The 54678-nt window shown below is 62.9% G+C and carries 62 protein-coding genes and 1 pseudogene (2 of these 63 running past the window's edge); 34 read left to right on the top strand and 29 right to left on the bottom strand.

What is annotated here, in order from left to right; translation table 11 throughout:
* The 3 genes in view from mutY to J0663_RS13655 are tightly spaced (at most 5 nt apart) and all read left to right on the top strand, a layout consistent with a single transcriptional unit that may run on beyond the window.
* A protein-coding gene (gene mutY, locus J0663_RS13665; protein ID WP_207240848.1) for an A/G-specific adenine glycosylase crosses the window boundary here: on the top strand, nucleotides 1-698 show its 3' portion. The gene continues 394 nt to the left of window position 1, outside the view; only the last 698 of its 1092 coding nucleotides appear in the window; its start codon lies off the left edge, out of view; it ends in the stop codon at nucleotides 696-698.
* Nucleotides 699-700: 2 nt separating this feature from the next.
* Complete coding sequence (locus tag J0663_RS13660) at nucleotides 701-1315, top strand: HAD family hydrolase (RefSeq protein ID WP_207240847.1); 615 nt, start codon at nucleotides 701-703, stop codon at nucleotides 1313-1315.
* Between the two features lie 5 nt (nucleotides 1316-1320).
* A complete protein-coding gene (locus J0663_RS13655; RefSeq protein ID WP_207240846.1) occupies nucleotides 1321-1686 on the top strand; it encodes a nuclear transport factor 2 family protein in 366 nt (121 codons plus the stop codon).
* Nucleotides 1687-1804: 118 nt separating this feature from the next.
* Here J0663_RS13655 and J0663_RS13650 read toward each other — a convergent pair whose 3' ends face one another.
* The 3 genes from J0663_RS13650 to J0663_RS13640 all read right to left on the bottom strand — a co-directional run bounded on the left by J0663_RS13650 (nucleotide 1805) and on the right by J0663_RS13640 (nucleotide 3728).
* Nucleotides 1805-2935 carry a site-specific DNA-methyltransferase gene (locus tag J0663_RS13650; protein WP_064706395.1) on the bottom strand — a complete coding sequence of 377 codons (1131 nt, stop codon included), beginning with the start codon at nucleotides 2933-2935 and terminating at the stop codon, nucleotides 1805-1807.
* A 116-nt stretch (nucleotides 2936-3051) separates the two neighbouring features.
* A complete protein-coding gene (locus J0663_RS13645; protein WP_207240845.1) occupies nucleotides 3052-3402 on the bottom strand; it encodes an antibiotic biosynthesis monooxygenase family protein in 351 nt (116 codons plus the stop codon).
* A complete protein-coding gene (locus tag J0663_RS13640) occupies nucleotides 3399-3728 on the bottom strand; it encodes an NIPSNAP family protein (RefSeq protein WP_207240844.1) in 330 nt (109 codons plus the stop codon). The genes J0663_RS13645 and J0663_RS13640 overlap by 4 nt, the downstream gene beginning before the upstream one ends.
* Before the next feature lie 69 nt (nucleotides 3729-3797).
* On the opposite strand from J0663_RS13640, the gene J0663_RS13635 reads away from it, so the two are divergent.
* The 5 genes from J0663_RS13635 to J0663_RS13615 all read left to right on the top strand — a co-directional run bounded on the left by J0663_RS13635 (nucleotide 3798) and on the right by J0663_RS13615 (nucleotide 7101).
* A complete protein-coding gene (locus J0663_RS13635; RefSeq protein ID WP_207240843.1) occupies nucleotides 3798-4484 on the top strand; it encodes an ArsR/SmtB family transcription factor in 687 nt (228 codons plus the stop codon).
* A 260-nt stretch (nucleotides 4485-4744) separates the two neighbouring features.
* Nucleotides 4745-5320: a hypothetical protein gene (locus tag J0663_RS13630; RefSeq protein WP_207240842.1), complete on the top strand. Its 576-nt coding sequence runs from the start codon at nucleotides 4745-4747 to the stop codon at nucleotides 5318-5320.
* Nucleotides 5321-5372: 52 nt separating this feature from the next.
* Entirely contained in the window at nucleotides 5373-5717 is a 345-nt protein-coding gene (locus tag J0663_RS13625) for a hypothetical protein (RefSeq protein ID WP_207240841.1), read from the top strand.
* 9 nt (nucleotides 5718-5726) lie between these two features.
* On the top strand, nucleotides 5727-6170 hold the full coding sequence (locus J0663_RS13620) for a hypothetical protein (RefSeq protein WP_207240840.1): 444 nt from the start codon (nucleotides 5727-5729) through the stop codon (nucleotides 6168-6170).
* Nucleotides 6171-6411: 241 nt separating this feature from the next.
* Nucleotides 6412-7101 carry an HAD family hydrolase gene (locus J0663_RS13615; RefSeq protein ID WP_207240839.1) on the top strand — a complete coding sequence of 230 codons (690 nt, stop codon included), beginning with the start codon at nucleotides 6412-6414 and terminating at the stop codon, nucleotides 7099-7101.
* Nucleotides 7102-8221: 1120 nt separating this feature from the next.
* Here J0663_RS13615 and J0663_RS13610 read toward each other — a convergent pair.
* Complete coding sequence (locus J0663_RS13610; protein ID WP_207244499.1) at nucleotides 8222-8869, bottom strand: hypothetical protein; 648 nt, start codon at nucleotides 8867-8869, stop codon at nucleotides 8222-8224.
* A 72-nt stretch (nucleotides 8870-8941) separates the two neighbouring features.
* Between J0663_RS13610 and J0663_RS13605 the strand changes: the two genes are divergently transcribed.
* The 8 genes from J0663_RS13605 to J0663_RS13570 all read left to right on the top strand — a co-directional run bounded on the left by J0663_RS13605 (nucleotide 8942) and on the right by J0663_RS13570 (nucleotide 17080).
* On the top strand, nucleotides 8942-9124 hold the full coding sequence (locus tag J0663_RS13605) for a hypothetical protein (RefSeq protein ID WP_207240838.1): 183 nt from the start codon (nucleotides 8942-8944) through the stop codon (nucleotides 9122-9124).
* Nucleotides 9121-10545, top strand: a complete 1425-nt coding sequence (gene thrC, locus J0663_RS13600) for a threonine synthase (protein WP_207240837.1) — start codon at nucleotides 9121-9123, stop codon at nucleotides 10543-10545. Before J0663_RS13605 ends, thrC begins: the two co-directional genes overlap by 4 nt.
* 3 nt (nucleotides 10546-10548) lie before the next feature.
* Entirely contained in the window at nucleotides 10549-11844 is a 1296-nt protein-coding gene (locus J0663_RS13595) for a M16 family metallopeptidase (RefSeq protein ID WP_207240836.1), read from the top strand.
* Nucleotides 11845-11872: 28 nt separating this feature from the next.
* Nucleotides 11873-12487 (top strand): GNAT family N-acetyltransferase, encoded by a 615-nt coding sequence (locus tag J0663_RS13590; RefSeq protein ID WP_207240835.1) that lies wholly within the window; start codon nucleotides 11873-11875, stop codon nucleotides 12485-12487.
* Entirely contained in the window at nucleotides 12484-15396 is a 2913-nt protein-coding gene (locus J0663_RS13585) for a sensor domain-containing phosphodiesterase (protein WP_207240834.1), read from the top strand. Before J0663_RS13590 ends, J0663_RS13585 begins: the two co-directional genes overlap by 4 nt.
* A 117-nt stretch (nucleotides 15397-15513) precedes the next feature.
* Entirely contained in the window at nucleotides 15514-15933 is a 420-nt protein-coding gene (locus J0663_RS13580; RefSeq protein WP_207240833.1) for a hypothetical protein, read from the top strand.
* Between the two features lie 91 nt (nucleotides 15934-16024).
* Nucleotides 16025-16333, top strand: a complete 309-nt coding sequence (locus tag J0663_RS13575; protein ID WP_207240832.1) for a Dabb family protein — start codon at nucleotides 16025-16027, stop codon at nucleotides 16331-16333.
* 54 nt (nucleotides 16334-16387) lie between these two features.
* Nucleotides 16388-17080 carry a substrate-binding domain-containing protein gene (locus J0663_RS13570; RefSeq protein WP_207240831.1) on the top strand — a complete coding sequence of 231 codons (693 nt, stop codon included), beginning with the start codon at nucleotides 16388-16390 and terminating at the stop codon, nucleotides 17078-17080.
* A gap of 131 nt (nucleotides 17081-17211) precedes the next feature.
* Here J0663_RS13570 and J0663_RS13565 read toward each other — a convergent pair whose 3' ends face one another.
* From J0663_RS13565 to J0663_RS13540, 8 genes and pseudogenes are all read right to left on the bottom strand, one after another.
* Nucleotides 17212-18111 (bottom strand): metal ABC transporter substrate-binding protein, encoded by a 900-nt coding sequence (locus J0663_RS13565; protein WP_207240830.1) that lies wholly within the window; start codon nucleotides 18109-18111, stop codon nucleotides 17212-17214.
* A gap of 16 nt (nucleotides 18112-18127) precedes the next feature.
* A complete protein-coding gene (locus J0663_RS13560; protein WP_207240829.1) occupies nucleotides 18128-19000 on the bottom strand; it encodes a metal ABC transporter permease in 873 nt (290 codons plus the stop codon).
* A complete protein-coding gene (locus tag J0663_RS13555) occupies nucleotides 18997-19746 on the bottom strand; it encodes a metal ABC transporter ATP-binding protein (protein ID WP_207240828.1) in 750 nt (249 codons plus the stop codon). Before J0663_RS13555 ends, J0663_RS13560 begins: the two co-directional genes overlap by 4 nt.
* Nucleotides 19743-19871 carry a hypothetical protein gene (locus J0663_RS31605; protein WP_259666878.1) on the bottom strand — a complete coding sequence of 43 codons (129 nt, stop codon included), beginning with the start codon at nucleotides 19869-19871 and terminating at the stop codon, nucleotides 19743-19745. Before J0663_RS31605 ends, J0663_RS13555 begins: the two co-directional genes overlap by 4 nt.
* Nucleotides 19872-20271: 400 nt before the next feature.
* Nucleotides 20272-20583, bottom strand: a pseudogene (locus J0663_RS13550) (ATP-binding cassette domain-containing protein); the annotation flags it as partial.
* On the bottom strand, nucleotides 20580-20708 hold the full coding sequence (locus tag J0663_RS31600) for a hypothetical protein (RefSeq protein WP_259666877.1): 129 nt from the start codon (nucleotides 20706-20708) through the stop codon (nucleotides 20580-20582). The gene J0663_RS31600 and the pseudogene J0663_RS13550, both read right to left, overlap by 4 nt.
* A 356-nt stretch (nucleotides 20709-21064) precedes the next feature.
* Nucleotides 21065-21550, bottom strand: a complete 486-nt coding sequence (locus J0663_RS13545; protein WP_207240827.1) for a peroxiredoxin — start codon at nucleotides 21548-21550, stop codon at nucleotides 21065-21067.
* Between the two features lie 79 nt (nucleotides 21551-21629).
* Nucleotides 21630-22472, bottom strand: a complete 843-nt coding sequence (locus tag J0663_RS13540) for a protein-disulfide reductase DsbD domain-containing protein (RefSeq protein WP_207240826.1) — start codon at nucleotides 22470-22472, stop codon at nucleotides 21630-21632.
* 141 nt (nucleotides 22473-22613) lie between these two features.
* Between J0663_RS13540 and J0663_RS13535 the strand changes: the two genes are divergently transcribed.
* The 3 genes from J0663_RS13535 to J0663_RS13525 all read left to right on the top strand — a co-directional run bounded on the left by J0663_RS13535 (nucleotide 22614) and on the right by J0663_RS13525 (nucleotide 24681).
* A complete protein-coding gene (locus J0663_RS13535) occupies nucleotides 22614-23219 on the top strand; it encodes a YqgE/AlgH family protein (protein WP_207240825.1) in 606 nt (201 codons plus the stop codon).
* A 117-nt stretch (nucleotides 23220-23336) separates the two neighbouring features.
* Nucleotides 23337-23528: a CsbD family protein gene (locus J0663_RS13530; protein ID WP_064706373.1), complete on the top strand. Its 192-nt coding sequence runs from the start codon at nucleotides 23337-23339 to the stop codon at nucleotides 23526-23528.
* Between the two features lie 88 nt (nucleotides 23529-23616).
* Nucleotides 23617-24681, top strand: a complete 1065-nt coding sequence (locus J0663_RS13525) for a zinc-binding metallopeptidase family protein (RefSeq protein WP_207240824.1) — start codon at nucleotides 23617-23619, stop codon at nucleotides 24679-24681.
* A gap of 349 nt (nucleotides 24682-25030) precedes the next feature.
* On the opposite strand, the gene J0663_RS13520 is transcribed toward J0663_RS13525, so the two are convergent.
* From J0663_RS13520 to J0663_RS13495, 6 genes are all read right to left on the bottom strand, one after another.
* A complete protein-coding gene (locus J0663_RS13520; RefSeq protein WP_207240823.1) occupies nucleotides 25031-25612 on the bottom strand; it encodes a histidine phosphatase family protein in 582 nt (193 codons plus the stop codon).
* A gap of 339 nt (nucleotides 25613-25951) precedes the next feature.
* On the bottom strand, nucleotides 25952-26407 hold the full coding sequence (gene rnhA, locus J0663_RS13515) for a ribonuclease HI (RefSeq protein WP_207240822.1): 456 nt from the start codon (nucleotides 26405-26407) through the stop codon (nucleotides 25952-25954).
* Nucleotides 26404-27369: a homoserine kinase gene (locus tag J0663_RS13510; RefSeq protein ID WP_207240821.1), complete on the bottom strand. Its 966-nt coding sequence runs from the start codon at nucleotides 27367-27369 to the stop codon at nucleotides 26404-26406. The genes rnhA and J0663_RS13510 overlap by 4 nt, the downstream gene beginning before the upstream one ends.
* Nucleotides 27370-27422: 53 nt before the next feature.
* A complete protein-coding gene (ispH, locus tag J0663_RS13505; protein ID WP_207240820.1) occupies nucleotides 27423-28424 on the bottom strand; it encodes a 4-hydroxy-3-methylbut-2-enyl diphosphate reductase in 1002 nt (333 codons plus the stop codon).
* A 257-nt stretch (nucleotides 28425-28681) separates the two neighbouring features.
* Entirely contained in the window at nucleotides 28682-29431 is a 750-nt protein-coding gene (locus J0663_RS13500) for an SURF1 family protein (protein WP_207240819.1), read from the bottom strand.
* Complete coding sequence (locus J0663_RS13495; RefSeq protein WP_207240818.1) at nucleotides 29424-29804, bottom strand: DUF983 domain-containing protein; 381 nt, start codon at nucleotides 29802-29804, stop codon at nucleotides 29424-29426. Before J0663_RS13495 ends, J0663_RS13500 begins: the two co-directional genes overlap by 8 nt.
* A gap of 216 nt (nucleotides 29805-30020) precedes the next feature.
* On the opposite strand from J0663_RS13495, the gene J0663_RS13490 reads away from it, so the two are divergent.
* From J0663_RS13490 to J0663_RS31225, 3 genes are read left to right on the top strand one after another with little or no spacing between them, the layout of a single operon-like run.
* Nucleotides 30021-30662 carry a chloramphenicol phosphotransferase CPT family protein gene (locus J0663_RS13490; protein ID WP_207240817.1) on the top strand — a complete coding sequence of 214 codons (642 nt, stop codon included), beginning with the start codon at nucleotides 30021-30023 and terminating at the stop codon, nucleotides 30660-30662.
* Between the two features lie 30 nt (nucleotides 30663-30692).
* Nucleotides 30693-30845 carry a hypothetical protein gene (locus tag J0663_RS31230; RefSeq protein ID WP_246590283.1) on the top strand — a complete coding sequence of 51 codons (153 nt, stop codon included), beginning with the start codon at nucleotides 30693-30695 and terminating at the stop codon, nucleotides 30843-30845.
* Entirely contained in the window at nucleotides 30830-31165 is a 336-nt protein-coding gene (locus tag J0663_RS31225) for a GNAT family N-acetyltransferase (RefSeq protein ID WP_311043612.1), read from the top strand. The genes J0663_RS31230 and J0663_RS31225 overlap by 16 nt, the downstream gene beginning before the upstream one ends.
* Before the next feature lie 290 nt (nucleotides 31166-31455).
* Here the strand turns inward: J0663_RS31225 and J0663_RS13480 are convergent, their stop codons facing one another.
* The 6 genes from J0663_RS13480 to coxB form a co-directional block, all read right to left on the bottom strand.
* A complete protein-coding gene (locus J0663_RS13480) occupies nucleotides 31456-32334 on the bottom strand; it encodes a cytochrome c oxidase subunit 3 (RefSeq protein ID WP_207240816.1) in 879 nt (292 codons plus the stop codon).
* A gap of 61 nt (nucleotides 32335-32395) precedes the next feature.
* A complete protein-coding gene (locus J0663_RS13475; RefSeq protein ID WP_207240815.1) occupies nucleotides 32396-33004 on the bottom strand; it encodes a cytochrome c oxidase assembly protein in 609 nt (202 codons plus the stop codon).
* Nucleotides 33001-33141, bottom strand: coding sequence for a hypothetical protein (locus J0663_RS13470; protein ID WP_004672998.1), 141 nt, complete (start codon nucleotides 33139-33141; stop codon nucleotides 33001-33003). Before J0663_RS13470 ends, J0663_RS13475 begins: the two co-directional genes overlap by 4 nt.
* A complete protein-coding gene (locus tag J0663_RS13465) occupies nucleotides 33141-34091 on the bottom strand; it encodes a heme o synthase (RefSeq protein WP_207240814.1) in 951 nt (316 codons plus the stop codon). The genes J0663_RS13470 and J0663_RS13465 overlap by 1 nt, the downstream gene beginning before the upstream one ends.
* Before the next feature lie 67 nt (nucleotides 34092-34158).
* A complete protein-coding gene (ctaD, locus tag J0663_RS13460) occupies nucleotides 34159-35859 on the bottom strand; it encodes a cytochrome c oxidase subunit I (RefSeq protein ID WP_207240813.1) in 1701 nt (566 codons plus the stop codon).
* 18 nt (nucleotides 35860-35877) lie between these two features.
* Nucleotides 35878-36762, bottom strand: a complete 885-nt coding sequence (coxB, locus tag J0663_RS13455) for a cytochrome c oxidase subunit II (RefSeq protein ID WP_207240812.1) — start codon at nucleotides 36760-36762, stop codon at nucleotides 35878-35880.
* 315 nt (nucleotides 36763-37077) lie between these two features.
* Between coxB and J0663_RS13450 the strand changes: the two genes are divergently transcribed.
* From J0663_RS13450 to J0663_RS13440, 3 genes are all read left to right on the top strand, one after another.
* Nucleotides 37078-37740, top strand: a complete 663-nt coding sequence (locus J0663_RS13450; protein WP_207240811.1) for an invasion associated locus B family protein — start codon at nucleotides 37078-37080, stop codon at nucleotides 37738-37740.
* Nucleotides 37741-38046: 306 nt separating this feature from the next.
* Nucleotides 38047-39462: a metalloprotease TldD gene (gene tldD / locus J0663_RS13445; RefSeq protein ID WP_207240810.1), complete on the top strand. Its 1416-nt coding sequence runs from the start codon at nucleotides 38047-38049 to the stop codon at nucleotides 39460-39462.
* A 14-nt stretch (nucleotides 39463-39476) separates the two neighbouring features.
* Nucleotides 39477-39968 (top strand): GNAT family N-acetyltransferase, encoded by a 492-nt coding sequence (locus tag J0663_RS13440; protein WP_207240809.1) that lies wholly within the window; start codon nucleotides 39477-39479, stop codon nucleotides 39966-39968.
* Nucleotides 39969-40013: 45 nt separating this feature from the next.
* Here the strand turns inward: J0663_RS13440 and J0663_RS13435 are convergent, their stop codons facing one another.
* Complete coding sequence (locus J0663_RS13435) at nucleotides 40014-40511, bottom strand: NUDIX hydrolase (protein ID WP_207240808.1); 498 nt, start codon at nucleotides 40509-40511, stop codon at nucleotides 40014-40016.
* A 262-nt stretch (nucleotides 40512-40773) separates the two neighbouring features.
* Here J0663_RS13435 and J0663_RS13430 point away from each other — a divergent pair, with 262 nt between their 5' ends.
* Complete coding sequence (locus J0663_RS13430) at nucleotides 40774-41415, top strand: DUF47 domain-containing protein (protein ID WP_207240807.1); 642 nt, start codon at nucleotides 40774-40776, stop codon at nucleotides 41413-41415.
* Complete coding sequence (locus tag J0663_RS13425) at nucleotides 41415-42428, top strand: inorganic phosphate transporter (RefSeq protein WP_207240806.1); 1014 nt, start codon at nucleotides 41415-41417, stop codon at nucleotides 42426-42428. Before J0663_RS13430 ends, J0663_RS13425 begins: the two co-directional genes overlap by 1 nt.
* Nucleotides 42429-42458: 30 nt before the next feature.
* Here the strand turns inward: J0663_RS13425 and J0663_RS13420 are convergent, their stop codons facing one another.
* Entirely contained in the window at nucleotides 42459-42776 is a 318-nt protein-coding gene (locus tag J0663_RS13420; protein ID WP_207240805.1) for a pyrophosphohydrolase domain-containing protein, read from the bottom strand.
* A gap of 80 nt (nucleotides 42777-42856) precedes the next feature.
* Nucleotides 42857-44137, bottom strand: coding sequence for a D-alanyl-D-alanine carboxypeptidase family protein (locus tag J0663_RS13415; protein ID WP_207240804.1), 1281 nt, complete (start codon nucleotides 44135-44137; stop codon nucleotides 42857-42859).
* 215 nt (nucleotides 44138-44352) lie between these two features.
* Between J0663_RS13415 and J0663_RS13410 the strand changes: the two genes are divergently transcribed.
* Complete coding sequence (locus J0663_RS13410; RefSeq protein WP_207240803.1) at nucleotides 44353-45390, top strand: polysaccharide deacetylase family protein; 1038 nt, start codon at nucleotides 44353-44355, stop codon at nucleotides 45388-45390.
* A gap of 4 nt (nucleotides 45391-45394) precedes the next feature.
* Here the strand turns inward: J0663_RS13410 and pdxH are convergent, their stop codons facing one another.
* Nucleotides 45395-46015 carry a pyridoxamine 5'-phosphate oxidase gene (pdxH, locus tag J0663_RS13405; protein ID WP_207240802.1) on the bottom strand — a complete coding sequence of 207 codons (621 nt, stop codon included), beginning with the start codon at nucleotides 46013-46015 and terminating at the stop codon, nucleotides 45395-45397.
* Between the two features lie 65 nt (nucleotides 46016-46080).
* Between pdxH and J0663_RS13400 the strand changes: the two genes are divergently transcribed.
* The 4 genes from J0663_RS13400 to J0663_RS13385 all read left to right on the top strand — a co-directional run bounded on the left by J0663_RS13400 (nucleotide 46081) and on the right by J0663_RS13385 (nucleotide 49626).
* Nucleotides 46081-46539, top strand: a complete 459-nt coding sequence (locus J0663_RS13400) for an RT0821/Lpp0805 family surface protein (protein ID WP_207240801.1) — start codon at nucleotides 46081-46083, stop codon at nucleotides 46537-46539.
* Nucleotides 46540-46882: 343 nt separating this feature from the next.
* A complete protein-coding gene (locus tag J0663_RS13395; protein WP_207240800.1) occupies nucleotides 46883-48076 on the top strand; it encodes a J domain-containing protein in 1194 nt (397 codons plus the stop codon).
* Between the two features lie 121 nt (nucleotides 48077-48197).
* Nucleotides 48198-49016 carry an enoyl-ACP reductase FabI gene (gene fabI / locus J0663_RS13390; protein WP_064800910.1) on the top strand — a complete coding sequence of 273 codons (819 nt, stop codon included), beginning with the start codon at nucleotides 48198-48200 and terminating at the stop codon, nucleotides 49014-49016.
* 19 nt (nucleotides 49017-49035) lie between these two features.
* The gene (locus J0663_RS13385) at nucleotides 49036-49626 is read left to right on the top strand and encodes a histidine phosphatase family protein (protein WP_207240799.1); all 591 of its coding nucleotides are present in this window, start codon (nucleotides 49036-49038) and stop codon (nucleotides 49624-49626) included.
* Between the two features lie 159 nt (nucleotides 49627-49785).
* On the opposite strand, the gene J0663_RS13380 is transcribed toward J0663_RS13385, so the two are convergent.
* Nucleotides 49786-50046 (bottom strand): DUF1344 domain-containing protein, encoded by a 261-nt coding sequence (locus tag J0663_RS13380; protein WP_018449305.1) that lies wholly within the window; start codon nucleotides 50044-50046, stop codon nucleotides 49786-49788.
* A gap of 239 nt (nucleotides 50047-50285) precedes the next feature.
* On the opposite strand from J0663_RS13380, the gene J0663_RS13375 reads away from it, so the two are divergent.
* Nucleotides 50286-53465: a bifunctional diguanylate cyclase/phosphodiesterase gene (locus J0663_RS13375; protein WP_207240798.1), complete on the top strand. Its 3180-nt coding sequence runs from the start codon at nucleotides 50286-50288 to the stop codon at nucleotides 53463-53465.
* Nucleotides 53466-53627: 162 nt separating this feature from the next.
* On the top strand, nucleotides 53628-54678 hold the 5' portion of the coding sequence (gene aroC / locus J0663_RS13370) for a chorismate synthase (RefSeq protein WP_207240797.1). The gene runs 47 nt beyond the window's last position; the window shows 1051 of its 1098 coding nt (coding positions 1-1051); it begins with the start codon at nucleotides 53628-53630; its stop codon lies off the right edge, out of view.

The following is a 54678-nucleotide window of genomic DNA, read 5'->3' as shown; positions in this document are numbered from 1 at the left end:
ATACGGCGGCGGCCGTCGCGGCCATTGCCTTCAACCGGCAGGCGGCCGTCATGGACGGCAATGTCGAGCGGGTGATCTCCAGGCTTTATGCCATCGAAGCGCCGCTTCCCGGCGCCAAGCCGCTGATGAAGGAAAAGGTGGCGCTGCTGACGCCGCCGGGCCGGCCCGGGGATTTCGCCCAGGCGATGATGGATCTCGGAGCGACGATCTGCACGCCGAAACGGCCGGCCTGTTCGCTCTGTCCGTTCCGCGATGCCTGCCAGGCGCTGAAAATGTCCGATCCCGAGCTCTTTCCGGTCAAGGCGGCGAAGAAGGAGAAGCCGGTGCGCCGTGGCGCCGCCTTCATCGCGGTGACCGCCGAGGGCGAGATCCTGCTCCGGCGGCGCGCCGACAGCGGCCTGCTCGGCGGCATGACCGAGGTGCCGACGACGGCCTGGACGGCGCGGCTCGACGGGGAAACGTCGGCGGCGGCCGCTCCTTTCGCCGCAGCCTGGCAGGCCAGCGGCACCGTCACTCATATCTTCACCCATTTCGAGCTCAGGCTGTCGATCTGGCGGACGGCAATCGCCGATAAGGTCAGCACCAATGACGGCTGGTGGGAGCCGGTTACAAATCTTGAAGCGCAGGCCTTGCCGACCGTCATGAAAAAAGCGATCGCAGCGGCTATTCCTCTCGCGTTCAAAACATCCAGGGCATAAACATGACCACCGAAATAAAGCATATCGTTTTCGACATCGGCAAAGTCCTTATTCATTACGACCCCCATCTTCCCTTCGCCCGCCTCATTCCCGACGAGGCCGAGCGCAACTGGTTCTTCGCCAATATCTGCACCCATGACTGGAACATCGAGCAGGACCGCGGCCGCACCTGGGCGGAGGCCGAAGCGCTGCTGATCGAAGCGCACCCGACGCGCGAGGAGCATATCCGCGCCTTCCGCAAATACTGGCACGAGATGGTGCCGCACGCCTATGAGGACACCGTTGCGATCATGGAGGGGCTGATCGACGAGGGCCGTGACGTGACGATGCTTACCAACTTCGCCTCCGACACTTTCCGCGAGGCGCAGGTGCGTTTCCCCTTCCTGACGAAACCGCGCGGCGTCACCGTTTCCGGCGATATCGGCCTGATCAAGCCTGACATCGCGATCTACGAAACGCATACGAAGAGCTTCGGCCTCGATCCCGCTGCGACGATCTTCATCGACGACGCGCCTGTTAATGTCGAAGGCGCCAAGGCCTTCGGCTGGAACGCCGTGCTGTTTTCGGGCGCGGATAAACTGCGCAGCGATCTCGCTGCCCATGGCGTGAAGGTCTGAGCCCCATGGCCTTCGACCCTGCAGAAGAAATCGAACGCTTCCACGCCGCCATCAACGCCCTGGATTTCGCGATGATCGAGGGCTATTTCGCCGAGGACGCGACCTATGTCTCGAACGGCGTCGGCAGCCTTGCCGGGCGCAGCGAGATCATGGCCGCCTTCCGGCGCTATTTCGACGATTATCCCGATCAGACGGCCGAGAATTCGCTGGTGGAAAACCTGACGCCCCTCTCCGGCCGCGCCGTCTGGTCGCTCCGCGCCACCCACAGCCAGACCGGCAAGCCGCTGCTGCGCGAGGGCGAGGAGACGATCACCTTCAATGAAGACGGCCGCATCACCCGCGTCGAGGTCACCGACTACAAGGCCTTTTGACGAGGCAATCCGGACGCTGAAATAGAAGACGCCCGAGGTCGGAACCCCGGGCGCCTTGGTCTTCTTCCGCAACTGGAGGAAACCGGAAGAAGGTATTTCGATCCCGCGAAGGCGCTGCTCAATCCACCTTTGCCAGATCACTGCGGATGACGGACCTGAGCTCGTCGATCGGGCGCAGGGACTGCCCGTCTTCGAAATGCCAGAAGGTCCATCCGTTGCATGCATCGAGCCCTTGCACCTTGGCGCCGAGACGATGAATGGAGCCGGCCTCGCCGCCTGAGGCGACGGTGCCGTCGGCGCGCACGATCGCGCTGTAGCGGCGCTTGGCGTCGGTCAGCACCTGGCCGGGCTTGATCAGACCGCTTTCGACAAGCACGTTGAAGGCGACGCGGACCTCCGCCTTCTTGCCGGTCATGACGGTCAGCTCCGCCTTCCCCAGCGGCTCGACGGCGGCGATGCGGGCTGCGGCCGCATCGATGTAATCCTGCTCGCGCTCGATGCCGACGAAGTGGCGGCCGAGGCGCTTGGCGACCGCACCTGTCGTTCCCGAGCCGAAGAAGGGATCGAGCACGATATCGCCTGGCTTGGTCGAGGCCATGATGACACGGGCGAGCAGCGCTTCCGGCTTCTGGGTCGGATGCACCTTCTTGCCGTCCTCGCCCTTCAGCCGCTCATTGCCGTTGCAGATCGGGAAGAGCCAGTCGGAGCGCATCTGCACGTCGTCATTGGCCGCCTTCATCGCATCGTAATTGAAGGTATAGCCCTTGGCCTTGGCGTTGGGGCTCGCCCAGATCATCGTCTCATGGGCGTTCTGGAAGCGGCGGCCCTTGAAATTCGGCATCGGATTGGTCTTGCGCCAGATGATGTCGTTCAGGATCCAGAAATTCAGATCCTGCAGCGTGGCGCCGACGCGGAAGATATTGTGGTAGGAGCCGATCACCCAGATCGAGCCAGTCGGCTTGAGGACACGCCGGCAGGCGAGCAACCAGGCGCGGGTGAAGGCGTCATAGGCTTCGAAGGAAGCGAACTGATCCCATTCGTCGTCGACCGCATCGACCAGCGACTGGTCGGGACGATGCAGCGTTCCGCCGAGCTGCAGATTATACGGCGGGTCGGCGAAGATCACGTCGACGGAGTGGTTGGGCAAGGCTTCAAGGGCGCTCACGCAGTCGCCCTTGATGATCGTGTCAACCCAGGAGTCCGCCTTGACGGAAGCCTTGAGGTCGGCAAGCGGAAAAACTGATGCCATTCTGATACTCACTCATACGCTTTACGCTTAACTCCCCGTTATGGTTACCCAACTTAGTTACCAAAGCCTGAAGCGCTGACCGATTTCGGGAATTTATTGCGCCGGCCCTCCCCTCATCAGGCGGCATCATGAACCCTGCGGCTGTCGGCCGGCGCCTCGTCGCGTTCGAACATGCCGTAATCGCGCACCACACTGGCGATCCGCAGCCGGTAATCGGCGAAGACGCCGCCGCGGCCGGCCTGTTGCGCTGCCCGATGGGCTTGACGGTTACGCCATTCCTTGACTGCTTCCTCGTCGCGGAAGAAGGACAGCGACAGCAGCTTGCCGCGGTTGGTCAGGCTCTCGAAACGCTCGATCGAGATGAAGCCATCGATCGTTTCGAGCTCGGCGCGCAATTCACCGGCGAGATCGAGATATTTGTGGCGTTCGCCCATATAGGGCACGACTTCGAAGATGACGGCGATCATGGCAACACCAGCTTCGCATGGGGAGCAGAGACAGTTTTCAGGAAGATGCGATCCTCCTTCAGGATAAAGCGTTCGCGACGGGCGAATTCGTAATTCTCCCGGCCGAGCGGATCGGCGGCCAGCCGGGCGCGGTACGCCTCGTAGGCGGCGAGGCTTTCGATGTTATAGACGCCGTAAGCCGTCGTCGCCGACCCCTCGTGCGGGGCGAAATAGCCGATCAGGTCGGCGCCATTGCTCGGGATCGCCTGGCCCCAGTTGCGGGCATATTCGGCAAACGCCTTCTTCTTGAAGGGGTCGATTTCATAACGGATGAAGCAGGTAATCATCGGATTCTCCTTTGTGCTTCCCCGTTTTCGCACATTGCCCGACGGCGATGCTTCGGTTACGGTCGAAGTATGAAGGAAGGACCTGACATTGCGCAGATCGGCGCGCTGATCGGCGATCCGGCGCGGGCCAACATGCTGGCGGCGCTGAGCGGCGGGCGGGCGCTGACGGCGACCGAGCTTGCCGGCGTCGGCGGCATCACGCTGCAGACCGCAAGCACGCATCTGGCCAAGCTCGAAGCCGGCGGGCTGCTGACCCAGCGCAAGCAGGGGCGCCACCGCTATTTCACGCTGGCCGACGAGGCCGTCGCCCGGCTGATCGAAAGCATGATGGGCTTTGCCGCCGGACGCGGGCATCTGCGCCACCGGCCCGGTCCGAAGGAACCGGCACTGCGCAAGGCGCGCATCTGCTATGATCATCTGGCCGGCGATTACGGTGTGCGCATGCTCGACAGCCTGATCGCCTCGGGCGCGATCGAGGCGGTCGGCGAAGGGCTGGCGCTGACCGAAAAGGGCGAAAGCGATCTCACCCGCATCGGCATCGACGTCGGCAATCTCCGATCCTCGCGCCGTCCGCTCTGCCGCTCCTGCCTCGACTGGAGCGAAAGGCGGGCCCATCTGGCCGGCAGCCTCGGGAAGGCGCTGCTGTCGAGCTTTCTCGACAAAGGCTGGGCGCGGCGCTCCGCCGAAAGCCGCTCGATTATCTTCTCGCCCGAAGGCGACCGGCAGTTTCTGAGGTTGTTTCCGCTCGAGGCATAGCTTGCTGCGGGTCTGCAACGACGCATCCCACCCACCCGTCCTCGTCTCCTAGAGGCTTCGGCCACCGGCGCTTCAGGGCTCATCGGTCGGCCTTGCCGCGGCAACCGTCCGCTCCCCTCTCCACGGCTCCGCCAAAGGTCCGACACCTCGTCCGACTGAGGTCCGACGACAGGAACAGCCGGGCAGAACCGTCGTTTGGCACTCAGCTGTCCATCCACTGCGGATGCGGCGGCAAACCACAAACAACGGAGGAATATCCTATGATGAAGGTAACACATCTGGCATTGGCGGCGGCCCTTCTGGCCGGCACGGCGGCGTCCGGCTTCGCCCAGTCTTCGAGCACGGTCGGAACCGGCGGATCGTCGGCAGGCGGCGGAACTGCGAGCAGCACTGTCGGTACTGGTGGCAGCTCTGCCGGCGGCACCTGCCCCGACGGTACGACCACCTGCAATTCCGGCTCGTCCTCGACGCTCGGCACCGGCGGCTCGTCGGCCGGCGGCGGCACATCCAGCAGCTCCGTCGGCACCGGCGGTAGCGCCGCTGGTTCGGGGTCCGGCTCAGGCTCTGCTTCGACGCTCGGCACCGGCGGCTCATCGGCCGGCGGCGGCACGTCCAGCAGCTCGGTCGGCACCGGCGGCTCCGCCGCAGGCTCGGGCGATGCGAACTCGGCCTCGAGCGTCGGCACCGGCGCTTCGTCTGCGGACGGAGACAAGACCGGCAGCACGGTCGGCACCGGCAGCAGCGCGGCAGGCACTTCACACGACAACCAGGGCAAGAAGGGCTGCGCGCCCGGCCAGGTCAAGAAGGACGCCGCCGGCACCGAGGACTGCAAATGAATGTCGGCCGGCGCCCTTCACGGCGCCGGCCAAACCCCTTGGAGATAAACCAATGACCCGGTTTTCCACAATCGCACTGACCGCCTCGCTCGTTCTGATCGCCGGCCGGATCATGGCGGAAGAGATCAAGCTCGACGACGGTACGACGTGCACCGTCGTCCAATCGCAGTCCGGGGAGACATCCACCACCGTGACGGCCGGCAACGGGCAAGTGTCGTCATCGACGACGACCGGCGGCGGCTCGAGCAGCTCTTCTTCGTCATCGGCCTCCGCCGGCTCCTCGGCGAGCTCGGGAAGCGTCGACAGCTATTCGATGGCAAGCGTTACCCGGCCCGACGGCACCGTCATCACCAAACGGTCCGATGGAACCTGTTCGGTCACGAAACCAAAGAAATAGGAGACGGCAATGAAACCCATCAATCTTATCGCAGCCGCCTCGATCGCGCTGCTCGCGTCGAGCCCGGCCGTTCTTGCCGAGGAGTGTAACGCGGCCGGAACCGTCGGGACGGCGGGAAGCGCTTCGGCCGGCGGCACATCCGCGAGCTCCGTCGGCACGGCCGGCACCTGCCGGACCGACGGCGGCACGACATCGTCGATCGGATCGGGCGGAAGTGCTGCCACCACCGATGGCAAGGCGCAAAGCAAGACCCACATCAACGACAATGGCGACAAGCTCAAGGCGCAGTCCAAGGCCCAGGCGGTGGACCAGGGCACGTTCAGCAAGTCCCGCACCAAGACCAGCACGGACGGTGACACCCTGCAAAGCACGACCCGCACCATGTCGCATGTGCCCGGCGAAAAGCCGGTGAAGAGCACGACCAGACAGAAGATCATTCTGCCGGAAGAATAGGCGGATCGGGCTCGCCGCGCCCCGCAAGACGAGCCCTCCCGCTTTGCTCCAGCGCGGCGACGCCGGAGCAATCGAACCCGCTTCTCAATCAAACATCGTTCAACTGCCGGCAGTTTGCGGACGGAGCCGGTCGCTTGCCGCATCGCAGCCATGCGGGAGATCAGGTTGAGCTTTGGCCGGGCATCGTGTAAAGCCGCAGCATCCCCGGACAAGACCCAGATATCCAGCAAGGCTTGAACATATGGAAGGCTTCGACCTCATCATCTTCGACTGCGACGGCGTTCTGGTCGATTCCGAAATCATCGCAGCCGAAGTCGAATCCGCGCTTCTGACGGAAGCCGGATATCCGATCGGCGTAGAGGAAATGGGCGAGCGCTTCGCCGGCATGACCTGGCGCAACATCCTGCTGCAGATCGAGCGCGAGGCGAGCATCCCGCTTTCGGCCTCGCTGCTGGAGAAGTCGGAGAAGCTGCTCGACATCAGGCTGGCGAACGACGTCAAGCCTATCGCCGGCGTCGAATTCGCCGTCTCCCGGCTGCCGATGAAGCGCTGCATCTGCTCCAATTCGAGCACCAAGCGGCTCGACATGATGCTCGGCAAGGTCGGCCTGAAGCCGCTGTTTGCGCCCAACATCTTCTCGGCAAAGGATCTCGGCCCCGACCGTGCCAAGCCGAAGCCCGACATCTTCCTGCATGGGGCAAGCCAGATGGGCGTGTCGCCCGACAAGGTCGTGGTGGTCGAGGATTCCGTGCACGGCGTGCACGCAGCGCGCGCCGCCGGCATGCGCGTCATCGGCTTCACCGGCGCCTCGCACAGCTATCCCGCCCATGCCGACAAGCTGACCGATGCCGGCGCCGAGACGGCAATCTCACGCATGAACGACCTGCCCGGCGTCGTTGCCGCGCTTGCGGCCTGGGAAGGCGTGTTCTAGGGCCCGGCCCATCACGCGGGCACGCTGCCGCTTTCGCCCGCCCGCACTGCGTGAAGAGCGACGGCATCCACCGGGCGTGAAATTAGAAAGCCGAGTGCTTGGTGGTGGATCCCAGGGTCAAGCCCTGGGATGACGGAGTGTGGGGTTGGCGTTCTCGCCACACGCACCGCCGGTGCAATTTGGAGAGCCGGCGCAGCTTCGCTTTCGCCGAGGCTTGCGAGGCGCCGCATCTGCCGTCGCTTCATCGCCGCTGCTGGCCATGCGTCCCGGCACCACCTCGCTTCCGCGCTGGCGCACTTATACACCCCGCCACCACCTCTCGTCCGCGCAGGCTTGTGCGTCCGGCACCACCTCTCCTCCGTCATCCCAGGGCTTGACCCTGGGATCCATTCGGCTGGCGCTGTGTGAGGAGCGATGGAGTCCAGCCGCAGGGAATAATTGCAGCCACGTGCCGGTCGTGAATCCAGGCTCAAGCCCCTGGGATGACGGAGTGTGGGGTTGGCGCTGTTGCCAGACCCACCGGCGGTGCAGCTTGGGAGCCGGCGCAGCTTGTGGGATGTCGCTTTTGCCGAGGCTTGTGCAACGCCGCTTCGCCGTTGCTCCATCGCCGCTGCTGAACCGATGTCCCGGCACCACCGCTTCCGCCCCAGCGGGCTTTTGCATCCCGGCGCCACCTCTCCTCAGTCATCCCAGGGCTTGACCCTGGGATCCATGCGGCTGGCACTACGTGAATTGATGGAGGCCAGCGGCAGGAAATTATTGACGCCGCGTGCTTGGTCGTGGATCCCAGGGTCAAGCCCTGGGATGACGGAGTGTGGGTTGGCGTTCTCGCCGCATGCACCGCCGGCGCAGCTTGAGAGCCCGCTTGCGGGATGTCGCTTTCGCCGAGGCTTGTGCGGCGCCGCTTTTGCCGAAGCTTCATTGTCTTTGCTGAGCCGATGCGTCGCGGCGCCACCTCGCTTCCGCGCTGGCGGACTTATGCCAGTGCCACCTCTCGTCCACGCCGGCTTATGCGTCCGCCACCACCTCTCCTCCGTCATCCCAGGGCTTGACCCTGGGATCCCATGCGGCTGGCTCTGCGCGAAGAGCGATGGACGCGGGATCGCTCCCCGGAATAGCTTTAGCTGCTCTTCTTGCTCTTGGCCGGCTGGGTGTCGAAGCCGACGTTGACGCGCACCAGGGCGCCGGCGCCGACCGGCATCTTGATGCCTTCCTTGCGGAAGATGACCTGGGTGCCCGGGGCGCCCGACGGGATCTCGGTCGCGAACTTGGTGACCTCGGAATAGAGAACGTTCTCGCCGTCGAGGATGCTGACACGGATCGGCAGCGTCACCGGGCCGGGCTTGCCGGCCGGGCCGGTGATCAGGCGCAGCTGGGCGACGACCGTCATCGTCAGGTTCGTCTCATTCAGCATGCACTGGCGGGTGTAATCGCCGAAGGAGGCCTGGACGACGATCTGCTGCGGATCGTCCTTCTTGCCCTTGGCATAGGTGCGGAAGATCGCATCCTGGTCGCGCATGAAGATCTGCGGGCAGGCGCCCTGGACGACCGGGGCGGTCGTGCCCTGCGCGGTCGTGGCCGTGCCGATCGAAGGATTGTTCGAGGAGGGGTTGGACGGCGCCAGCGGCATGATCTGGGCATTGCCGTTCGACTGGGTCGGTGCAGCCTCCGGTTTGCTGTCGCCCCCTAGGCCGAGCGAATTGCAGCCGGCGAGCAGGGCGGCAAGAGAAGCGGAGACGATGAGACGCGAGACCTTGCCGAGCACGATATTCCACCCCTTGCACAAGCGTTTCTTGGAAGCCCCATGTCTTTTGCGTGAGGCCTTTCACGACGGTTTGCGATGGTCTATATCAGCGGCTCAAACAAAAATCGATTGGGTACGCGCCGTTTTGATGTACTTTTCGCCGCCGGATGCGGGCAACTTCAACAAGATAACGGCGATCGTATGTCAGCAGCCCCCGCGCCTTCTCGGTTTCCGGCAAAGCAAGCTGCCGGATTTCTTTCAGCGATAGATCAAGGATGACGAACGTGGACTATATCTCGACCCGCGGCGAGGCCCCTTCCCTCGGCTTTTGCGACGCCCTGCTGACGGGCCTGGCGCGCGACGGCGGGCTCTACGTTCCCCGCCAATGGCCGCAGTTTTCGAAGAAAGAGATCCGCGCGCTCAGGGGAAAGACCTATCAGGAGATCGCCTTCACCATCCTGTCGCCCTTCACCAATGGCGAAATCCCTAAGGACACCTTCCGGGCGATGATCGACGAGGCCTACGGCACCTTCCGCCATCCGGCGATCGCGCCGCTCGTCCAGACCGGGCCGAACAGCTTCGTCATGGAGCTCTTCCACGGCACGACGCTCGCCTTCAAGGACGTGGCGATGCAGCTGCTCGCCCGGCTGATGGATTATGCGCTGGAGAGGCGCGGCGAGCGGGCGACGATCGTCGGCGCCACCTCGGGCGATACCGGCGGGGCGGCGATCGACGCCTTTGCGGGGCGCGAGCGCACCGACATCTTCATCCTCTTCCCGCATGGCAAGGTCTCGCCGGTGCAGCAGCGGCAGATGACGACCTCGACCGCGTCCAATGTGCATGCGCTTGCCGTCGAGGGTAATTTCGACGACTGCCAGAATCTCGTCAAGGCGATGTTCAACGACGCCGCCTTCCGCGACAAGGTCCGCCTCTCCGGCGTCAACTCGATCAACTGGGCGCGCATCATGGCCCAGATAGTCTATTATTTCACAACCGCCGTCGCCCTCGGCGGCCCGGACCGGAAGATCTCGTTCACGGTGCCGACCGGCAATTTCGGCGATATTTTCGCCGGCTACTGCGCCAAGCGCATGGGCCTGCCGATCGACCGGCTCGTCATCGCCACCAATGAGAACGACATCCTGACCAGGACGCTGAAGACCGGCCGCTACGACATGAAGGCGGTCAAGGCAACGACTTCGCCGTCGATGGACATCCAGATCTCCTCGAACTTCGAGCGGCTGCTGTTCGAAGCCTATGGGCGTGATGCCTCGAAGGTGCGCGCGGCGATGGAAAGCCTCAAGCAATCCAGCGGCTTCGAGATCGGCAGCCAGGCGCTGAAGGCCATCCGCCGCGACTTCCGCGCCGGTCGCGCCAGCGAGAAGCAGGTGGCCGAGACGATCCGCAAGACTCATGCCGAGACCGGCTATCTGCTTGATCCGCATTCGGCGATCGGCGTGTTCGTTGCCAAGAAGAAAGAAAAGCCGAATACGCCGATGGTGACGCTTGCGACCGCCCATCCGGCGAAATTCCCGGTTGCCGTAAAATCGGCCTGCGGTATTGACCCGGCGCTTCCGACGTGGCTTGCTGATCTGATGCACAGGGAGGAGCGTTTCCAGATCATCAAGCCGGAGCTGAAAGCCGTTGAGACTTTTATCGGCAAACATGCCCGCGGCGAGACGACAGCAGGCGCAGAAAGATAGCCAATGACAGTTGAGTGCACCCGGCTCAAATCCGGGCTGACAGTAGTCACAGAAACCATGCCGCACCTGGAAAGCGTTGCGCTCGGAGTCTGGATCAAATCGGGATCGCGTAACGAGACGGAAGACGAGCACGGCATCGCCCACCTGCTCGAACATATGGCTTTCAAGGGCACGGCGCGCCGCTCGGCCCGCCAGATCGCCGAGGAGATCGAGGATGTGGGCGGCGAAGTCAATGCCGCCACCTCGACCGAGACGACCTCCTACTATGCCCGCGTGCTCAAGGATCATGTGCCGCTCGCCGTCGACATCCTCGCCGACATTCTGACGGAATCGGCCTTTGAGGAGGAGGAGCTGGAGCGCGAGAAGCAGGTGATCCTGCAGGAGATCAACGCCGCCAACGACACACCCGACGACGTGGTGTTCGACCGTTTCTCCGAAGCCGCCTATCGCGACCAGACGCTCGGGCGCGCGATCCTCGGCACGCCTGAGACCGTCGTCTCCTTCACGCCGCAGCAGATCCGCACCTATCTCGGCCGCAATTACACGACCGACCGGATGTTCGTGGTGGCGACCGGCGCCGTCGACCACCAGGAATTCCTGCGCATGGTCGAGGATCGCTTCGCGAGCCTGCCGACCGCGCCATCCGCGCCGCCGGTCATGGAAGCGGCGCGTTATATCGGCGGCAGCGTGCGCGAACCGCGCGATCTGATGGATGCGCAGATCCTGCTCGGCTTCGAAGGCAAGCCCTACCACGCCCGCGATTTCTACTGCTCGCAGATTCTGGCCAACATCCTCGGCGGCGGCATGTCCTCGCGGCTGTTCCAGGAAGTGCGCGAATTCCGCGGCCTCTGTTATTCTGTCTATGCCTTTCACTGGGGTTTTTCCGACACCGGCATCTTCGGCATTCATGCCGCGACCGGCGGCGAGAACCTGCCGGAGCTGGTGCCCGTCCTCATCGACGAGCTGCACAAGTCGGCCAATCAGATCCACCAGAAGGAAATCGAGCGCGCCCGCGCCCAGATCCGCGCCCAGCTGCTGATGGGCCAGGAGAGCCCGGCCGCCCGCGCCGGCCAGGTCGCCAGGCAGATGATGCTCTACGGCCGGCCGATCTCCAATCCGGAGATGATGGAACGGCTGGAAGGCATCACCATCGAGCGGCTGACGGATCTCGCCGGCCGGCTGTTCTACGACACGGTGCCGACGCTTTCGGCGATCGGGCCCCTGGAGCAGCTCGCGCCGATGGAAGACATCGTTGCCTCGCTTTCGGTCCCGGCGCCGAAGACGATGCAGGCCAGTTGAGCCGACGTCCGTCTGCCGGGAGTGATCGATGCCAAAATCGGTGTTTCGGTTCCTGTCACGGCAGCCGGATGCGGTGGAGCTGGAGAATGACAAATATCTCCTGCGGCTGCCGCGCTATCAGGATTTCAACCAGTGGCACCGGCTGCGCGCCGAAAGCCGCAAGTTCCTGGAACCCTGGGAACCGACCTGGCGGCGCGACGAGCTGACGGAAGGCGCCTACCGCGCCCGCGTCATCCGCGGCAAGCAGGAATATGCCTCCGGCCAGGCGATCCCGCTGTTCATCTTCCTCAAGGAAAACAGGACACTCGTCGGCGGCATCACCATCGGCTACATCAGGCGCGGGGCGGCACAAAGCTGCATGATCGGCTACTGGATGGGCGAACGCCATGCCGGCCAAGGGCATATGTACGCCGCCCTTCAGATGGTTATTCCTTACATCTTCTCCGGGCTTGAGTTGCACCGTATTGAAGCAGCCTGTATTCCAGATAACGCGCGCAGCATGCGTCTGCTTGAAAAGGCCGGGTTCCAGCGGGAAGGCTATCTGCGCGGATATTTGAAGATCAACGGTCAGTGGCACGACCACGTGATGTTCTCACGGCTCGCCACCGATACGGATAAAGGCAGGAAAACCGACAGCCGATGACCAGAACCCGCATGCTGCCCAAGTCACCGTCCGGACGAGTGATCGCGGTGATCGCAGCCCTTTTGCTGGCGGTTTTCGCCCTGACGGCGGGCCTTGCCCAGGCGGCCGAACCGGTGAAGATTTCCCGTGACGATACCGCGCTCGACCTGACGGCGACGACCGAGATCTACGCCAATCAGGGCGAGGCCTTCCAGGTTTCGACGGCGGCCGGCGCCGACGGTATCCGCCGGCGCATCGAGGTCAGGGCGAGTTCGGAAAACCATCAGGGCGACTGGGCGGTGTTTGCGCTTGCCAACGTCTCGGAGGAACAGCTCGAACGCGTGATCGTCGCGCCGCATTTCCGTCTGGTCAATTCCAAGCTCTTCTGGCCGGATCTCGGCTCGCAGCGCATCTTAGCAATCACGCCGAGCGAAGGTTTTGCGCTCGACCGGCAGCCGAGCGACGAGGCCGACGTCTTCCGCATCACGCTCAACCCCGGCGCCGTCATCACCTTCGTCGCCGAATTGTCGACGCCGGAGCTGCCGCAGATCTATCTCTGGGAACCGAACGCCTACAAGGACACGATCAACGCCTTCACGCTCTATCGCGGCATCGTGCTCGGCATCGCCGGGCTTCTCGCCGTGTTCCTGACCATCCTCTTCGTCGTCAAGGGCACCTCGATGCTGCCGGCGACGGCGGCGCTAGCCTGGGCGGTGCTCGGCTATATCTGCGTCGACTTCGGCTTTCTCGGCAAGCTGATCAGCGTCGCCTCCGCCGACCAGCGAATATGGCGCGCCTGCGCGGAGGTAGCGCTCGCCTCGAGCTTCGTCATCTTCCTCTTCACCTATCTGAACCTCAACCGCTGGCACGCCCATCTCGGCTACGCCACGCTTGCCTGGGTGCTCGGCCTTGCCCTGCTCTTCGGCGTGGCCATCTACGATCCGTCGATCGCCGCCGGCATCGCCCGGCTTTCCTTCGCGCTGACGGCGGCGACCGGGCTGCTGCTCATCATCTATCTCGGCTTCAACCGCTACGACCGCGCCATCCTGCTGGTGCCGGCCTGGGCGCTGACGCTCGTCTGGCTGTTCGGGGCGTGGCTGACGGTCACCGGCCGGCTCGACAATGACATCATCCAGCCGGCGCTCGGCGGCGGCCTGGTGCTGATCGTGCTCCTGATCGGCTTCACCGTCATGCAGCACGCCTTTGCCGGCGGCGCCTTCCAGCAGGGGCTGTTTTCCGATCTCGAGCGGCAGTCGCTGGCGCTGACCGGCTCCGGCGACATGGTGTGGGACTGGGATGTCGCGCGCGACCGCGTCGTCACCATTCCCGACGTCTCGGTCAAGCTCGGCCTGTCGCCGGGCACCATGCATGGGGCTGCGCGCAACTGGCTGCCGCGGCTGCACCCTGACGACCGCGATCGCTTCCGAGCCACGCTCGACGTGCTGCTCGAACACCGGCGCGGCCGGCTGAACCACGAATTCCGCATCCGTGCCGAGGACGGGCATTTCCACTGGCTGCTGATCCGCGCCCGGCCGGTGCTCGGCTCCAACGGCGAGATCATCCGCTGCGTCGGCACGATCGTCGACGTCACCGAGCAGAAGAATTCGGTCGAGCGGCTGCTGCACGATGCGCTGCACGACAATCTGACCGGCCTGCCGAACCGGCAGGTCTTCCTCGACCGGCTGCAGGCCGTGCTGGCGCTGGCGCCGGGCGGCGAGACGCTGCGCCCGACCGTGATGGTGATCGACATCGACCGCTACAAGCTGGTCAATGATTCGCTGGGCGTCGCCGCCGGCGATAACATTCTGATCGCGCTGACGCGGCGCCTGCGCCGCCTGATGAAGCCGCAGGACACGCTGGCGCGGCTTGCCGGCGACCAGTTCGGCCTCATCCTGGTGTCGGAGCACAATCCGGCCAAGGTGGCCGATTTCGCCGATGCGGTCAGCAAGGCGATCATGGTGCCGATCAACTTCGCCAATCGCGAGATCATCCTGACGGCGTCGATCGGGCTCGCCTCCTGGGTGGACCGGCAGGAAAGCGCCACCGGCCTGCTGAGCGACGCCGAGCTTGCCATGTACCGCGCCAAACGGGCCGGCGGCAACCGCGTCGAGCCGTTCCAGCCGGCGTTCCGCGACTTCGGCACCGATCGGCTGCAGCTCGAAACGGATCTGCGCCGCGCCATCGAGCGCAAGGAATTGTCGATGGTCTACCAGCCGATCGCTCGGCTGGAGGACGTCGAGGTTGCCGGCTTCGAGGCGCTGATGCGCTGGGAACATCCCAAGCGCGGCAATATCCCGCCGTCGGAATTCATTCCGATCGCCGAGTCCTCCGATATCATCAGCGCGCTCGGCGTGTTCGCGCTGGAACAGGCGACCAATGACCTGATGAGCTGGCAGAGCCAGACCGGCGAATTGCCGATCTTCGTCTCGATCAACCTGTCGAGCGTGCAGCTGCTCAACAACGAGCTATATGACGACGTGCGTTCGGTTCTTGCCAAGACGCATTGCACACCCTCGCGGCTCAAGCTGGAACTGACGGAATCCATGGTGATGGAAAATCCGGAACAGGCCCGTCTCGTGCTTCAGAAGCTGAAGGAGGCCGGCATCGGGCTGGCGCTCGACGATTTCGGCACCGGCTATTCGTCGCTTGCCTATCTCACCCGCTTCCCCTTCGATACGATCAAGCTGGACAAGGCGCTGGTGCGCGACAGCAGCGACAAGAAGGCGACCGTGCTCCGGTCGGTGATATCGATGGCGCGGGAGCTTGAGATGAAGGTGGTGGCCGAAGGGATCGAATCCAACGAAGACGCGATCGAACTTGCCAAAATGGGCTGCAGCTACGGGCAGAGCTACCTGTTCGGCCCGCCGATCCCTTCGGAATCGGTGCTGCGGCTGCTGCGCGACCGGTTTCCGCTGACGAAACGGGCGTGAGCGGCCTAAGGGTTGCTTTGTCGCCCGGCCTCTGCCGGGCGCGTCTCTCCCCCACGAATAGTCATTGACCAACGACCGGCGATATGCGCCTCTCCTCCATCGCATAAGGAAAATTTGATGCTCAAACTTCTCCTCGCGCTGTCGATCGGCGCTTTTTTCGTCTCGCCGCTTCAGGCCGGCGAAATTCAACCCGTCATCAAAGCCTGCCAATCCGGGGCGAAGCATTGTGAGCGATGGACCGCCGAATTCCCGACGGCGCTGCAGCTGGCGCTGAAAGGCAATCACGCCGCACAGCAGACCGTGGCCTTCTGCCTGTCTTCCGGATGCCACGACGCGGTGGTTATCGACAGGGTCGCCTCCTGCGGCTGGCATCTCGTCATCGCCAATTCCGGCGCCAGCACCGTGCTCGACGCCTCCAACCTTCGCAACACCTGCCGGCCGATGACGTCGGCCCAGAAAGACGAAGCCCGCGCAAATGCCCGTGAACTCGTCCGCAAGATCTACAACCGCGACCCGGCCGCAACCGACCAGATGTAGGTCTGTCCTCATCCGGCCTGCACGAAAATAATCCCGTTGCCCTCCCGGCTTTCGCCGCTATGCTGCCGGCACAGAAAATCGGGAGGACCATATGATCCTGCACTGCGTATTCCTGCGGCTGAAGATGGCGGTGACGAGCGACGAGAAGCAGGCGCTTTTCGACGCGATCGTCGCCCTGAAACAGGTCATTCCCGGCATATTGGATATCAAATACGGGCCGAATGTTTCGCCCGAAGGGCTGCATGGCGGCTTCGTCGACGGTTTTGCCGTGACCTTCGAAAGCGCCGAAGCCCGGGACGCCTATCTCGTCCATCCCGAACATGTGGCCGTCGGCGAGCGCATCGTCTCGTCGACGGACGGGGGTCTCGCCGGCATCCTGGTCTTCGACCTCAATGTGTGAGGGCGGCGGAGCCGTTTTATCCTAAGGAAGTTTCCACCGGTTTCAGGTTGGGTCATGACTCAGGAAATCCGACTTTTTGGCGCGATCGCGGTGCGTCCCGCCGTCCTTGCCCTCATTCCGCAATTCGAAACCGCCACCGGTTTCAGGGTTGTGACCAAGTGGGAGGTCAATCCGACAGTCAAGAAGCAGATTGAGGCGGGGGAAGCTTTTGACGTCGTGATCATCAATCCGCCGATGGTTCAGGATTTGACTGCCTTGGGAAAGGTCAAGGCGGGGAGCGAAGCCGCGTTTGGCCGAATAGGCATGGGCATGGCTGCCAAGGCAGGCGGTCGACCGCTCGATATAGGCTCTGTCGAAGCATTCAAGCAGGCCCTGAAGAGCGCCAGATCGATTGCCTATGCCAGTGACGGAAGCAGCGGGGGCTACTTCTCCGGCCTGATTTCTCGCCTGGGGATAGCCGATGAGGTGAAACCCAAACTCGTGAGCATATCTGGAGGGCAGACAGCGTCGGCCGTCGGACGTGGTGAAGCCGAGCTGGGTGTGGTTCCCGTGACGTCGATACTCGCTGCCGCTCCCGAGGTCATGCTTGTCGGCCGCTTTCCGACAGAACTCCAAAGTTATATCGACTTCGCCATTGGCGTCAGCGCCTCTTCCACGGTCGCAGAAGCCGCCGGGCAGCTGTCGGCCTTCCTGACCTCGCCTGCCGTCGACGGGATCCTGGCGGCAAAGGGTGTCGAGCGCTGCTAGAGCATTTCCGTTTTTCTTCGAATCACGGAAATGCTCGATCGCTTTGTTTTCACGCAATTCCGGACGCAAAACCGTTACACACTTTTGCTGGAATTGTTCTAGAGCGGCGGCGCACGACCTCAGTCCCTTTCTCAGCTCGATTTCGCCATGGCGGCGGCGAGCTGGTCGACATTGTAGCGGAACATCTTCGCATAGGTCGGGGCCGGTCCCTTGGCGTCGGACAGCGATTCGACATAGAGCTCGCCGCCGGGCTCGGCGCCGGTGGCCTTGGCGACCTGCTTGACGAGGCGCGGATCGTTGGAATTTTCGAAGAAATAGGCCTTCACATGTTCGCTCTTGATCTGGTCGATCAGCTTGGCGACATCGGCGGCCGAGGCTTCGCTTTCGGTGGAAAGACCGAGCGGCGCGAGAAAGCTGATTTTATATTCGCGGCCGAAATAGCCGAAAGCGTCATGGCTGGTCAGCACCTTGCGGCGGTCGTCGGCGATGCTGTCGAATTTCGCATGGGCATAGGCGTTCAACTCATCGAGCGTCTTCGTGTATTTCTCGGCATTGGCTCTGAAGGCGCCGGCATCGGCCGGATCGGCCGATGACAGCGCCTTTTCGATATTGGCGACCCAGATCTTGACGTTGACCGGGCTGTTCCAGACATGCGGATCGGTGATCTCGGCGCCATCCTCTTCCATGGTGCGGGTGGCGATACCCTCGGACACCGTGACCGGCTTGCCCTTATAGCCCGAGGCGGTGATCAGCCGGTCCATCCAGCCTTCCAGGCCCTCGCCGCTGACGAAGGCGACGTTGGCCGCCTTCAGGTTCTTGGCATCGGCCGGCGACGGCTCGAATTCATGGGGGTCGCCGTTCGGCCCGACCAGGCTCGTCACATGCACATGATCGCCACCGACCTGTTTGACGACATCGGCAAGCACGGTGAAGGAGGCCACCACCTTCACCGTTTCGGCGGAAGCCGATGCGGGCGAGAGCGCCATCAGCGCGGGAAGTGCGGCGGCAAGAAGCAGTCTGCGCGGATTCATCGAAGTCTCCTTGGGATCAGCCCTTCAGATGCGGGCGGGGAAAGAAGCGCCGGGCAAGGCCCGACGGCGCGAACAGGATCGAAAATGTGTAGATCGCCGCGGCCGTCATGATGATGGTCGGGCCGGAGGCAAGCTCGAGATGGTAGGAGGCGATCAGGCCAAAATAGCCGGAGGCGGCGGCACTTGCGGCCGCGATCGCCATCATGACAGGCAGGCTGCGCGACCAGAGCTGGGCGACCGCGGCCGGCAGCATCATCAGGCCGACCGCCATCAGCGTGCCGAGTGCCTGGAAGCTGGCGACGAGGTTCAGCACCACCAGCAGCAGGAAGAGCACATGATAGGCCGGGCCGCGGCCGCCGACGGCGCTGAGAAAACCCGGATCGAAACATTCGGCAACCAGCGGCCGGTAGACGGCGGCAAGCACGACGAGCGTCAGCGACGTGATCGCGCCGATCTGATAAAGCGCCGGCGCATCGATCGCCAGGATAGTGCCGAAGAGCACGTGCAGCAGATCGATGTTCGAGCCGCGCAATGACACGATCAGCACGCCGAGCGCCAGCGATGCAAGGTAGAAGCTCGCAAAGCTCGCATCCTCCCGCAGCACGGTCATCCGGCTGACGGCACCCGACAGCAGCGCCACCGACAGGCCGGCGACGAGGCCGCCGATGCCCATCGCCGTCAGCGACAGCGAGCCGGCGACGAGGTAGCCAATCGCCGCCCCCGGCAGGACCGCATGGCTCATGGCATCGCCCATCAGGCTCATCCGCCGCAGCATCAGGAAGACGCCGATCGGCCCAGAGCCGAGCCCGAGGCAGAGGCAGGCGACGAGGGCCCGGCGCATGAAACCGAAATCGGCAAAGGGCGCGAGGAAGAGATCGTAAGCCGTCATGCCGCCGGCGCCTCACGGGGTTCGCAGGCCGCCGCATCCTCATCCCAGCGCTCGGCCATGGCGCGCGCCTGCAAGAGATTGGCCGGCGACATGACCGCGGCGGTCGGGCCCCAGCCGACAAGCTCGCGGGCAAGCAGCAGAGTTTCGGGGAAATGGGCGCGGACGAGATCGAAATCGTGAAGCACTGCTATCACCGTGCGGCCCTCGCCATGCCAGCGGAGGACGAGATCGACGAGATCCCGGGTCGTGCGGGCATCGATTGCCGTGAACGGCTCGTCGAGCAGGATGATGTTGGCGTCCTGGAGCAGCAGCCGGGCAAAAAGCACGCGCTGGAACTGTCCGGCCGAGAGCGAGCCGACATGGCGCTTTGCGAAGCCTTCGAGCCCGACGGCGGCAAGCGCCTCGCCTGCCCTTTTCACCTCGCCAGGCGCGATGCGGCCGAAGGCGCCCGCCTTCTTCCAGGCGCCGAGCAGGACGGTGTCGATCACCGAGATCGGGAAACGCCGGTCGATCTCGGCCGCCTGCGGGAGATAACCGAATTCCGCCCGCCCGAGCCGGTGCTCGACCCTGCCCTCAGCCGGGCGGAGCTCGCCCATGATCGCCTTCAACAGCGTCGACTTGCCCGCCCCGTTCGGTCCGGCAATCGCCGTCAGGCTGCCGGCCGCAAAAGCGCCGGAGACATGGTGGACGGCCGGGTGCCTGTGATAGGCGACCGTCAGATTGTCGAGACGGATCAGCGGCGTCATGGCAGCAGAACCGCCCAGTGGATGGCGAGCCAGAGGGCGGCTACTACCAGCATGATGCCGATCACCCTCGATAATGCCGATTGTGCCATAAGGCTTACGGTGGGACGGTCGGGTCTCGGGGGCATGGCGGATCCTGCAACGTAATAACATTACGGCTATGTTATAACGATTGCGGCAGGATTGAGGCGGAGTTTAAAGCTGCTCACACAATTGAAAAAGGCGACCGAACGGCCGCCCTTCATGTGTCGCGATGTCTGTGTAATCTTTAGACGATGGCAGCGCTCGAGTCCGCGGCACGCCCCTCATCCGCCTGCCGGCACCTTCTCCCCGCTTGCGGGGCGAAGGGGATATGCCGCACCTCTCCATTCCCCACCAACCTCTCGCAGGGCACGTCCCCTCTCCCCGTTTTTACGGGGAGAGGGTTAGGGTGAGGGGCAGATCTTGTAGCGACATCAGCAGGTTAGGTGACGGCTTTTCGATCGCTCAGAGCTGTTCCAGCATCGCGGCGGCACCCGAGACGGTGGCCTGGCCGAAGGCGCCTGCTTTCTTCCAGGCGCCGAGCATGACGGTGTCGATGACCGAGATCGGAAAGCGGCGGTCGATCTCGGCCGCCTGCGGGAGATAACCGAATTCCGCCCGCCCGAGCCGGTGCTCGACCCTGCCCTCGGCCGGGCGGAGCTCACCCATGATCGCCTTCAACAGCGTCGACTTGCCCGCCCCGTTCGGCCCGGCAATCGCCGTCAGGCTGCCGGCCGCAAAAGCGCCGGATACATGATGGATGGCCGGGTGCCCGTGATAGGCGACCGTCACATTGTCGAGACGGATCAGCGGCGTCATGGCAGCAGAACCGCCCAGTGGATGGCGAGCCAGAGGGCGGCAACGACCAGCATGATGCCGATCACCCTCGATAATGCCGATTGTCCCATAAGGCTGACGGAGTGGCGGTCGGGGCTTGGGGGCATGGCGGATCCTGCGATGTAATAACATTACGGTTATGTTATAACGAATGCGGCAGGATTGAGGCGGAGTTTAAAGCTGCTCCCAATTGAAAAAGGCGACCGAACGGCCGCCCTTCATGTGTCGCTATCTCTGTGTAATCTTTTAGACGATGGCAGCGCTCGAGTCCTCGGCCGCCCCTCATCAGCCTGCCGGCACCTTCTCCCCGTAAACGGGGCGAAGGGACCATGCCGCGACCTCTCCGATCCCACCAACCTCTCGCAGGGCACGTCCCCTCTCCCCGTTTTTACGGGGAGAGGGTTAGGGTGAGGGGCAGATCTTGTAGCCACGTCAGCAGGTTAGGTGATGGCTTTTCGATCGCTCAGAGCTGTTCCAGCATCGCCGCCGCACCCGAGACGGTGGCCTGGCCGGGGCTTTCCTCGATGTTGAGGGATTTCACCACGCTGTCTTCGACCAGCATCGAATAGCGCTTGGAGCGCAGCCCGAGGCCGCCGGCGGAGAGATCGGCTTCGAGGCCGATCGCCTTGGTGAAGCTGGCGTCCCAATCGGCAAGGAAGTGGATCTTGCCGAAGCCGCCTGAGGATTGCGCCCAGGCGCCCATCACGTGCCAGTCGTTGACGGCGAGCACGGCGATATCGTCGACGCCCTTGCCGAGGATGGTGTCGCGGTTTTCGAGATAACCCGGCAGGTGGTTCAGCGAACAGGTGGGCGTGAAGGCGCCGGGCACGGCAAAGAGCACGACGCGCTTGCCGGCAAAGAGCTGCTCGGTGGTGATTTCGACCGGGCCGTCGGCGGTCTTTTCCTTGAAGGTGGCGGCCGGAAGCTTGTCGCCGATCGCGATGGTCATGGGTTTCTCCTCGGGTTCTGGCTGTTGGTTCGGGCTGGGCGGCGGGCGCCGCCGGGGATCGGGCGACTATAAGTGCCGGTCAGTCAAAGGCAAGCGTGGTCTCCATCGCCCTGCCGCCATCGATGACCAGCACGCCCCAGCGCTTGCCCGATATATTGTAATTCTTGGGGAGCTTGCCGATTTCAATGTCGGTCTTGAAGGTGGCGCCGTCGCGCTGGCCGCCGCGCTGTTTGGTAAAGGCATAACCGCTCGGCCCGGTGACGATGATATCGGGCGCAGCACCCCTGCCCCCATCCGGCAAAGCAAGCGTCAGCGACAGCGTCTTGCTGTCGGGCGAGACCGCATAGGCCGCGACCTTGAAATCGGCCGAAGGCGGCTTCGGCAGTGTCGCATCGGCGGCCGCAAGGATCGCCTCCTCCTGCGGATGCGACTGCGTGGCAGGGGCGAGCTTCAGCGAAAAATTCGCCTGGAAGGGAATGCAGATATCCCTGCAGATGCCGATGAAGGCGGTGGCGTCGATCTTGACCTCGCCGTTGCCGGCCGCCGTCAGCGACAGCGGCAGCGTCACCGGCGCGTCGTAGGCGATATCCTCGATCCCGCCGTTGAAAAAATGCTTCGGAACGGGATAGGCAATGGCGTCGAGTGTCACGCCGCTTGCCGGCGCGATGGTGACCTGAGGCGGAATGCCGGCATTGCCCGGCTCGCGCCAATAGGTGATCCAGCCCGGTTTCGGTTCGATCTGCAGGGCGGCGCGGATCTTGCCGCCGGCATCGGGCGCCAGCGCCACGAGCCGCATGCGGCCACCCTCGGCCTCAGCCCAGGCACTCATTTCCGCCTGGGCGGAACAAAAGGGGACGAGGGCCGCGGTCACCGACATGACCGCCATCAAAAGCCGGCGCGGGGCCAGAAAAATAATCATCATGGAACAAAGGTTTACCGAAAGTGCTGTCTGGCCGCCAGAAGCAGCGACCATTTAAATCTTCATTTTCGGTTGATTGATTTGTGACATTGGCCCATCCTTCTCTCGTCGGGGCCTTAGTGCGGTCTGGCAGCAGGAGGAACGATGTCCTTATCGACGCTGAAGAACAGACGGGAACGTGGCTTCTTCGATGGCCAGTTCCTCATCGCCATGCCGGGAATGGAAGACCGCAATTTTGCGCGCACGGTGATTTACATCTGCGCGCATTCGGATGCCGGCGCCATGGGCTTCGTCATCAACCGGCCGCAAAGCCTCACCTTCACCGACGTGCTGCTGCATCTCGACATGATTAAGCAGGAAGAGCCGATCGTGCTGCCGCAGCGGGCGCGCGACTTCCCAATCCAGACGGGCGGCCCCGTCGAGAGCGGCCGCGGCTTCGTGCTGCATTCCGACGATTATGCCAGCGACTCCTCGATTCCGGTGAGCGACGACATCTGCCTGACGGCGACGCTCGATATCGTGCGCGCCATTTCCAAGGGCGCCGGGCCGAAACGCGCGACGATGCTGCTCGGCTATTCCTCCTGGGCGGCCGGCCAGCTCGAAAACGAGGTCGCCAACAATGGCTGGCTCACCTGCCCTGCCAATGAGGAACTGATCTTCGACCGCAGCCTCGAGGACAAATATGAGCGGGCGCTCGCCGGCATGGGCATCAACGCCGCCATGCTTTCGGCCGAAGCCGGCCACGCCTGACGGTCCCTGCTCCCTGACCGTCGCTGCTCCATGACAGTCGCGGGAACGATTAGGCGCGAGTGACGTTCCCTTCCCGCGCGGACGAGAGGTCCGACGCCGAGCACGGAGACATCACACATGGGTAGCACCAGCGACAAGATTTCAGGCAAGGCAAACGAAATTGCCGGCAAGACCAAGCGGGCGGTCGGCCGGGCCACCGACGACCCCGACATGCAGGCAAAGGGCGACGTCCAGGAAGCCAAGGGCAAGGGACAGGTCGCAGCCGGCAAGGTCAAGGACAAGCTCAAGGGCGCCGTCGACCGGCTCTGAACCAAAGCGCAGCCTTCGTGAACCATGCCTGCTGCGCACGCGCGGCGGGCATTTTTCATCCGCCCCTGCTTTCTCAGAGATCCAGACGATGAAGCTATTTGCCTGCGACAATTGCGATCAGGTCGTCCACTTCGACAATCGCCACTGCGTGCGCTGCAACCATCGCCTCGGCTTCCTGCCCGGCGACCTCGCCATGCATGCGCTGGAGCCGCGCGACGACACGGTCTGGCAGCTCGTTTCCGATCCCGACCGGCAAGTGCACTTCTGCGCCAATGCCGGCCTCGATATCTGCAACTGGTTGGTGGAGGGCGACAGCGAGTTCTGCACGGCCTGCCGCCATAACCGGCTGGTGCCGAACACCGATACCCAGGACGGCATCGACCGCTGGCGGCGCATCGGCCAGGCGCAGCGTCATCTCTTCTATTCGCTGCTGCGCTGGAAGCTGCCGCATCCCGATCGCGGCGAGGATCCGCAAGGCGGCCTCGTCTTCGATTTCCTCGAAGATTCGCTGCAGGGCAACGGCAATGTCGTGCCTGCCATGACCGGCCATGAGGAAGGCCTGATCACCATCCGTGCGGCGGAAGCCGACGATGCGACGCGCGAACAGGCGCGCAGCTCGATGAACGAACCCTATCGCACGCTGCTCGGGCATTTCCGCCACGAGGCCGGCCATTTCATCTGGAACAAGCTGGTGCGTGACCAGAACGGCCTCGAGGATTTCCGCGCCGTCTTCGGCGACGAGCGGCAGGATTATCTAGCGGCCCTCCAGAAACACTATGCCGCCGGCCCGCCCCTGGGATGGCAGGATAATTTCATCAGCGCCTATGCTTCGTCACATCCCTGGGAGGATTTCGCCGAATGCTTCGCGCATTACCTCCATATCGTCGATACGCTGGAGACCGCCCGCGCCTTCGGCATCGCCATCGATCCGCGCGGCCACGAGGAAATAGCAGGCGAGGTTGATTTCATTCCCTACAGGGCCAAAAGCGCCGAGCAACTCGTCAGCGCCTGGGTGCCGCTCAGCCTCGCGATCAACGCCATCCAGCGCAGCATGGGCCAGCCGGATTCCTACCCTTTCGTGCTCTCTTCGCCTGTCGTCGCCAAGCTCGAATATCTGCATCGGCTGATCCAGGGGGCGGCGACGCGGCTGTAGGTGGGGTGAGAGGGGTCGGACGCGCGCTTTCTCCCTCTTCTCCCCAGCGGGGAGAAGGTGGCCCGAAGGGTCGGATGAGGGGGCCACGCGGCACGCCATTTATGATTGCCCTTCGCTGGCGCTCAGCGCATTCGCGGCTCTGCCGCTCAACCCCTCATCTGCCTGCCGCCATCTTCTCCCCGCTGGGGAGAAGGGGAATTGTGGCTGCGCCGCGTCCCTTCCTGGCAAAAGTTCGGGAGGCAAGAGGAGACGCAAACTTGCCATTCTGCACACCCCTAAAACGAAACCGCCTTGCGCTTCTTGCACGGTTCATGCCCCAGCGGCGTCGCCTCGTGATATGGCAGAGTCGTCACCGGCCCGCCTGTTCGATGTAGTTTGCCACCCCATCCTGCAGGCAGTAAAAGCCCTCCTGAGGCACGGGCAGTTCCAGCATGTGACGCCGGGACAGACCGAGATAAACGCCTCTTATAATCCGGCCGGTCAGTCCGTGCGACACGGCGATCGTCGGCTGGGATATGTCCGACAGCCACTTCGATACCCGCTGATGCACGTCATCGAATGTCTCCCCATCCGGAGACCGGAAGAACCACTCGAAAGCATCCGCCCCCTTCAACGCATCGGGATATTCGGCGTCGATTTCATAGTGGGTCATGCCGTCCCATGAACCCACGGTCACCTCCATCAAACGCGGCTCTTCCCTTTCCGGCAAGGAAATCAATCGCCTGATACGAACCGCCGTTTCCCTCGCCCGGCCGAGCGGCGAGACATGGATTGAGAACTCGCTTTCTCGCCCGCCGATCTCGCGGGACAGTCGATCGGCCATTTGATCGGCCTGCCGGATACCACGCGGCGTGAGGGGGGAATCCTTCTGCCCTTGGTATCTGCCCACGGTGTTCCATACGGTTTCTCCGTGGCGAAGCAGATAGATCATCGGGTGTCATCCCTATTTGCGGCGGCCGGGCTCTCCGGCCAGGCTCGCGATGGCGGAACTGCAGGCTGCATGAGAGAGATTCGCACGCGCGGCTTGCTCCCTCTCTTCTCCCCAGTGGGGAGAAGGTGGCCCGAAGGGTCGGATGAGGGGGCCGCACGGCATGCCATTCATTTTGTTGCCTTCGCTCGCGCTCAGCACATTCGCGGCTCTGCCGCTCACCCCCTCATCTGCCTGCCGGCATCTTCTCCCCGCTGGGGAGAAGAGAATCGTGGCAGCGCCACGTTCCCGGTAAAAGTTCGGAAGCAAGAGGAGATGCAAACTTGCCATTCTGCACACCTCTTAAAACGAAACCGCCTTGCGCTTCTTGAATGGCTCCATGCCCCGGCGGGCGAGTTCGTCGGCGCGCTCGTTTTCCGGGTGGCCGGCGTGGCCCTTGACCCAGTGCAGCGTCACCTTGTGGCGGTTGCGGGCCTCTTCCAGCGCCTGCCAGAGTTCGGCATTCTTCACCGGCTTCTTGTCGGATGTCTTCCAGCCGTTTTTCTTCCAGCCGAAAATCCACTTGGAGATGCCGTCCTTGACATAGGCGCTGTCGGTATAGAGGTCGACCTCGCAGGGGGTCTTCAGCGCCTGCAGCGCCGAGATCGCCGCCATCAGTTCCATGCGGTTGTTGGTCGTCTCCGCCTCGCCGCCGCAGAGCTCCTTTTCAACCTCGCCATACCGCAGAACGGCGCCCCAGCCGCCCGGGCCGGGATTGCCGGAGCATGCGCCGTCGGTGAAGATATCGACGTGTTTCATAGGCTCAATCCGTATTCGGCGGCCGAGCCGATCTGGCGGTGGAAGCGCAGCTTGCGCAGATATTCCAGCGGATCCTTCTTGGTGACCATGGCGCCTTCCGGCGTCGTCAGCCAGTCATAGAGCCGGGTCAGGAAGAAGCGCAACGCCGACCCGCGCGCGAGCACCGGCAGGGCGGCGATCTCTTCGTCGCCCAGCGGCCTGACGCTCCGGTAGCCCTCGAGCATCGCCGTGCCCTTGGTGATGTTGTAGGCGCCGTCCTTCTCGAAGCACCAGGCATTCAGGCAGATCGAGACGTCATAGGCGAGCAGGTCGTTGCAGGCGAAATAGAAATCGATCAGGCCCGACAGCTCATCGCCGAGGAAGAAGACATTATCGGGGAAGAGATCGGCATGGATGACGCCGGAAGGCAGACCCTTCGGCCATTCGGCGGCGAGGAAATCGAGCTCGCTGCGGATCTCGCCCTGCAGACCGGGCTCGACCTCGTCGGCGCGCGCCTCGGATTTTTCCCACAGCCCCTTCCAGCCGTCGAGCGACAGCGCGTTCGGACGCTTCAGTTCGAAACCATCGCCCGCCACATGCATCTCGGCGAGCGCCCTGCCAACCTCGCGGCAGTGCTTGGCCTCCGGCTTTCTCAGCCACATGCCTTCGAGGAAGGAGATCAGCGCCGCCGGGCGGCCGGAGAGCGAGCCGAGCAGCGCGCCGTCGCGCCGCGGCAGCGGCAGCGGGCAGGAAAGGCCGCGGGCCGAGAGATGCTGCATCAGGCCGAGGAAGAACGGCAGGTCGCTCTTTTCCACACGCTTCTCATAAAGCGTCAGGATCAGCGGGGCTTTCGAGGTGTGCAGCAGGAAATTGGAGTTTTCGACGCCTTCGGCGATGCCCTTGTAGGAGAGCAGCGTGCCTGCATCATATTCCGTCAGGAACCATTTCAGATCGTCTTCGGCGATATCGGTATAGACTGCCAAGGGAGGTCTCGTCTTTGCATTGGGATGGTGGATTGCCGGGCCGCGACGGCGGCCTAGCCGTTGACGAAGGCCATGTCGGCGGCCGTCAGCTCGATGCTGCGCAATTCGCGGTTGACCAGGAAGTTTTCGGTTTCCTGCACCGTTTCGGCCAGCTCGACGCGGGCGTCGAAGCGGGCGCGGAAAGCCTCGATGATCTCGTTGACGATCACCTCGGGCGCCGAGGCGCCGGCGGACAGGCCGAGCGTCGAAATCGCGCCGATCTCCTCCCAGTCGAGTTCGGCGGCGCGCTGCACGAGGATCGATTTCTTCGCCCCTGCCCGCAGCGCCACTTCGACGAGGCGCTTGGAATTGGACGAGTTCGGGGCGCCGACGATGATGAAGAGATCGCAGCCGGGGGCTGCCTGCTTCACCACTTCCTGACGGTTGGTCGTCGCATAACAGATCGAATCCGCCGCCGGCGCGGTCAAGTTGGGAAACCGCTCCTGCAGGCGGGCGATGACGCCGGCCGTGTCGTCGACCGACAGCGTCGTCTGCGTGACATAGCCGAGATTATCGGGATCGGCGGGGGCGTAGACATCGGCATCCTCGATCGTCTCGATCAGCGAAACCGAGCCTTCCGGCAACTGCCCCATCGTGCCAATCACCTCGGGGTGGCCGGCATGGCCGATGAGGACGACGTGGCGGCCGAGGCGATTGTGGCGCATCGCCTGCTTGTGGACCTTGGAAACCAGCGGACAGGTGGCATCGAGATAGAAGAGATTGCGGCTCGCCGCATCCTCCGGCACCGATTTCGGCACGCCGTGGGCGGAGAAGACCACCGGCTGGGCGCGATGCTCGGCCGGGATCTCGTCGAGCTCCTCGACGAAGACCGCGCCTTTGGCCTCCAGCCCCTCGACGACATAACGATTGTGAACGATCTCGTGGCGCACATAGACCGGCGCGCCATAGGATTTCAGCGCCAGCACGACGATCTGGATGGCACGGTCGACGCCGGCGCAGAAGCCGCGCGGGCCGCAGAGCCTGATCGTCAAAGGAGGTTTCGCCGCAATAGTCATGTCTTTTCCACACATTCCTCATTCCTGTGCTCGTCACAGGAATCCAGCCACGGCGCGTCGGCGCCGTGAATGACTGTCAACATCCTAGCCCATCTTCCGCGCCCAAGGACTTGGGCGCACCGGATTCCTGTGACATCCCTCGGGTTAAACCCGAGGGCAGGAATGAGGGAGAACTTGGCAACGTCCAGCTTCAACAGCAACGTCCCGCGTGGGAACAAGGGACCTCTAGCCCAATATGGCCGAGAATTGAAGCGATACTATTGCCGAGGCGCCTTGCGGAACCAGGAGATCGCCACCACGACAACCAGCACGGCGGCAAGCCCGTACCAAGTCAGGGCATATTGGAGATGGTCGTTCGGCAGGTCGATCTGGGTGACGCCGCCGATCGGCAGGCCGGCCGGATTGGGCGTCGAATCGGCGTCGACGAAAAACGGGACGACACGCGCCTTGGTGAGCCCGACGCTCTCGGCCATCACGTCGAGATCCTTCCAGTAGAAGACGTTTTTGGCGACGTCGTTGTCGGGCACCAGCCGGGAAGGTTTGCCGGCAAGCTTTGCCCGCGCGAGACCCGTGACGGTCTGCTGATCCGTCAGCTGGCCCTGCATGCGCATTTCCGGCTCCTTGTTCTCATAGGGAACGAAGCCGCGGTTGACGAAGAGGAAGCGCCCGTCGCCAAGCTCGAGCGGGGTATAGACGTAAAAGCCGGTCTGGCCGCGCCAGGTGGCGAAAAAGTGCCGCTCCTTGTTGTTGACGTAGCGGCCGGTGGCGGTGACCTTGCGGTATTCGATATCGCCGCCTGCAGCCGCCATCGCCTCGATGTCGGCGAGCGGCACGGGCGCGGCAAGCTGGCGCGCGGCGATATCGGCGAGCAGGCCTTGCTTCCAGTGCAGGCGCTGCAGCTGCCAGGTTCCGAGCGAGATCAGGATGGCAAGCGCAATCAGCACCAGAAGGCCGGTCGCCACGGGCAGCCGGCGGCGTGGCGCAGCGGCAGATCGGCTATCAGTCACTCAGGCGTCCTTCGCGGGCATTATGGCGGTATTGCATGGCGATCAGGATGCCTTTGAACCAGCGCAGCGTCAGGAGCGACAGGATGATCGTCAGCGGCCCGAAGATGAGGATATGCACCCAGATCGGCGGCCCGTAATTGACCTGCAGCCACAGCACCATGCCGATGATGATGAAACCGACGATGAGGATGACGAAGACGGCGGGACCGTCGCCGGAATCGGCAAAGGAATAATCGAGGCCGCAGGCGGCGCAGCGCGGCTTCAGGCCGAGCAGGCCATCGAACAGCTTGCCCTCACCGCAGCGCGGGCAGCAGCCCTTGATGCCTGTCTTCACCGGATCGACGGGGGGAAAATGAGCGCTGTCCTCGTTCATGTCATTCCTTCTCGGCATTCCATTCTGCCTTAACTCTCCCATAAAGTATTCGCATCCCGAATGGAAATGCCTGCGCGCTTTCGCCCGCTGTATAATTCCTTACATCGGAAGCGATGTGAGGAATTATACGGCAATTCAAAGTGTTACAGCGTCCTTGCGTGTCTGAAAAGACACGCGGTGCTGTCGTGATTCGCGCCAAACAGAAGAAGAAGACCGATGACCAATGACAGCCATGCCGGACAGATCATCATCCTGAACGGTGCGCCCCGAAGCGGCAAATCCAGCATTGCGCGCGCAATCCAGGACGAATTCGAGGGACCGTGGATCAACCTCGGCGTCGACAGCTACAATGCCATGACGCCGAACCGCTACCTGCCCGGCATCGGCCTGAGGCCGGGCGGCGAGCGGCCGGATCTCGAGGAACTGGTGCCGTTCCTTTACGCAGCGCTCTATGAATCGGTCGCCATCCATGCCGGATTGGGGCTCAATGTGGTCGCCGATCTCGGCCATCACGACAGTTACTCGCAGCCACTCGGCATTCTTGCCGATTGCGCCCGGCGGCTCGAGGGATATCCCGTGCTCTTCGTCGGCGTGCGCTGTCCGATCGAGACGATCATGCAGCGGCGGGAGATCAAGCAGGAGGGGCGCGAGACCCTTTATGCAAGAGCCACCGAAGAGGTGCCGGTTCCCGAACCGGTACGGCGCTGGCAGGATGAGGTGCATAGGCCCGGCATCTACGATATGGAGGTCGATACGTCGGTGCTGACCGCTCTCGAATGCGCCGAAGCGATCCACCACCAGCTCGATCTCGGCATTCCCACGCCCTCGGCCTTTGAACGGATTGCCGGCGGGCGGTGAGGTCTCTGGTGTCGCGGGGGGAGGATCACGATGGCCATCGAACTTCAGCAGGTCAAAGCAATCGAGGATTGGCAGGCCTATCACGCCATCAGGAGGCACGTCTTGTGGGAACTGCGCGGCCTCGACGGTTACGATGACCGGCATGCCGATGAACAAAACCGGCTCATATACCGCTTCTGCTGAGGAAAGATGGCCTCGCCGTCGGCACGGTCCGACTCGATCTGTCGAACGACAGGACGGGGGTGGTGCGGCTCGTCGCCATCAGGCGGGACTATCAGAGACAGGGGCTCGGACGGATTTTGATGTGTGAGGTCGAGAAACTGTCGGCAAAGCATGGCCTCTGCCGCCTGGAACTCCATGCCGCGCCGGATGCGGTCCCCTTCTATGAAAAGCTGGGGTGGGCCATGATCGATGCCGATAGAAGCGATCCGCTTATGGCGAAGGAGATTCAGTCCCCAGCTCATGATGCCGGATCAGGCGACGGTTGGAGGTCGCCTCTCTAAACTTTGCGGCGCCGTTCTCGATTCCGCGCTGCCTTGCTTGCGCCTCTTGCCAATCCTGCCCCTCAACCTCCGTCATGCTCGGCCTTGAGCAGCCTTGAGCCGAGCATCCATGCCCCGTACTCGACGTAGGATGTTCTTCGCTACCACCGACCAGCAAAGTGCTGGCGGCGTGGATGCTCGGGTCAAGCCCGAGCATGACGGAGTAGGAGGAAGCTCGCCAGGCAAAAGCGCAAAACCGCCAACAAAAAAGGCGGGCACCGGGCCCGCCTTTTGCATGCATATCAGCTCGATCAGCCGGCTGCGACCGCCGCGCCCCAGCTGCCCCAGACGTAGATGCAGAAGAACAGGAACAGCCAGACAACGTCGACGAAGTGCCAGTACCAGGCGGCCGCCTCGAAGCCGAAATGCTGCTTCGGTGTGAAGTCTCCGCGCAGAGCGCGCAGCAGGCAGACCAGAAGGAAGATCGTGCCGACGAGGACGTGGAAACCGTGGAAGCCGGTCGCCATGAAGAAGGTCGCGCCGTAGATCGAATTCTTGAAGTCGAACGGAGCATGGGCATATTCGTAGGCCTGCACGCAGGAGAAGAAAATACCGAGCAGCACCGTCAGCGTCAGGCCCTGGACGAGGCCCCTGCGGTCATTGTGCAACAGGGCGTGGTGCGCCCAGGTGACCGTCGTGCCCGAGAGCAGCAGGATAACGGTGTTGTAGATCGGCAGGTGCCAGGGGTCGAGAACCTCGATGCCCTTCGGCGGCCAGACGCCGCCGGTATAGGCGAGCCGCGAGGCCTGGATCGCCTCGTTCGGATAGAGGCTGGCGTCGAAATAGGCCCAGAACCAGGCGACGAAGAACATCACTTCCGAAGCGATGAACATGATCATGCCGTAGCGCAGGTGCAGCGAGACGACGCGGGTATGGGCGCCCTCATGGGCTTCCTTCACCGTATCGGCCCACCAGCCGTACATGACGTAAAGAACCAGCACGAGGCCGATATAGAAGAGCCAGGGATTGGCGAGTTCGGCGCCGGCAAACTTGAAGGAGCCGCCGTTCAGGTAGCGCATGTAGCAGACGCCGCCGATCGCCATGATGAAGGCGCCGAGCGAGGCGAGAATCGGCCACGGGCTCGGATCGATGATGTGATAGTCGTGATTCTTCTGATGAGCATCGGCCATGTAGCTATCCCCGGATGTCTTCCTTCACTCCGCTCCCGGCATAGCCGGAAACGAGCCTCGATCAAAGTTTCTTTTCAATCTTTACCGCTCCACCCTCATTCGAAGCGACAGGCTTCGGGCCCTCTTTCGGGTAGAACGTGTATGACAGCGTCACCGTATGGATATCCTTCGATTCCACCGCCTTGACGATATCAGGGTCGATATAGAACACGACCGGCATTTCCAGCTTCTCGCCCGGCTTCAGGTCCGTTTCGGTAAAACAGAAGCATTGCACCTTGTTGAAATAGACGCCTGCTTCGCCGGGCGTGACGTTAAACACCGCCTGGCCGCGCTGGGTCTCGTTCGACCGGTTCTCGGCGATAAACTTGACCTGGATGGTTTCGCCGATCCTCGGATTGACCTCGCGCTCGACCGGCTTGAAATTCCAAGTCAGGCCGGGGGCGACATTGGCGTCGAAGGTGACGCGCATCTTGCGGTCGAGGATGACGCTCGACGCCTGCTCGACGCGCTGCGTCGTGCCGTTATAGCCGGTCACCTGGCAGAAGATGCGATAGAGCGGCACGGCGGCGAAGCTCATCGCGCCCATGCCGAAGACGAAGCTCAGGCACATCATGACGACGGCGCCGTTGTTGCGGCCCGGCTTCCTGGGTGCGGCGGCCTTTTCGCTCATCCGGCCATTCCTCCGCCGATCTTCACGATCGTGATCGCGTAGAAGAGAACGACCAGGCCGGCCAGCACCAGCCCGAGGGCGATGTTGCGGTTGCGGCGCGATTTCATCTGCTTTTCGGTAAGCTTGACGAGATCCATCAGAACCAGCCTCCGGCTTGCGAGACGATGAACGAAGCCAGCCGATCGAACATCAAGGCGGAAAACACCGCGAAGAGATAGAAGATCGAGAAGGCGAAGAGCTTCTTTGCCGGGATCATCTTCAGGTCGCCGTCGGGTATGCGCCAGACGGCGATGGAACAGCTGATGAAGATCGCGCCGAGGACGGCGGCGGTAAGGCCGTAGCCGAAGCTCGCGAAACCGAGGAAGGACGGCAGGACCGCGCAGATGGCGGTCAGCACCGCATAGACGACGATCTGATGCTTTGTCACCCGCTCGCCGGAAACATTCGGCAGCATCGGCACGCCGACGGCCTCGTAATCACGCATCTTGAAAAGGGCAAGCGCCCAGAAATGCGCCGGCGTCCACAGGAAGATGATGAAGAAGAGAACGATGCTCTCGATCGTCACCGAATTCGTGACGCAGGCCCAGCCGATCATCGGCGGAAAGGCGCCGGCAGCGCCGCCGATGACGATGTTCTGCGGCGTCGAGCGCTTCAGCCACATCGTGTAGATGACGGCGTAAAAGAAGATTGTGAAGGCAAGGATGCCGGCCGACAGCCAGTTGACGGCAAGGCCGAGGATAACGACCGAAAAACAGGAAAGCACCAGGCCGAAGGCCAGCGCCTCGGAGGGGGCGATGCGGCCGGCCGGAATCGGGCGCTTGGCCGTGCGGCTCATGATCGCGTCGATATCGGCATCGTACCACATGTTGAGCGCGCCGGAGGCGCCGGCGCCGACGGCGATGCAGAGGATGGCGATAAGCCCGAGAACCGGATTGATGTGGCCCGGCGCCAGCACCAAGCCGGCAAAAGCGGTGAAGACCACGAGCGACATGACCCGTGGCTTCAGCAGTTCGAAGTAATCGCGCGCACTCGCTTCCGACAATTCGCCGTCCTCTGCAAGTACCTCGTGATTGTCGATGACCGTCATCATTCCGTCCTGAATGTCTCAATGTCAGGACGCCGTATGACATGCGGCGTCCTGATATCCGCGCGCCTTACTTGATGCGCGGCAGCTGTTCCCACTGGTGATAGGGCGGCGGCGAAGGCAGCTGCCATTCCAGCGTCGTCGCACCCTCGCCCCACGGATTGTCGCCGGCGACGCGCTTCTTGGCCAGGGCTTCGAAGACGCAGAGGAGGAAGACAAGCACGCCGAAGGCCGAGATATAGGAGCCGATGGAGGAGACGTAGTTCCAGCCGGCAAAGGCATCGGGATAGTCGATGTAGCGGCGCGGCATGCCGGCAAGGCCGAGGAAATGCTGCGGGAAGAACACCAGGTTGACGCCGATGAACATGATCCAGAAGTGCAGCTTGCCCAGAAACTCGCTGTACAGGTAGCCGGTCATCTTCGGGAACCAGTAGTACCAGCCGGCGAAGATCGCGAAGACGGCGCCGAGCGACAGAACGTAGTGGAAGTGAGCCACGACGTAATAGGTGTCATGCAGCGACCGGTCGAGACCGGCATTGGCAAGCTGGACGCCGGTGACGCCGCCGACCGTGAACAGGAAGATGAAGCCGATCGCCCAGAGCATCGGCGTGGTGAACGAGATCGAGCCGCCCCACATCGTCGCGATCCAGGAGAAGATCTTCACGCCCGTCGGAACGGCGATGACCATCGTGGCGAAGACGAAGTAGCGCTGCGCGTCGAGCGACAGGCCGACCGTGTACATGTGGTGCGCCCAGACGACGAAGCCGACAGCGCCGATCGCGACCATGGCATAGGCCATGCCGAGGTAACCGAAGATCGGCTTCCGGGAGAAGGTCGAAATGATGTGGCTGATCATGCCGAAGCCCGGCAGGATGAGGATGTAGACCTCGGGGTGACCGAAGAACCAGAACAGGTGCTGGTAGAGGATCGGGTCGCCGCCGCCTTCCGGAGAGAAGAAGGAGGTGCCGAAGTTGCGGTCGGTGAGCAGCATGGTGATGCCGCCTGCCAGAACCGGCAGCGACAGCAGCAGCAGGAAGGCGGTGATCAGCACCGACCAGGCAAAGAGCGGCATCTTGTGCAGCGTCATGCCGGGAGCGCGCATGTTGAGGATCGTGGTGATGAAGTTGATCGCACCGAGGATCGACGAGGCGCCGGCAATGTGGAGCGCGAAGATCGCGAGATCGACCGCCGCTCCCGGGGTGCCGCTCGTTGCCAGCGGCGGATACATCGTCCAGCCGCCGCCGGTGCCATAGGCGCCTGCCGGGCCTTCGACGAACATCGACAGCAAGAGCAGCGCAAAAGCCGGGACGATCAGCCAGAAGGAGATGTTGTTCAGGCGCGGGAAGGCCATGTCGGGAGCGCCGATCATGATCGGCACCATCCAGTTGGCGAAACCGCCGATCATCGCCGGCATGACCATGAAGAAGATCATGATCAGCGCGTGCGCCGTCGTGAACATGTTGAACATCTGCTTGGCGCCGTCGATGGCGGCATCGCCCTCGTAGCCGTAGACCATCGAGGCCAGACCGTGGAAGATCTGGATGCCCGGCTCCTGCAGCTCCATGCGCATGGCCACCGACAGCGCGCCGCCGATGATGCCGGCGATGATCGCGAAGATCAGATAGAGCGTGCCGATGTCCTTGTGGTTGGTCGAGAACAGCCAGCGATCGAAAAAGCTCGGCTTGTGCGCGTGATCATGACCGTGATCGTGATCATCATGCGCGTGGTCGTGACCATGAGAATGATCGTCGTGAGCGGAAGGTCCAGCCATTGTCCCGATCCCCTTTAATTACTGTGCTTCGGCAACGTCGAGGGTCTTTGCGGGACCATCGGTTGCGGCCATGAGTGTCTTGTAGGCGCCGGGCAGGTCGCTGGCGGCCGCGGTCAGCCACTGCTTGTACTTGTCCTCGGAGACGACGCGGATGGCGATCGGCATGTAAGCATGGTCCTTGCCGCAGAGCTCGGAACACTGGCCGTAAAACAGGCCTTCGCGCTCGGCCGTGAACCAGGTCTCGTTCAGGCGGCCCGGCACGGCGTCGATCTTGATGCCGAAGGACGGCATGGCGAAAGCGTGGATGACATCGGTCGGTGCCGCAGTCACGAGAACGCGCACCGTCTTGTTGACCGGAAGGACCAGCTCGTTGTCGACGGCGAGAAGCCTCGGATAGACCGACTTGTCTTCCTTGCCGGCAGCGGCGCGGTCCTGTTCCTTCAAGAGATAGGAATCGAAGGCGAGCGGCGTTTCGCCCGAGCCCTCGTATTCATAGTTCCACTGCCACTGCGTTGCGGTCGCCTTGATCGTCACGTCGGGGTTTTCGGGCAGCGTCAGCTGTGCCGTCAAAAGAGTGAAGGAGGGAATGGCGAGAAGGAGCAGCACCAGGACCGGCCCCACGGTCCAAGCAACCTCGATCATCGTGTTGTGGCTCGTCCTCGAGGGCACCGGATTGGCGCTGGCGCGGAACTTGACGCAGACGACGATAAGCAGGATCAGAACGAAGAGCGTGATCGGAACGATAAACAACAGGGTATATTGTTCGAACCAGTGGATTTCCCGCATGATCGGCGTCGCCGCCGGCTGCAGCGTCGCCTGCCACGGCATCGGCTGGTCGGCATATGTGCCGGAAGCAAAAAGCAGACAGACCAGCGCGGTCAGAGCTGCATAAGCCTTCTTCATCACCTTATTATCTCCCTCGAGCGCTTGACCTGCGAAACGAACGCAGAATCCTTGCCATCTTCAGCGCTTCAAACCACAGTTTGGCATTTGCCGCAACAGGCCAGAGCAATTGTCTATGCGGCATTTTTGCTTAAAGAGCGGGCAGGCTCGGACGGCAAAACATCCCAAGTTTTTCATCAGCATATGAAAAAACGGCTTTCCGGCCAATCCGGCAGCCGTACATTATTGAGCAAAGGTCCAATTTCTGCCGCAGTCCCCCGGTTTTCACGGGGTGGGGCTTTTCATTTCCGGTGGGCGGCTTCAACAATAGCCGCAATGATTCGATATCCAGAGGTTTCCATGGGTTTCCGTTCCCTCGCGCGGTCGCTTCTCGTGACTGCCAGCATCGCGGCCGCGGCGGCGACGCCCGTTTTCGCGCAGCAACCCACCCCTTCCCAGGCCAATCCGGCCGCGCCAGCACCGGCCGCCCCTGCCCCCGCCCCGCAGCAGCCGAACGCCGCCAGCCCGAAGGTCGAACCGGCGACGCCCGGCCAGACGCAGCCGCAGGCGCCGGGCACGGTGAAATCCAATCACGGCGCCTGGTCGGTCGTCTGCGACAAGCCGGCCGGCGCCTCGGCCGAACAATGCGCGCTGATGCAGAACGTCATCGCCGAGGACCGGCCGGAAGTCGGGCTTTCCGTCGTTGTCCTGAAGACGGCCGACCGCAAGTCGAAGATCCTGCGCGTGCTCGCCCCCCTCGGCGTGCTCCTGCCGAACGGCCTCGGCCTCAATGTGGACGGCAAGGACATCGGCCGCGCCTATTTCGTGCGCTGCTTCGCCGATGGCTGTTATGCCGAGGTCGTGCTCGAGGACGAGTTGCTCAAGACCTTCCGCAGCGGCGCCCAGGCAACCTTCATCGTCTTCCAGACGCCGGAAGAGGGCATCGGCATTCCCGTCGACCTCAAGGGTTTTGCCGAAGGTTTTGACGCGCTGCCGTGAGGGCTGGCGGCCTGCCGTGGCTCCGCCTCTCAGAGCGGCACATAGGTAAGTCGCGACGTCTAGACTCCCTCTTCTTCCCAGCGGGGAGAAGAAGTTTTGGCGCGCCCTCTCTGTCCCTCGATCGCTCTCGCAGGGCATGTCCTCATCGGCGCGAACCGGACAGCAGGGACTTAGGCCTGGATGACCCTCGCCATATTATGCTTCTCAACAATGAATAATTCGAAGACAGGGCTTCACTCCTTATAAGGTTGAGCCCTATCTAGGGAAGAAGCGCATTCCCGAACGCATGCCCATTGGAGCCCCATCATGACCACCGATCTCCTGACGCTTTTCGACGCCGACGAAGCCACGATGCGCGGCCTTGTCGCGAAGGCGCTCTCCGGCGCTGATGACGGCGAGCTGTTCATCGAGCATGCGCAAGCCGAGGCGCTGACCTTCGACAACGGCCGGCTGAAGGGCGGAAGCTTCAACACCGAACAGGGTTTTGGACTGCGGGCCGTTGCCGGCGAGGCGGTGGGTTACGCCCATGCCGGCGACCTCTCGGTGGCGGCGCTGAAGCGGGCGGCCGATGCCGTCGGCGCGGTGACGCGCGGCTATTCCGGCAGCTATGCCGCCGCGCCCCAGGGCACCAACAAGAAATTTTACGGCGACCAGAATCCGATCGGCCAGCCGAGCTTCGAGGAGAAGGTCAAGGTCCTGCAGGATATCGACGCTTATCTCCGGGGCAAGAACGACAAGGTGCGGCAGGTGACCGCTTCGGTGGCGGCGAGCTGGCAGGTCGTCGACATCCTGCGCGCCGACGGCCATCGCGTCCGCGACATCCGGCCGATGACGCGCATCAACATTTCCGTCGTGGTCGGCGAAGGCGAACGGCAGGAGAGCGGCTCCTACGGCAGCGGCGGGCGCATCGGCTTCGGCGATTTCATCGCCGAGGGCAGCTGGCAGTACGGCGCCGACGAGGCGTTGCGCCAGGCGCTCGTCAATCTGGAAGCGATCGATGCGCCGGCCGGCACGATGGACGTCGTTCTCGGCTCCGGCTGGCCGGGCGTGATGCTTCACGAGGCTGTGGGCCACGGGCTGGAAGGTGATTTCAACCGCAAGAAGACGTCTGCCTTTTCAGGCCTTCTCGGGCAGATCGTCGCCGCACCCGGGGTCACCGTCGTCGACGACGGCACGATCGACAACCGCCGCGGCTCGATTACCATCGACGACGAGGGCACGCCATCCGGCTACAACGTGCTGATCGAGAACGGCAAGCTCGTCGGCTATATGCAGGATCGGCAGAATGCCCGGCTGATGGGCATGGCGCCGACCGGCAACGGCCGCCGCCAGGGCTATGCCCATGTGCCGATGCCGCGGATGACCAATACCTATATGCTCGGTGGCGACAAGACGCCGGAAGAGATCATCGCCTCGGTGAAGAAAGGGATCTATGCCGTCTCCTTCGGCGGCGGCCAGGTCGACATCACCTCGGGCAAGTTCGTCTTCGGCTGCACCGAGGCTTATCTGATCGAAAACGGCAAGGTCGGCGCGCCGATCAAGGGCGCCATGCTGATCGGCAACGGCCCGGACGCGATGAAGCGGGTGTCGATGATCGGCAACGACATGAAGCTCGATACCGGCATCGGCAATTGCGGCAAGGCCGGCCAGTGGGTGCCGGTCGGCGTCGGCCAGCCGCATCTGCGCATGGATCAGGTGACGGTCGGCGGCACGCAGGCCTGAGGCGGGAGGATCGGATGGCGGACATCGAAATCAGACCCTTTGCCGCCGGCGACGCCGATGCGGTGCTGTCGGTGATCCTGCCGATCCAGCGCGAGGAATTCGGCATCGACATAACAGCCGATGCGCAGCCTGATCTCCGCGTCATCCCGGATTTCTACCAGTCCGGCAAAGGGCAGTTCTGGGTCGCCGTCAAGGACGGCGCCATCGTCGGCACGGTCGGGCTCAAGGACATCGGCAACAATCAGGCGGCGCTGCGCAAAATGTTCGTCTCAGCCGAGGTTCGCGGCCGCGAACATGGCGTGGCGGCGCTGCTCCTCGATCGCCTGATCGCCCACGCCAGGGATGCCGGCCTCACCGATATCTTCCTCGGCACGACGGACAAATTCGTCGCCGCCCATCGCTTCTACGAGAAGAACGGCTTCAGCGAGATCGCCAAGAGCGCCCTGCCCCGCTCCTTCCCGCTGATGGCGGTGGACAGCAAGTTCTACCGCTATAAGGTCGGGTGACGAAAGAGAACGGTGTCGTTCCCGAACCGTGCTCGGGTTTCGACATCACACTTTCGGTGGCTTCAGCACCGTTCTTTCAACCTTGCCCAATAGGCTTTTCAGTTCGGGCTCGCGAACGAACACAGCGGCTTCGAGCGGTGGCAGCCACTGGCTGCTTCGCTGCTTTTGTTCCGGAAAATTCTCATCGATTTCTCGGGCCTCCAGGAGATGGACCTGAACGATCGAGGGAACGCGTTCGCCGTCGGCGCGAGTCTTGATATAGGTATAGAAACCGAAGGGGCGCTTCTTGGCCTTACCTTTCACACCGGCTTCTTCCCAAGCCTCGCGTTCGGCAACTTGATGGGGTGCAAGCTTGGCGATAGGCCAGCCTTTGGGAACGATCCACCGGCCGCTTTCGCGCGACGTAATCAGCAGGACCTGCACTGCATTGTCACCGAATTTGCGGTAGCAAATCGCCGCAAACTGCTCGATCGCTTCTCCGCGAAACAGTTGCTCGGTGGCGCTTGCCAGCCGGCCGAGATAGGTCCTAGTTTGCTTCGGCATTTACGTCAGCCGCCGCGGGTCATTGGTGGCGCAAGCCATGTTGATATCCTGAGCGACAGATCAATCCGAAAAGAAAACCTGGGCTGTCGAAGCAATGAACCAAGGGTTCGGCGAACGACAAATGTTCCTTAACTATTCCCCTTTTTCAAGGCGCCATTGTCATAAATCTGTCATAAACCGAAATTTCCCCCTATCTCTTCAATGGGATAGGGTTTAGGACGACTCGTCATCGATAGCGCAGGCCATGGATCGCGAGGTGTTTATGCTTGGTTGGTTTCGAAAGTTGATGCCGCGCGAAGACCGGTTCTTTGTGCTCTTCGAACAGCATTCCACGACGATTGTCGACGCCGCACAGGCTTTGGACAGGTTGCTGTCGGGCATTCAGATCGAGGATCAATGCGAGACGATCGTGCGGTTGGAAGACCAGGCCGACAATATCACCCGCGAAGTGATGCAAGCCGTCCGGCGAAGCTTCATCACACCCTTCGATCGCGGTGACATCAAGGACCTCATCCAGTCCATGGACGATGCAATCGACATGATGCACAAAACCGTCAAGACCATCCGGCTCTTCGAGCAGACCAGCTTCGATCCGGGGATGCGGGAAATGGGCAAGACTGTCGTCGAGGCAGCCAATCTTGTTGCCGAAGCCATTCCGTTGCTTGATCGCATGAACGCCAATGCGCCGCGACTTTCGGCAATCGTCGAACAGGTCACGCGGGTGGAAGGGCGCTCCGACGAACTGCACGAGCAGGGGCTCAAGGATCTGTTTCGCAGACATGGCGCCAACAATCCGATGGCGTATCTGATCGGCAGTGAAATCTACGGCGAGCTGGAGAAGGTGGTCGACCGATTCGAGGATGTCGCCAACGAGATCAGCGGCATCGTGATCGAGAATGTCTGATGGATGCCGCCCTCGCTTTTCCGCTTCTCGTCGGCCTTATCGGCGTCGCGCTGCTCTTCGACTTCCTGAATGGCCTGCATGATGCGGCAAATTCGATTGCGACAATCGTATCGACGCGGGTTCTGAGGCCGCAATATGCGGTCTTCTGGGCGGCGTTCTTCAATTTCATCGCCTTCCTGTTCTTCGGGCTGCATGTGGCGGAGACGCTCGGCACCGGCATCATCGATCCGGCGATCGTCACGCCGCAGGTCATCTTCGCGGCTCTGATCGGCGCCATCGTCTGGAATGTCTTGACCTGGATATTCGGCATTCCCTCCAGTTCCTCCCACGCACTGGTCGGGGGCCTGGTCGGAGCGGGTCTTGCCAAAACCGGGTTGAGCTCGATCGTCTGGAGCGGCCTCCTCAAGACCGCTGGCGCAATCGTCATGTCGCCGATGATCGGCTTCCTTCTGGCGCTGTTTCTCATCCTGGCGGTGACCTGGACATTCATCCGGCAGACCCCGTTCGCTGTCGACCGATCGTTTCGCTTCCTGCAATTCGTATCGGCATCGCTCTATTCGCTCGGCCACGGCGGCAACGACGCCCAGAAGACGATGGGCATCATTGCGGTGCTGCTCTATTCGCAGGGCTATCTCGGCGGCAGCTTTCATGTGCCGCTCTGGGTCGTGATTTCCTGCCAGGCCGCGATGGCGCTCGGCACCTTGTTCGGCGGCTGGCGCATCGTCCACACGATGGGCTCGAAAATCACCAGGCTGAACCCGATGCAGGGCTTTTGCGCCGAAACGGGCGGCGCCCTCACGCTCTTCGGCGCCACATGGCTCGGCATCCCCGTTTCGACCACCCATACCATTACCGGCGCCATCATCGGCGTCGGCGCCGCGCGGCGTGTGTCAGCCGTCCGGTGGGGACTTGCCGGCAATATCGTGGTCGCATGGGTCGTCACGCTGCCGGCTGCAGCGATGATTTCGGCAGTCTCGTTCTGGCTCGCGAGCGTGTTGAACAAAATCTTCTAGCGTCAACATCATCCGCCAGATGGCGCAGCACTACCTGTCCGATGTCTGCGCCGGCTGGAACCGCCATTTCCGTTCGATCGCGGCGGCAAGGTCGATCTCGTTGCGGTGAGCAAACAGCAGGAGGTGACCGAGCAGGTCGGCAGTCTCGTCGGCCAGGTCGCGCCGCATGTCTTCAGGCGAGCGGCCCTTGGCACGGCCGCGACCGGTCAGCCGGTTCCATGCCTGGGTGAGTTCGCCCATTTCCTCCTGCAGCTTCAACAGGAACCAGTCGGCATCGCGCTCGATGCCGTTCTCAGCGACATGGGCAGAGGACGCGGCTTCGAACTGCTCGGCAAGACGGCACAACATCGACGTTCTCCTTTTGTTTACGGAGAAAACGATGATTCCCGTTGGTTGTCCAGAGAGCGTCGCCCGCCTGCCAGCTTTTATCAGCCGCGGTCCGGCAGCAGCATGCAGTCGTAGGAGCGCTGCTTCAGCGCATCGCAGGCCGAGAGGGCGGCGTCCCTGCTGGCGAAGCCGACGAAGCGGGCGCGGTAGATCCTGTTGGCGCCCTGCCCGACCGCCTCGGTATGGGGCGAGGCTGAAACCAGCGGCGCGCCACCTTCCGACTGCGCCTGGGCGAGAAGCGCCCGCGCCGCATCGGCGCTCGGCGCGGCCGAGATCTGGATCTGCCAGTCGCCATCGGCTTTCTCTGGCACCTTCGATGTCTTGCCGGCGTTCAGGATCTCGTCCATCGCGACGGGACGCTCCAGCGGCACGACGGCGTCATCAGCATAAGCCAGGCTCTTGGCGGCGAGATCATCGACCGGACGCGGTGCGTTCAGCGGCACCGGAACATCGGAAGCGGCGGAGGCAGAGGCGACCTCGACGGACTCTTTCGCGCCGACACTCGCTACCAGCCTGGCGCCGCCGGATGAGGAGGCGCGGCCGAGATAGCGGTCGAGCAGTGCCGCCATCTTGCTGTCGCGGCTGCGGGCGGAGCGGCCGCCGAGCACGACGCCGACGACGCGGCGGTTGCCGTCCCTGACGGCGCTGACGAGATTGAAACCCGAAGCGTTGGTATAACCCGTCTTGATGCCGTCCATGCCCTGGTAGCGGTACATGAGATTGTTGTGGCCGCGCACGGTCTTGCCACGGAAATTGAAGCTTGCCATCGAAAACAGGCGATATTCATTGGGATAATTCTTCATCAGCGCCACTCCGAGCGTCGACATGTCGCGCGCCGTCGTCACCTGGCGGCCGTCCGGCAGGCCGGAGGCATTGACGAAGACGGTGCGGCTCATGCCGAGCTGGCGGGCTTTGGCCGTCATCATCCGGGCAAAACCGGCCTCCGAGCCGCCGAGGGTCTCGCCGATCGCGGCAGCGGCGTCATTGGCGGATTTGACGATCATGCCATAAACCGCCTCGCGCACCGTGATCGTGCCGCCGGCCTTGACGCCGAGCTTGGTCGGCGGCCGCGCAGCAGCATATTTCGACATTTTGATCGGCGTATCCCAGGCGATCCTGCCGCGTTTCAGCGCCTCGAAGGTGAGATAGAGCGTCATCATCTTCGTCAGCGAGGCCGGATGGTTCAGCGTATCGGCGTTTTCGGACGCCAGGACCTTGCCTGTGCGGGCATCGAGGATCAGCGAGGCGCTGCCGGCAAGAGCCGCAAGCGGCGCCGAAACGACCAGCGTTACGGTCAAAACAGCCGCCAAAAGCTTTCTCATGGAGTTCCCCCTGATGCGCTGGCTCTCAATTGGCCGGCCATGTGTCGTAATGTAACAGAAGCCGTAAGTTTGGCGCGACTTTGCGGCAACGCCTAACATTTTTCTAGCATTTTCATCGTCTTGGTTAACAAAAAACGAAAGAAGCTGTGCGAAATCGGGATTCAGCAAGGCTTAAGCTGCGGTTGCTAGGTTGCAAAAGAGGGCACGGGCGGCGCATGACGGGGCAATTGAAGCGATTGGCAAAACGCGCGGCGATCGGTGCCGGGCTCGAGGCATCCTGGCTGATCGCCGCGGCCGGCCTGATGCGGCAGGCGCGCGGACGCGGGGTCATCTTCACGCTGCATCATGTCCGCCCGCAGCTGTCACAGGCCTTCGCGCCGAATGCGCATCTCGAAATCACTCCACAGTTTCTCGATGCGGCGCTGCGGCGGCTGACGCGCGACGGCTATCGCTTCGTGCCGCTCGACCAGCTGCCGGCGCTGCTGGCCGAGCCGGAGGGCGGCAGGCCGTTTGCTGCCTTTACGCTCGACGACGGCTACACCAACAATATGGAACATGCACTGCCGGTGTTCGAGCGGCATCGGGTGCCCTTCACGGTGTTCGTCACCAAGGGTTTTGCCGAAGGCTCCCACAGCATCTGGTGGGAAACGCTCGCCGTCCTGTTGCGCCAGGCAAAAGAGATCCGCTTCGATTTCGGCCGCGGTGCCGAGCGGCTGGCGCTTGCCGGCCCACAGCAGCAGTGGGCTGCCTTCGACCGCTTCGCAGCCTTTATCCATCGCTTCGACGAGGCGCACGCCGTCGCCGCCGTGGATAGGCTGGCCCGGGAAAACGGCATCGAACCGACCGATATCGTGCGCGACCTGGTGATGGGGCCGGCGCAATTGCAATGGCTCGCCCGACGCCCGCTCGCAACGCTCGGCGCCCATACGATCAGCCACCGCGCCCTCGCCCGCCTGCCGGAGGCCGAAGCGCGGATCGAGATGGAAGTCTCGGCCGATTACGTCGAGGCAGTGTCCGGCATCCGCCCCGCTGCGATCGCCTATCCCTACGGCACGCCGGAGGCCGCGACCGTCCGCGAGGCGGCGATTGCCGGCCGGCTGGGTTTTTCGGTGGCGGTCACCACGCAGCCGGGACTGCCGGCGGCGGGGGAAGCGAGCTATCTCCCGCGCATGTCGCTGAACGGCTTCTACCAGAAGCGGCGCTACGTCTCGGCGCTTGCCTCCGGCATTCCGCTGAAGCTGATGGGCCGCTAGCACCTCACGGATACATCCGCACCTTTTCCCACGCGCCGACCGGCGACGGGCGACGGAATTCGATGCGGTCATGCAGGCGGAATTTCTGATCTTTCCAGAATTCGATCGAGGTCGGGCGGATGCGGAAGCCGGACCAGTAGGCCGGGCGGGGAATATCGCCGAGGGCGTAACGGGCGGTATATTCGGCCACTGCCTTCTCAAGCGCGAAACGGCTTTCGAGCGGGCGGGACTGCCGGGAAGCCCAGGCGCCGATGCGGCTGCCGCGCGCCCGCGTCTGGAAATAAGCGTCGGCCTCGGCGTCGCTCACGATCTCCACAGGTCCGCGCAGCCGCACCTGGCGGCGCAGGCTTTTCCAGTGGAAACACATGGCGGCTTTCCTCTGCCCCAGGATTTCCTGACCTTTCCGGCTCTCGAAATTGGTGTAGAAGACGAAACCGTCATCGTCGAATCCCTTCAGGAGAACCATGCGGACATTGGGAAGACCATCCTCATCGACCGTTGCCAGCGCCACGGCATTCGGATCGTTCGGTTCGGAGGCCTCCGCTTCCTTCAGCCATTCGGCAAAGAGCTTGAAGGGCTCGCCACTTTCGGTAAAGTCACCGCTTGTTAACTCGTTTGCCGACATATTGGTTCAAATGCCCCGGATTATTCAAAACTCGCCCAGCTTTTGATAACTGGACAGGACGCAGGGTGGAAGTCATAGCAAAGTCATATCGCCATACAAAGGGCCTGCGGCAACGCTGCAGCGCCTTCGTGGTCGTCGGCGCCGCAATGCTGTCGCTCTCCGGCTGCCTTGCCGGCGGCATGGATTTCCTGAGCGAAGCCAAGGTCGACCGGTCGGTGGCCACCGGCACCGTGCCGCAGACGCCGCCGAGCACCGACACGCTTTCGGATGAGATGACCGTGCGCAACGCCGTGACTTCGGCCGATGTGCACAAGCTCGAAGGCCAGCCGCTTCCCTGGGCGAATGCATCGACCGGCAGCGCCGGCGTCATCGATACGATCGTCGAAAACAACGAATCGGGCCAGGTCTGCCGGCAGTTCCGCACGACGCGCCATTCCTATGTCGGGATCGCCAAATTTTACGGCAAGACCTGCCTCGTCGGCGGCGGCAACTGGCAACTTTTGAGCTTCCAGCCGGAAAGCTAATCCGGCGGGAAAGTCGATCCGGCGGGATGTTACCCCGGCGAGAGACCGATCGGCCGAGACATTTGATTTGCCAGAACCGATTCGGCGCGCCGACAGGTTAACGGCGCGCGCCTTTCCCCGGAATGCTTAGCAAAGAGCTAACCATTCGCGGCGAAACACTCCCCATCCCCCCACAGAAATAAGAAGTGATTAGCAAACTCGGCCGCAGTATCGGCGTTGAGAGTGGCGCTCCCTGCCTTTGCGGCCGGTGGCGCCACAGATGTTGATATTGGACTTCGATTGTGGGCGGGGATGCCGGGGCAAGGACAGGCGCGCTCCGCATCGCAACACCGGCGGTTTTGACATGCGCGATCCTTACAAAATTCTGGGCGTCAAGCGTGACGCGGCGGCAGACGAGATCAAGGCGGCCTGGCGCAACATGGCCAAAGCAGCCCATCCCGACCATAATCAGGACGACCCGACGGCGACGGCCCGGTTCGCCGAGATCGGCCGCGCCTATGAAACGCTGAGAGACCCGCGTAAACGCAGCCAGTTCGACAATGCCGTGCGGATGGCGGAAGCCAAGAAGCAGGAACAGACGATCATGCAGCAGCGCCAGGCTGCGCGCGAGGCTGCGGCCCGCGCCAAGGCGGCGCAGGCCAATGCCGAGCGGGTGATGGAAGAGCTAGCGCGCGCCGCTCAGAAAGCCTCGGCCGAGAGCCCAAAACAGCAGGCCGCTGCGGGCGAAGGCGCCGAGGAGATGGTGGAACGCATTTTCGGCGCACAGGCGCGCGCTGCAGCGGGCGGTCAGGCGCAGGGCCGCGCGCAGCAGGCCCAGAATTATCAGACACAGAATCAGCAGACGCAGAATCAGCAGACACAGGGCCAGGCACAGGCCGAAGCGGGCAAGCGCGTCGATGGCGACGGCGACGAAGCCGATGAGGAAGCCGGGGAGACGTCCAATAATGCCGGCGCCAATCTGTCGCTGCCGCTCAGCATCCTGACATCGCTGGTGCGCCGTTTCACCGGCGCCAGGGATACCGGCCTCGAAAAGGCGCCTGACGAGGTGACGACGGCGACGGTCACGATCGATGATGTGCTGAAGGGCAGCTGGATCACCGCGTCGCTGCCGGAGGGCCGCGAAATCGGCTTCGCACTGCCGGCGGGCACGACGGATGGTCACGAGATCCGGCTCAAGGGCCAGGGCTTCAAGCTGCCGGGCATGCAACGCGGCGATGCCGTCGTCAATATCCGCATCGCTCCCGATTCGCGCTTCACGGTCGACGGTTTCGACCTGCACGCCGTGCTGCCGCTCAGCATCGAAAATGCCGTGCTCGGCACCGAGGCCCAGATCGACGGCCCGGCCGGCCCATTGACCGTCACCGTCCCCGCATGGTCGGGCTCGGACAAGACGATCCGGATTGCCGGCCAGGGATTGCCGCGCGAAGACGGCAGCAGAGGCGATCTCGTCGTCGAATTGCGCATTCTCCTGTGGGAAAAACCCGACGACAAGATCACCGATCTCATGCGCAGCATGCGCGAAGGCCTGTTCCTGTGAAATTTTTATGACAATCGCACCCTTTGTTACGATCCCTAACAGTTGATGATCCAGGCCAAGCTTGAACCGATTAACGGCCTATGCCATAGGCAGGATCGATCAGAATCCTAGGGAGCGAAATATGGCTCAAGCATCCGGCCTCATGGCAGGCAAACGCGGCGTCATCATGGGTGTCGCCAACAATCGTTCGATTGCGTGGGGTATTGCCAAGGCCATTCATGCACAGGGCGGAGAAGTTGCGCTCACCTATCAGGGCGATGCGTTGAAGAAGCGTGTCGAGCCGCTCGCCGCCGAAATCGACGCGACGCTGGTCGGCCACTGCGACGTTGCCGACGAATCCACCATCGATGCGGTTTTCGAAAATGTCGAAAAGCTCTGGGGCAAGATCGATTTCCTCGTGCATGCGATCGGCTTCTCCGACAAGGACGAGCTGACCGGCCGCTACATCGATACCTCGCCCGACAATTTCACCAAGACGATGCAGATTTCCGTCTATTCCTTCACCTCGGTCGCACGCCGCGCCGAGAAGCTGATGACGGATGGCGGCTCGATGCTGACGCTGACCTATTACGGCGCCGAGAAGGTGATGCCGAACTATAATGTCATGGGTGTCGCCAAGGCCGCGCTCGAGGCGAGCGTCAAATATCTCGCTGTCGACCTCGGACCGCAGAACATCCGCGTCAACGCCGTTTCGGCCGGACCGATCAAGACGCTCGCCGCCTCGGGCATCGGCGATTTCCGCTACATTCTGAAGTGGAACGAATATAACGCCCCGCTGCGGCGCACGGTCACCATCGAGGAAGTCGGCGATGTCGGCCTCTATCTCTTGTCCGACCTGTCACGCTCGGTCACCGGCGAAGTGCACCATGCCGACAGCGGTTATCATGTGATCGGCATGAAAGCGGTCGACGCGCCTGATATTTCGGTCGTCAAGGACTAAGCCTGCCGGAGTCGAGACCGTGCTTATCTACGTGATCAGACACGGTCAGACCGACTGGAATGCCGAGCGCCGCCTGCAGGGCCAGAAAGACGTGCCGATGAACGCCATCGGCCTGGAACAGGCCCGGCAGAACGGCCTGGCGCTTCGCGATATTCTCGGCAAAACGGTCGGCGACTTCGATTTCGTCGCAAGCCCGCTCGGGCGCACGCGCGCGACCATGGAAATCATGCGTGCCGCCATGGGCCTGCCCCCGCTTGCCTATCGCACCGATCCGAGGCTGGTGGAGATTTCCTTCGGAGACTGGGAGGGCTCGACGCTCAAGGAACTGAGGGCGACGCAGGCCGAGCGGGTGGCCGAACGCAATGCCTCGAAATGGGATTTCATTCCACCCGGTGACGATGCGGAAAGCTACGAAATCCTCTCCTGGCGCACCGGCGCATGGCTGCGCTCGGTCGAGCGTCCAACCGTCTGCGTCACCCATGGCGGCGTCATCCGCACGCTGTTCCAGGCGATTTCAGACCTGCCGAAGAGCACTGCCGCCGAAGGCGGAATCCCGCAGGACCGGATCGTCAGGATCGACACCAGCGAGCGGACGATCGTTTGGCTGTAGGCATCGCAGGGCGCCTGCCCTCAGTGTTTGGTCGGATTGGGATGTGAGCGAGTTGTTCGGCCCGGGAAGATCGCCGATATGAGCCCCTCATCCGGCTGCCGCGTCAGGGTGAGGGCAGCCATTGGCGCCGACCTCACACGATCAATCTCCCGAAACCGCCTACTTAACAATATCGAGATCGTTGATGACGCGCTTGCCGTCGACCTCGGTATAGAAGACGATGACCTTCACCCCGGCTTCGAGGCCGTCGAAATTGAATTCCTCAGGCGCCTGATAGGTCTTGCCGTCGTCGAGCGTCAGCACGAGATTTGTTGTGTCGACCTTCTTGATCGTCGCCTCGACATCGGCGCTCTCGGCAAAACCGCTCATCGGCGACAGGAAACTTGCTGTGGCCAAAAGCGTGGCGACGACGAAACGCATGGCGACAATCCTTTTGAAACGCTGCACGAAAACACTGGCCACAGATAAGCTCCTGAATATGGCGAAAATTGCCCATAAGAATGGCTTTTCCCGCCCAATTGATGAATAGGATTTTAAATATAACCAAGACGCCGCGTTAACCACGCCTTCCCCGCCTGCCGGAACTTTTAGCATCGAGAACAGGCAATCGTAAATTAACCCCCGCCTCCTAAAGTTGCCCCGAATATGGGGGTCTCATTTTGTTATCCTGGCTCGGCGACAGCAAGCAGTTGCGGCACGTATTGAAGAATAGCCGCGTCTCGTTTCTGGTTTCATCATTTGTCGCCCTTGTCGTCATCATGGTCGGCTTCGCGCTCGACCGGGCCAATACTGCCGCGCATGTGCGCGAACTTCATATCCGCACCGAAAGCGATATGAACCTGTTGCGCGCCAGGGTGAAGGCCGAGATCGACATGGACCTCAGCATGGTCCAAGATCTTGCGAACCTCACCTCAATCAGCAATGCCGCAAGTCGGGAGGAGATGGAGCGCCAGATCAACTGGCTGCTGATCCAGAATCCGGCTTTCATCCATATCGCCGTCGCACCCGGTTTCATCGTCGGCGACGTCTATCCGCCCGGCCCCGGAAGCGAGCGGATCGGTCGCGACGTGCGCGAGGAGCTCTTTTCGCGCCAGGCGATGACGCGTGCGGCCGGCGACCAGCTGGCACGCTTCTATGGGCCGATCACGACCAACGGTCGCGATGCCTTTGCCATTTTCTTTCCGGTCTTCGTCAGAGAGAACGGCCACCGGCGCCTCTGGGGCGCAGTGGAGGTCGCGATCGACCGGAAGATGTTTTACGAGGCGACCGGGCTGACGCCTTCGCGCGACAGCGAAAACCAGGAGCGTTATCCTAATCTCGACCATCTTTCGATCGCCGTTCGGGATATCGGTCCGACGGCCGGCAAGACCGATGCTGCGGCCCCGTTCTTTGGTTCGGCCGGCATTGACGACAAGGATCCGATCCGCCGCCAGATCAGTTTTGCCGGCGGCAAATGGGAGCTTTCCGCTGTCCCGAAGGACAGCTGGAGTGCAGTACCAGAAAATCGAACGGAGCTGCTGCTGATCGTCGTTGCCGCCGGCTGCATCATCGTCGTCCCGATCTTCTTTGCGACGCTGCTGCTTGGCGAACGCAACCGCAACATTGCCGAGCTGGAGACGCGCGAAGCGAAACTGATGGAGCTGTCGCAGCGGCTGAACCTTGCGCTCGAATCCTCCAATATCGGCATCTGGGAGCTGCAGGATCATTCGAACAGTCTGCTTTGGGACGCACGCGCCGCCGCCCTGCACGGCAAGCCCGCGGAGGAAGGAAGCCGGCCCCTCGACGAATGGCTGGCGGCGATCCTGCCGGCGGATCGTGACATCGCCGAGGTGCATTTCTTCAGCTGCAGCATCGCCGGCGCCACCTGCACGGCGCAGTATCGTATCCTGCTTGGCAACGGCGGCATCCGGCATCTGCGCTCGGTCGGCGCCCTCTACAGGGATGCCGGCGGCGCCGGCAGGACGATCGGCATCGTCTGGGACGTAACTGCCGATGCCGAGGTCACCGACGCGCTGCGCAAGGCCAGAGATGTGAGCGAGGTCAAGAATGCCGAGCTGGAGCTGGCGCTCGAAGAGCTTTCAAGCCGCGAGGGCGAGCTCGCCGAGCTGTCGAGCCGGCTTGACCTTGCGCTCAACTCCTATCAGTGCGGCATATGGGAGGCGCAGCCCGACCGCGGCGGCTCGATCTGGAACGAGCGGATGCACGAGCTCTACGGTCTTCAACCGCGCAATGCCTTTATGACCGAGGAGACATGGCTTTCCCGCATCCACCCGGACGATCGCGGTCTGGCGCTCGAAAGCGCGCGCCACCTCAAGCGCAGCGGCGATACGCACACCCTCGTCTGCCGCGTGATCGTCGACGACGGCTCGGTGCGTTATGTGCGCTCGGTCGGCAAGGTCCATCAGACGGCGTCCGGCGAATTGAAGATCATGGGCATTGCCTTCGACGCCACCGAGGACATGCTGATGACGATCCGGCTGAAGGCGGCCAAGGACGAGGCGGTCGCCAAGAATATCGAGCTCGAACTCGCCAAGGACAGGATCGAGCACAATTCGCTGCACGATCCGCTGACGGCGCTCGCCAATCGACGCAAGCTCGACATCGCGCTCGAGAGGCTGAGCCATGACGGGCGCCGGCAGCGGCAGAAATTCTCGATCCTGCACATCGACCTCGATCGCTTCAAGGACATCAACGATACGCTCGGCCATGCCGCCGGCGATGCGATGCTGGTGCATGCCTCGAAGGTGCTCGCCAGGAATGTCCGCGGCAGCGATCTCGTCGCCCGCATCGGCGGCGACGAATTCGTCATCCTCGCCGTCGACGTCGACGACAAGGAGATGGCGGAACTTGCGACGCGGATCATCGAGGAGATGCGCCAGCCGATCGATTTCCAGGGCTTTTCCTGCCGCTGCGGCGTGTCGATCGGCATCGCGCTCGCCAACGGCATCCATGTCGATGCGCGCAAGGTGCTGATCAACGCCGATATCGCGCTCTATCGTGCAAAGAGCACGGGCCGCAATCGGTTCGAATTCTTCAACCATGATCTCCAGGCCCATATCATCAACACCAAACGCACGGCCGACGAGATCTTCGCCGGCATCGACAATGGCGAATTCACCGCCTGGTACCAGCCGCAATTCTCGGCCCGGACGATGGAACTGACCGGCGTGGAGGCGCTGGTGCGCTGGAAGCACCCCTCCAAGGGGTGGCTCGCGCCCGACAAGTTCCTGCGCATCGCCGAGGAGATCAATGTCGTGCAGACGCTCGACCGGATCGTGCTGGAAACGGCGCTGCGCGACAGGCTGCGCTTGGTGGCGCTCGGCATTGCCCTTCCCAAGGTCTCGGTCAATGTTTCGGCCCGGCGGCTGCATGACGGCAGCCTCCTGGACTCGCTCGCCGACCTCAATATCCGCCCCGGCGAACTCTCCTTCGAACTGGTGGAGTCGATCTTCCTCGACGAGAGCGAGGATGTCGTCTCGCACAATCTCGAACGCATCAAGGCGCTCGGCATCGATATCGAGATCGACGATTTCGGCACCGGCCATACCTCGATCGTCAGCCTCTTGAAGCTGAAGCCGAAGCGGCTGAAGATCGACCGCCAGCTCGTGCAGCCGATCATCGGCGCTTCGCAGGAACGTGCCTTGGTTCGCTCGATCATCGACATTGCCCGCTCGCTCGGCGTCGAGACGGTGGCCGAAGGGGTGGAGACGGCAGCGCATGCCGCCTTGCTGCGCGATCTCGGCTGCGACATCCTGCAGGGCTACGCCTTCTCGCCGGCGCTCTCCTTCGACGATTTCGCCGCCGAAGCGGCCGGAACCGGATGGCGGCTGGCGTCGTGAGGGCGATCCCCTGGCAAAAGGGGGAACAGGATTTCGGCCGCTGCCGCTTTGACGCAAGAAAAGGCTTTTGCCTCGGCGGTTTTTTGGCCTATGAGTGTCGCGCCTTATCAAGCAATGGCGCGGCCGGCGGCGACCGGCGCTCAGGCGCCACCGTGGGAACAAATGTCGCACAATACATTCGGTCACCTCTTCCGCGTAACCACCTGGGGCGAAAGCCATGGTCCGGCGCTCGGATGCGTCGTTGACGGCTGCCCTCCGGGGCTGCGCTTCAAGCTTGCCGACCTGCAGGTCTGGCTCGACAAGCGCAAGCCCGGCCAATCCCGCTTTGTCACCCAGCGGCGTGAGGACGACCTGGTGAAGGTGCTGTCCGGCGTCATGCTCGATGCCGACGGCGAGACGATGACGACCACCGGCACGCCGATCTCCCTGCTGATCGAGAATACCGACCAGCGCTCCAAGGATTATGGCGAGATCGCCCGGCAATACCGCCCCGGTCATGCCGACTATACCTATGACCTCAAATACGGCATTCGCGACTATCGCGGCGGCGGCCGCTCCTCTGCGCGCGAGACCGCAGCCCGCGTGGCAGCCGGCGGCATCGCCAGACTCGTCGTACCCGGCGTGACGGTGCGCGGCGCGCTGGTGCAGATCGGTAAGCACAAGATCGACCGGCGCAACTGGGACTGGGAACAGGTCGGGCAGAATCCATTCTTTTCCCCCGATGCGGCGATCGTGCCGGTCTGGGAGGAGTATCTCGACGGCATCCGCAAGGCCGGCTCGTCGATCGGCGCGGTGATCGAAGTGATCGCCGAAGGTGTGCCCGCCGGTCTCGGCGCGCCGATCTATGCCAAGCTCGACCAGGACATCGCCTCGCTGCTGATGTCGATCAACGCCGTCAAGGGCGTCGAGATCGGCAATGGATTTGCCGCCGCCGAGACCTCGGGCGAAGACAATGCCGACGAGATGCGCATGGGCAATGACGGCACGCCGATCTTCCTTTCCAACAATGCCGGCGGTATTCTCGGGGGGATCTCGACCGGACAGCCGATCGTCGCGCGTTTCGCCGTCAAGCCGACCTCGTCGATCCTGACCGAGCGCCAGTCGATCGATGCCGACGGCAAGAATGTCGACGTGCGCACCAAGGGCCGGCACGACCCCTGCGTCGGCATCCGCGCCGTACCGATCGGCGAAGCGATGGTCGCCTGCGCCATCG

The sequence above is a fragment of the Rhizobium lentis genome (assembly GCF_017352135.1).
Lineage (GTDB): Bacteria > Pseudomonadota > Alphaproteobacteria > Rhizobiales > Rhizobiaceae > Rhizobium > Rhizobium lentis.
Note: the sequence above shows the minus strand (reverse complement) of the source record. Positions and strands in the feature narration are given on the sequence as shown.

Coding starts and splice junctions, on each gene's coding strand:
- tldD (WP_207240810.1), top strand. CDS start 38,047: ATGACCACCGATCTCCTGACGCTTTTCGACGCCGACGAAGCCACGATG.
- J0663_RS13660 (WP_207240847.1), top strand. CDS start 701: ATGACCACCGAAATAAAGCATATCGTTTTCGACATCGGCAAAGTCCTT.
- J0663_RS13575 (WP_207240832.1), top strand. CDS start 16,025: ATGATCCTGCACTGCGTATTCCTGCGGCTGAAGATGGCGGTGACGAGC.
- J0663_RS13395 (WP_207240800.1), top strand. CDS start 46,883: ATGCGCGATCCTTACAAAATTCTGGGCGTCAAGCGTGACGCGGCGGCA.
- J0663_RS13380 (WP_018449305.1), bottom strand. CDS start 50,046: ATGCGTTTCGTCGTCGCCACGCTTTTGGCCACAGCAAGTTTCCTGTCG.
- J0663_RS13495 (WP_207240818.1), bottom strand. CDS start 29,804: ATGAACGAGGACAGCGCTCATTTTCCCCCCGTCGATCCGGTGAAGACA.
- J0663_RS31605 (WP_259666878.1), bottom strand. CDS start 19,871: ATGCCCCCGAGACCCGACCGTCCCACCGTAAGCCTTATGGCACAATCG.
- pdxH (WP_207240802.1), bottom strand. CDS start 46,015: ATGTCGGCAAACGAGTTAACAAGCGGTGACTTTACCGAAAGTGGCGAG.
- J0663_RS13590 (WP_207240835.1), top strand. CDS start 11,873: ATGCCAAAATCGGTGTTTCGGTTCCTGTCACGGCAGCCGGATGCGGTG.
- J0663_RS13490 (WP_207240817.1), top strand. CDS start 30,021: ATGACCAATGACAGCCATGCCGGACAGATCATCATCCTGAACGGTGCG.
- J0663_RS13655 (WP_207240846.1), top strand. CDS start 1,321: ATGGCCTTCGACCCTGCAGAAGAAATCGAACGCTTCCACGCCGCCATC.
- J0663_RS13630 (WP_207240842.1), top strand. CDS start 4,745: ATGATGAAGGTAACACATCTGGCATTGGCGGCGGCCCTTCTGGCCGGC.
- J0663_RS13605 (WP_207240838.1), top strand. CDS start 8,942: ATGGTCTATATCAGCGGCTCAAACAAAAATCGATTGGGTACGCGCCGT.
- J0663_RS13470 (WP_004672998.1), bottom strand. CDS start 33,141: ATGGATCTCGTCAAGCTTACCGAAAAGCAGATGAAATCGCGCCGCAAC.
- fabI (WP_064800910.1), top strand. CDS start 48,198: ATGGCTCAAGCATCCGGCCTCATGGCAGGCAAACGCGGCGTCATCATG.
- J0663_RS13555 (WP_207240828.1), bottom strand. CDS start 19,746: ATGACGCCGCTGATCCGTCTCGACAATCTGACGGTCGCCTATCACAGG.
- J0663_RS13475 (WP_207240815.1), bottom strand. CDS start 33,004: ATGAGCGAAAAGGCCGCCGCACCCAGGAAGCCGGGCCGCAACAACGGC.
- J0663_RS13540 (WP_207240826.1), bottom strand. CDS start 22,472: ATGATGATTATTTTTCTGGCCCCGCGCCGGCTTTTGATGGCGGTCATG.
- J0663_RS13415 (WP_207240804.1), bottom strand. CDS start 44,137: ATGAGAAAGCTTTTGGCGGCTGTTTTGACCGTAACGCTGGTCGTTTCG.
- J0663_RS13520 (WP_207240823.1), bottom strand. CDS start 25,612: ATGATCTATCTGCTTCGCCACGGAGAAACCGTATGGAACACCGTGGGC.
- thrC (WP_207240837.1), top strand. CDS start 9,121: ATGACGAACGTGGACTATATCTCGACCCGCGGCGAGGCCCCTTCCCTC.
- J0663_RS31230 (WP_246590283.1), top strand. CDS start 30,693: ATGGCCATCGAACTTCAGCAGGTCAAAGCAATCGAGGATTGGCAGGCC.
- J0663_RS13530 (WP_064706373.1), top strand. CDS start 23,337: ATGGGTAGCACCAGCGACAAGATTTCAGGCAAGGCAAACGAAATTGCC.
- J0663_RS13570 (WP_207240831.1), top strand. CDS start 16,388: ATGACTCAGGAAATCCGACTTTTTGGCGCGATCGCGGTGCGTCCCGCC.
- J0663_RS13560 (WP_207240829.1), bottom strand. CDS start 19,000: ATGACGGCTTACGATCTCTTCCTCGCGCCCTTTGCCGATTTCGGTTTC.
- J0663_RS13545 (WP_207240827.1), bottom strand. CDS start 21,550: ATGACCATCGCGATCGGCGACAAGCTTCCGGCCGCCACCTTCAAGGAA.
- J0663_RS13580 (WP_207240833.1), top strand. CDS start 15,514: ATGCTCAAACTTCTCCTCGCGCTGTCGATCGGCGCTTTTTTCGTCTCG.
- J0663_RS13565 (WP_207240830.1), bottom strand. CDS start 18,111: ATGAATCCGCGCAGACTGCTTCTTGCCGCCGCACTTCCCGCGCTGATG.
- J0663_RS13535 (WP_207240825.1), top strand. CDS start 22,614: ATGTCCTTATCGACGCTGAAGAACAGACGGGAACGTGGCTTCTTCGAT.
- J0663_RS13615 (WP_207240839.1), top strand. CDS start 6,412: ATGGAAGGCTTCGACCTCATCATCTTCGACTGCGACGGCGTTCTGGTC.
- ispH (WP_207240820.1), bottom strand. CDS start 28,424: ATGACTATTGCGGCGAAACCTCCTTTGACGATCAGGCTCTGCGGCCCG.
- J0663_RS13420 (WP_207240805.1), bottom strand. CDS start 42,776: ATGTTGTGCCGTCTTGCCGAGCAGTTCGAAGCCGCGTCCTCTGCCCAT.
- J0663_RS13585 (WP_207240834.1), top strand. CDS start 12,484: ATGACCAGAACCCGCATGCTGCCCAAGTCACCGTCCGGACGAGTGATC.
- J0663_RS13410 (WP_207240803.1), top strand. CDS start 44,353: ATGACGGGGCAATTGAAGCGATTGGCAAAACGCGCGGCGATCGGTGCC.
- rnhA (WP_207240822.1), bottom strand. CDS start 26,407: ATGAAACACGTCGATATCTTCACCGACGGCGCATGCTCCGGCAATCCC.
- J0663_RS13435 (WP_207240808.1), bottom strand. CDS start 40,511: ATGCCGAAGCAAACTAGGACCTATCTCGGCCGGCTGGCAAGCGCCACC.
- coxB (WP_207240812.1), bottom strand. CDS start 36,762: ATGAAGAAGGCTTATGCAGCTCTGACCGCGCTGGTCTGTCTGCTTTTT.
- J0663_RS13425 (WP_207240806.1), top strand. CDS start 41,415: ATGGATGCCGCCCTCGCTTTTCCGCTTCTCGTCGGCCTTATCGGCGTC.
- J0663_RS13465 (WP_207240814.1), bottom strand. CDS start 34,091: ATGACGGTCATCGACAATCACGAGGTACTTGCAGAGGACGGCGAATTG.
- J0663_RS13645 (WP_207240845.1), bottom strand. CDS start 3,402: ATGATCGCCGTCATCTTCGAAGTCGTGCCCTATATGGGCGAACGCCAC.
- J0663_RS13635 (WP_207240843.1), top strand. CDS start 3,798: ATGAAGGAAGGACCTGACATTGCGCAGATCGGCGCGCTGATCGGCGAT.
- J0663_RS13480 (WP_207240816.1), bottom strand. CDS start 32,334: ATGGCCGATGCTCATCAGAAGAATCACGACTATCACATCATCGATCCG.
- J0663_RS13595 (WP_207240836.1), top strand. CDS start 10,549: ATGACAGTTGAGTGCACCCGGCTCAAATCCGGGCTGACAGTAGTCACA.
- J0663_RS13650 (WP_064706395.1), bottom strand. CDS start 2,935: ATGGCATCAGTTTTTCCGCTTGCCGACCTCAAGGCTTCCGTCAAGGCG.
- ctaD (WP_207240813.1), bottom strand. CDS start 35,859: ATGGCTGGACCTTCCGCTCACGACGATCATTCTCATGGTCACGACCAC.
- J0663_RS13430 (WP_207240807.1), top strand. CDS start 40,774: ATGCTTGGTTGGTTTCGAAAGTTGATGCCGCGCGAAGACCGGTTCTTT.
- J0663_RS13440 (WP_207240809.1), top strand. CDS start 39,477: ATGGCGGACATCGAAATCAGACCCTTTGCCGCCGGCGACGCCGATGCG.
- J0663_RS13640 (WP_207240844.1), bottom strand. CDS start 3,728: ATGATTACCTGCTTCATCCGTTATGAAATCGACCCCTTCAAGAAGAAG.
- J0663_RS13625 (WP_207240841.1), top strand. CDS start 5,373: ATGACCCGGTTTTCCACAATCGCACTGACCGCCTCGCTCGTTCTGATC.
- J0663_RS13450 (WP_207240811.1), top strand. CDS start 37,078: ATGATTCGATATCCAGAGGTTTCCATGGGTTTCCGTTCCCTCGCGCGG.
- J0663_RS31600 (WP_259666877.1), bottom strand. CDS start 20,708: ATGCCCCCAAGCCCCGACCGCCACTCCGTCAGCCTTATGGGACAATCG.
- J0663_RS13620 (WP_207240840.1), top strand. CDS start 5,727: ATGAAACCCATCAATCTTATCGCAGCCGCCTCGATCGCGCTGCTCGCG.
- J0663_RS13525 (WP_207240824.1), top strand. CDS start 23,617: ATGAAGCTATTTGCCTGCGACAATTGCGATCAGGTCGTCCACTTCGAC.